The sequence below is a fragment of the Variovorax sucrosi genome (genome assembly GCF_051216635.1).
Lineage (GTDB): Bacteria > Pseudomonadota > Gammaproteobacteria > Burkholderiales > Burkholderiaceae_C > Variovorax.
On record NZ_JBPJZU010000001.1, the window covers coordinates 1 to 57,671 of the forward strand.

At 66.1% G+C, this 57,671-nt stretch carries 48 protein-coding genes and 2 tRNA genes; 35 read left to right on the forward strand and 15 right to left on the reverse strand.

Features of this window, described 5'->3' with window-relative positions:
• The 18 genes from ACSFBE_RS00005 to ACSFBE_RS00090 form a co-directional block, all read left to right on the forward strand.
• A partial coding sequence (locus ACSFBE_RS00005; protein ID WP_475539649.1) for an EF-Tu C-terminal domain-related protein occupies positions 1 to 276 on the forward strand: 276 nt, incomplete at its 5' end.
• A gap of 10 nt (positions 277 to 286) precedes the next feature.
• A tRNA-Trp gene (locus ACSFBE_RS00010) sits at positions 287 to 362 on the forward strand.
• 135 nt (positions 363 to 497) lie between these two features.
• Positions 498 to 881 carry a preprotein translocase subunit SecE gene (secE, locus tag ACSFBE_RS00015; protein ID WP_435488321.1) on the forward strand — a complete coding sequence of 128 codons (384 nt, stop codon included), beginning with the start codon at positions 498 to 500 and terminating at the stop codon, positions 879 to 881.
• The gene (gene nusG / locus ACSFBE_RS00020) at positions 882 to 1,475 is read left to right on the forward strand and encodes a transcription termination/antitermination protein NusG (protein ID WP_435488322.1); all 594 of its coding nucleotides are present in this window, start codon (positions 882 to 884) and stop codon (positions 1,473 to 1,475) included. It abuts the gene before it with no gap.
• A gap of 145 nt (positions 1,476 to 1,620) precedes the next feature.
• Positions 1,621 to 2,052, forward strand: a complete 432-nt coding sequence (gene rplK / locus ACSFBE_RS00025; RefSeq protein ID WP_435488323.1) for a 50S ribosomal protein L11 — start codon at positions 1,621 to 1,623, stop codon at positions 2,050 to 2,052.
• A complete protein-coding gene (gene rplA / locus ACSFBE_RS00030; RefSeq protein WP_435488324.1) occupies positions 2,053 to 2,751 on the forward strand; it encodes a 50S ribosomal protein L1 in 699 nt (232 codons plus the stop codon). It begins immediately after the preceding gene.
• 258 nt (positions 2,752 to 3,009) lie between these two features.
• Positions 3,010 to 3,540, forward strand: coding sequence for a 50S ribosomal protein L10 (gene rplJ / locus ACSFBE_RS00035; protein WP_435488325.1), 531 nt, complete (start codon positions 3,010 to 3,012; stop codon positions 3,538 to 3,540).
• A 43-nt stretch (positions 3,541 to 3,583) separates the two neighbouring features.
• Entirely contained in the window at positions 3,584 to 3,961 is a 378-nt protein-coding gene (gene rplL / locus ACSFBE_RS00040; protein ID WP_286647965.1) for a 50S ribosomal protein L7/L12, read from the forward strand.
• Positions 3,962 to 4,211: 250 nt separating this feature from the next.
• Entirely contained in the window at positions 4,212 to 8,336 is a 4,125-nt protein-coding gene (gene rpoB / locus ACSFBE_RS00045) for a DNA-directed RNA polymerase subunit beta (protein WP_435488326.1), read from the forward strand.
• A gap of 21 nt (positions 8,337 to 8,357) precedes the next feature.
• Positions 8,358 to 12,587 carry a DNA-directed RNA polymerase subunit beta' gene (rpoC, locus tag ACSFBE_RS00050; RefSeq protein WP_435488327.1) on the forward strand — a complete coding sequence of 1,410 codons (4,230 nt, stop codon included), beginning with the start codon at positions 8,358 to 8,360 and terminating at the stop codon, positions 12,585 to 12,587.
• A 134-nt stretch (positions 12,588 to 12,721) separates the two neighbouring features.
• Positions 12,722 to 13,321 (forward strand): LemA family protein, encoded by a 600-nt coding sequence (locus ACSFBE_RS00055; protein WP_435488328.1) that lies wholly within the window; start codon positions 12,722 to 12,724, stop codon positions 13,319 to 13,321.
• A 55-nt stretch (positions 13,322 to 13,376) separates the two neighbouring features.
• Positions 13,377 to 14,729, forward strand: coding sequence for a 16S rRNA (cytosine(967)-C(5))-methyltransferase RsmB (gene rsmB / locus ACSFBE_RS00060; protein ID WP_435488329.1), 1,353 nt, complete (start codon positions 13,377 to 13,379; stop codon positions 14,727 to 14,729).
• Positions 14,730 to 14,778: 49 nt separating this feature from the next.
• Complete coding sequence (locus ACSFBE_RS00065; protein ID WP_435488875.1) at positions 14,779 to 15,366, forward strand: DUF4390 domain-containing protein; 588 nt, start codon at positions 14,779 to 14,781, stop codon at positions 15,364 to 15,366.
• Positions 15,363 to 17,681, forward strand: coding sequence for a sensor histidine kinase (locus tag ACSFBE_RS00070; protein ID WP_435488330.1), 2,319 nt, complete (start codon positions 15,363 to 15,365; stop codon positions 17,679 to 17,681). Before ACSFBE_RS00065 ends, ACSFBE_RS00070 begins: the two co-directional genes overlap by 4 nt.
• Before the next feature lie 74 nt (positions 17,682 to 17,755).
• Positions 17,756 to 18,454: a response regulator gene (locus ACSFBE_RS00075; protein ID WP_435488331.1), complete on the forward strand. Its 699-nt coding sequence runs from the start codon at positions 17,756 to 17,758 to the stop codon at positions 18,452 to 18,454.
• 18 nt (positions 18,455 to 18,472) lie between these two features.
• Positions 18,473 to 18,548 (forward strand) — tRNA-Phe (locus ACSFBE_RS00080).
• A 172-nt stretch (positions 18,549 to 18,720) separates the two neighbouring features.
• Positions 18,721 to 18,900, forward strand: coding sequence for an Arm DNA-binding domain-containing protein (locus tag ACSFBE_RS00085; protein WP_435488332.1), 180 nt, complete (start codon positions 18,721 to 18,723; stop codon positions 18,898 to 18,900).
• Complete coding sequence (locus ACSFBE_RS00090) at positions 18,897 to 19,916, forward strand: tyrosine-type recombinase/integrase (RefSeq protein ID WP_435488333.1); 1,020 nt, start codon at positions 18,897 to 18,899, stop codon at positions 19,914 to 19,916. Before ACSFBE_RS00085 ends, ACSFBE_RS00090 begins: the two co-directional genes overlap by 4 nt.
• A gap of 144 nt (positions 19,917 to 20,060) precedes the next feature.
• Here ACSFBE_RS00090 and ACSFBE_RS00095 read toward each other — a convergent pair whose 3' ends face one another.
• Positions 20,061 to 20,303: a helix-turn-helix transcriptional regulator gene (locus ACSFBE_RS00095; protein ID WP_435488334.1), complete on the reverse strand. Its 243-nt coding sequence runs from the start codon at positions 20,301 to 20,303 to the stop codon at positions 20,061 to 20,063.
• Positions 20,304 to 20,613: 310 nt separating this feature from the next.
• Here ACSFBE_RS00095 and ACSFBE_RS00100 point away from each other — a divergent pair, with 310 nt between their 5' ends.
• Positions 20,614 to 21,831, forward strand: a complete 1,218-nt coding sequence (locus ACSFBE_RS00100) for a ParB N-terminal domain-containing protein (protein WP_435488335.1) — start codon at positions 20,614 to 20,616, stop codon at positions 21,829 to 21,831.
• Positions 21,831 to 22,745: a hypothetical protein gene (locus ACSFBE_RS00105; protein WP_435488336.1), complete on the forward strand. Its 915-nt coding sequence runs from the start codon at positions 21,831 to 21,833 to the stop codon at positions 22,743 to 22,745. Before ACSFBE_RS00100 ends, ACSFBE_RS00105 begins: the two co-directional genes overlap by 1 nt.
• Here ACSFBE_RS00105 and ACSFBE_RS00110 read toward each other — a convergent pair.
• The 4 genes from ACSFBE_RS00110 to ACSFBE_RS00125 form a co-directional block, all read right to left on the reverse strand.
• Positions 22,742 to 25,885 carry an N-6 DNA methylase gene (locus ACSFBE_RS00110; RefSeq protein ID WP_435488337.1) on the reverse strand — a complete coding sequence of 1,048 codons (3,144 nt, stop codon included), beginning with the start codon at positions 25,883 to 25,885 and terminating at the stop codon, positions 22,742 to 22,744. The genes ACSFBE_RS00105 and ACSFBE_RS00110 overlap by 4 nt on opposite strands.
• A 56-nt stretch (positions 25,886 to 25,941) precedes the next feature.
• A complete protein-coding gene (locus ACSFBE_RS00115; RefSeq protein WP_435488338.1) occupies positions 25,942 to 27,027 on the reverse strand; it encodes a DNA cytosine methyltransferase in 1,086 nt (361 codons plus the stop codon).
• 314 nt (positions 27,028 to 27,341) lie between these two features.
• Positions 27,342 to 27,761 (reverse strand): very short patch repair endonuclease, encoded by a 420-nt coding sequence (locus ACSFBE_RS00120; RefSeq protein WP_435488339.1) that lies wholly within the window; start codon positions 27,759 to 27,761, stop codon positions 27,342 to 27,344.
• Between the two features lie 51 nt (positions 27,762 to 27,812).
• Entirely contained in the window at positions 27,813 to 28,511 is a 699-nt protein-coding gene (locus ACSFBE_RS00125) for a hypothetical protein (protein WP_435488340.1), read from the reverse strand.
• Positions 28,512 to 28,923: 412 nt separating this feature from the next.
• Here ACSFBE_RS00125 and radC point away from each other — a divergent pair, with 412 nt between their 5' ends.
• The 3 genes from radC to ACSFBE_RS00140 all read left to right on the forward strand — a co-directional run bounded on the left by radC (position 28,924) and on the right by ACSFBE_RS00140 (position 30,044).
• Positions 28,924 to 29,571 carry a RadC family protein gene (radC, locus tag ACSFBE_RS00130; protein ID WP_435488341.1) on the forward strand — a complete coding sequence of 216 codons (648 nt, stop codon included), beginning with the start codon at positions 28,924 to 28,926 and terminating at the stop codon, positions 29,569 to 29,571.
• On the forward strand, positions 29,531 to 29,620 hold the full coding sequence (locus ACSFBE_RS00135; RefSeq protein ID WP_475539652.1) for a hypothetical protein: 90 nt from the start codon (positions 29,531 to 29,533) through the stop codon (positions 29,618 to 29,620). The genes radC and ACSFBE_RS00135 overlap by 41 nt, the downstream gene beginning before the upstream one ends.
• A 91-nt stretch (positions 29,621 to 29,711) precedes the next feature.
• Positions 29,712 to 30,044, forward strand: coding sequence for an alcohol dehydrogenase catalytic domain-containing protein (locus ACSFBE_RS00140; RefSeq protein WP_435488877.1), 333 nt, complete (start codon positions 29,712 to 29,714; stop codon positions 30,042 to 30,044).
• 279 nt (positions 30,045 to 30,323) lie between these two features.
• On the opposite strand, the gene ACSFBE_RS00145 is transcribed toward ACSFBE_RS00140, so the two are convergent.
• Genes ACSFBE_RS00145 through ACSFBE_RS00155 form a run of 3 tightly spaced genes read right to left on the reverse strand, consistent with a single transcriptional unit; the run spans position 30,324 to position 33,999 of the window.
• Entirely contained in the window at positions 30,324 to 31,481 is a 1,158-nt protein-coding gene (locus ACSFBE_RS00145; protein ID WP_435488342.1) for a phospholipase A, read from the reverse strand.
• A complete protein-coding gene (locus tag ACSFBE_RS00150; RefSeq protein ID WP_435488343.1) occupies positions 31,478 to 31,909 on the reverse strand; it encodes a hypothetical protein in 432 nt (143 codons plus the stop codon). Before ACSFBE_RS00150 ends, ACSFBE_RS00145 begins: the two co-directional genes overlap by 4 nt.
• Positions 31,906 to 33,999, reverse strand: coding sequence for an ATP-dependent helicase (locus tag ACSFBE_RS00155; RefSeq protein WP_435488344.1), 2,094 nt, complete (start codon positions 33,997 to 33,999; stop codon positions 31,906 to 31,908). Before ACSFBE_RS00155 ends, ACSFBE_RS00150 begins: the two co-directional genes overlap by 4 nt.
• A gap of 138 nt (positions 34,000 to 34,137) precedes the next feature.
• Between ACSFBE_RS00155 and ACSFBE_RS00160 the strand changes: the two genes are divergently transcribed.
• The 4 genes from ACSFBE_RS00160 to ACSFBE_RS00175 all read left to right on the forward strand — a co-directional run bounded on the left by ACSFBE_RS00160 (position 34,138) and on the right by ACSFBE_RS00175 (position 39,988).
• Positions 34,138 to 35,484 carry a phospholipase D-like domain-containing protein gene (locus tag ACSFBE_RS00160; RefSeq protein WP_435488345.1) on the forward strand — a complete coding sequence of 449 codons (1,347 nt, stop codon included), beginning with the start codon at positions 34,138 to 34,140 and terminating at the stop codon, positions 35,482 to 35,484.
• 36 nt (positions 35,485 to 35,520) lie between these two features.
• A complete protein-coding gene (locus ACSFBE_RS00165; RefSeq protein WP_435488878.1) occupies positions 35,521 to 36,483 on the forward strand; it encodes an AEC family transporter in 963 nt (320 codons plus the stop codon).
• 299 nt (positions 36,484 to 36,782) lie between these two features.
• Positions 36,783 to 38,786 (forward strand): serine/threonine protein kinase, encoded by a 2,004-nt coding sequence (locus ACSFBE_RS00170; RefSeq protein ID WP_435488346.1) that lies wholly within the window; start codon positions 36,783 to 36,785, stop codon positions 38,784 to 38,786.
• A complete protein-coding gene (locus ACSFBE_RS00175) occupies positions 38,783 to 39,988 on the forward strand; it encodes an OmpA family protein (RefSeq protein WP_435488347.1) in 1,206 nt (401 codons plus the stop codon). The genes ACSFBE_RS00170 and ACSFBE_RS00175 overlap by 4 nt, the downstream gene beginning before the upstream one ends.
• Before the next feature lie 37 nt (positions 39,989 to 40,025).
• Here ACSFBE_RS00175 and priA read toward each other — a convergent pair whose 3' ends face one another.
• Both priA and hemE read right to left on the reverse strand, forming a co-directional pair.
• On the reverse strand, positions 40,026 to 42,098 hold the full coding sequence (gene priA, locus ACSFBE_RS00180; RefSeq protein ID WP_435488348.1) for a replication restart helicase PriA: 2,073 nt from the start codon (positions 42,096 to 42,098) through the stop codon (positions 40,026 to 40,028).
• A gap of 408 nt (positions 42,099 to 42,506) precedes the next feature.
• Positions 42,507 to 43,610 (reverse strand): uroporphyrinogen decarboxylase, encoded by a 1,104-nt coding sequence (gene hemE / locus ACSFBE_RS00185; RefSeq protein ID WP_435488349.1) that lies wholly within the window; start codon positions 43,608 to 43,610, stop codon positions 42,507 to 42,509.
• Positions 43,611 to 43,834: 224 nt separating this feature from the next.
• Here hemE and ACSFBE_RS00190 point away from each other — a divergent pair, with 224 nt between their 5' ends.
• A complete protein-coding gene (locus ACSFBE_RS00190) occupies positions 43,835 to 45,484 on the forward strand; it encodes an ankyrin repeat domain-containing protein (protein ID WP_435488350.1) in 1,650 nt (549 codons plus the stop codon).
• Between the two features lie 6 nt (positions 45,485 to 45,490).
• Here ACSFBE_RS00190 and ACSFBE_RS00195 read toward each other — a convergent pair whose 3' ends face one another.
• The 3 genes from ACSFBE_RS00195 to ACSFBE_RS00205 all read right to left on the reverse strand — a co-directional run bounded on the left by ACSFBE_RS00195 (position 45,491) and on the right by ACSFBE_RS00205 (position 49,274).
• On the reverse strand, positions 45,491 to 46,183 hold the full coding sequence (locus ACSFBE_RS00195; protein WP_435488351.1) for a redoxin domain-containing protein: 693 nt from the start codon (positions 46,181 to 46,183) through the stop codon (positions 45,491 to 45,493).
• Positions 46,184 to 46,299: 116 nt separating this feature from the next.
• Complete coding sequence (locus ACSFBE_RS00200; RefSeq protein ID WP_435488352.1) at positions 46,300 to 48,477, reverse strand: protein-disulfide reductase DsbD family protein; 2,178 nt, start codon at positions 48,475 to 48,477, stop codon at positions 46,300 to 46,302.
• A gap of 47 nt (positions 48,478 to 48,524) precedes the next feature.
• Entirely contained in the window at positions 48,525 to 49,274 is a 750-nt protein-coding gene (locus ACSFBE_RS00205; RefSeq protein WP_435488353.1) for an alanyl-tRNA editing protein, read from the reverse strand.
• Between the two features lie 127 nt (positions 49,275 to 49,401).
• On the opposite strand from ACSFBE_RS00205, the gene ACSFBE_RS00210 reads away from it, so the two are divergent.
• The 3 genes from ACSFBE_RS00210 to ACSFBE_RS00220 all read left to right on the forward strand — a co-directional run bounded on the left by ACSFBE_RS00210 (position 49,402) and on the right by ACSFBE_RS00220 (position 52,346).
• The gene (locus ACSFBE_RS00210; protein ID WP_435488354.1) at positions 49,402 to 50,736 is read left to right on the forward strand and encodes a PQQ-dependent sugar dehydrogenase; all 1,335 of its coding nucleotides are present in this window, start codon (positions 49,402 to 49,404) and stop codon (positions 50,734 to 50,736) included.
• Positions 50,737 to 50,798: 62 nt separating this feature from the next.
• A complete protein-coding gene (locus tag ACSFBE_RS00215; RefSeq protein ID WP_435488355.1) occupies positions 50,799 to 51,311 on the forward strand; it encodes an SET domain-containing protein in 513 nt (170 codons plus the stop codon).
• A 195-nt stretch (positions 51,312 to 51,506) separates the two neighbouring features.
• Positions 51,507 to 52,346: a creatininase family protein gene (locus ACSFBE_RS00220; protein ID WP_435488356.1), complete on the forward strand. Its 840-nt coding sequence runs from the start codon at positions 51,507 to 51,509 to the stop codon at positions 52,344 to 52,346.
• Between the two features lie 9 nt (positions 52,347 to 52,355).
• Here the strand turns inward: ACSFBE_RS00220 and ACSFBE_RS00225 are convergent, their stop codons facing one another.
• Positions 52,356 to 52,985: a YbhB/YbcL family Raf kinase inhibitor-like protein gene (locus tag ACSFBE_RS00225; RefSeq protein ID WP_435488357.1), complete on the reverse strand. Its 630-nt coding sequence runs from the start codon at positions 52,983 to 52,985 to the stop codon at positions 52,356 to 52,358.
• A gap of 117 nt (positions 52,986 to 53,102) precedes the next feature.
• Here ACSFBE_RS00225 and ACSFBE_RS00230 point away from each other — a divergent pair, with 117 nt between their 5' ends.
• From ACSFBE_RS00230 to ACSFBE_RS00245, 4 genes are all read left to right on the forward strand, one after another.
• Positions 53,103 to 54,623, forward strand: coding sequence for an ATPase domain-containing protein (locus ACSFBE_RS00230; RefSeq protein ID WP_435488358.1), 1,521 nt, complete (start codon positions 53,103 to 53,105; stop codon positions 54,621 to 54,623).
• A gap of 1 nt (position 54,624) precedes the next feature.
• Positions 54,625 to 56,304, forward strand: coding sequence for an ATP-binding protein (locus tag ACSFBE_RS00235; protein ID WP_435488359.1), 1,680 nt, complete (start codon positions 54,625 to 54,627; stop codon positions 56,302 to 56,304).
• Positions 56,305 to 56,373: 69 nt separating this feature from the next.
• Positions 56,374 to 56,619: a GlsB/YeaQ/YmgE family stress response membrane protein gene (locus ACSFBE_RS00240; protein WP_435488360.1), complete on the forward strand. Its 246-nt coding sequence runs from the start codon at positions 56,374 to 56,376 to the stop codon at positions 56,617 to 56,619.
• Between the two features lie 37 nt (positions 56,620 to 56,656).
• Positions 56,657 to 56,983: a hypothetical protein gene (locus ACSFBE_RS00245; RefSeq protein WP_435488361.1), complete on the forward strand. Its 327-nt coding sequence runs from the start codon at positions 56,657 to 56,659 to the stop codon at positions 56,981 to 56,983.
• A 13-nt stretch (positions 56,984 to 56,996) separates the two neighbouring features.
• On the opposite strand, the gene ACSFBE_RS00250 is transcribed toward ACSFBE_RS00245, so the two are convergent.
• Entirely contained in the window at positions 56,997 to 57,671 is a 675-nt protein-coding gene (locus tag ACSFBE_RS00250; protein WP_435488362.1) for a histidine phosphatase family protein, read from the reverse strand.

Consider the following 57,671-nt stretch of genomic DNA (forward strand, 5'->3'; position numbering starts at 1 on the left):
TTCACCGCTGAAGTCTATGTGCTGAGCAAGGACGAAGGCGGCCGTCACACGCCGTTCTTCAACAACTACCGTCCGCAGTTCTACTTCCGCACGACGGACGTGACCGGCGCGATCGAGTTGCCTGCGGACAAGGAAATGGTCATGCCTGGCGACAACGTCAGCATCACCGTCAAGCTGATCAACCCGATCGCGATGGAAGAAGGCCTGCGCTTCGCCATCCGCGAAGGCGGCCGTACCGTGGGTTCGGGCGTCGTGGCCAAGATCCTCGACATCTAAGGAATTGCACAGGGGTATAGCTCAATTGGCAGAGCGTCGGTCTCCAAAACCGAAGGTTGTAGGTTCGATTCCTACTGCCCCTGCCACTTCGGTGGCACTCCTGAAAAAAGCCCATCGTTGACCCGATGGCAGGCTTCAAAAGCCCATCGTGACCCGATGGGCTTCGCCGTCTGAAGAGACATTGAATCGAAGGCCGCGAGGCCGCAGGAAACCAGCCGACCATGGCCACCTCTCAAATCGAAACCGTGAACACCGGCGCCGACAAAGCCAAGCTGGCTGCGGCGGTGGTGCTGGCCGTCGGCGCGGTCGTGGCCTTCTACCTGCTGTCGCGCCAAGGGGCGCTGGTCCAATGGGCAGCGTTGCTGGTCGGCTTGGCAGCAGCCGTAGGTGCCTTCGCGAGTGCCGAAAGCGGTCGTCAGCTGTGGGCCTTCGGCCGGGACGCCTGGCGCGAAGTGAAGAAGGTCGTCTGGCCCACGCGCAAAGAGGCCATCCAGATGACCGCGTACGTGTTCGCCTTCGTGGCAATCATGTCCATTTTCCTGTGGGCGACCGACAAGACCCTCGAGTGGGTGTTCTTCGACCTCATTCTGGGCTGGAGAAAATAAATGACTGACGCTGTCGAAACCACGCCGGAAAGCACGTCGCTGCTGCCGCCCCCGACGAACCCGGATTTTCGCTGGTACGTCGTGCATGCCTATTCGGGCATGGAAAAGGCGGTCGAGCGCAACATCACCGAGCGCATCAACCGCGCGGCCATGCAAGACAAGTTCGGCCGCATCATGGTGCCGACCGAGGAAGTCGTCGAGATCAAGAACGGCCAGAAGCGCACCACCGAGCGCCGCTTCTTCCCGGGCTACGTTCTGGTCGAGATGATCATGGACGACGAGAGCTGGCACCTGGTAAAGCACACCAACAAGGTGACGGGTTTTGTCGGTGGCGCAAAGAACCGTCCGGCGCCGATCTCGCAGAAAGAGGTCGAGGACATCGTCAGCCAGATGCAGCAGGGCACCGAGAAGCCACGCCACAAGGTCGAGTTCACCGTCGGTGAATTCGTGCGCGTCAAGGAAGGCCCGTTCACCGACTTCAACGGCACCGTGGAAGAAGTGAACTACGAAAAGAACAAGGTGCGCGTGTCCGTGATGATCTTCGGACGCGCCACACCGGTCGAACTGGGCTTCGCGGAAGTCGAGAAGACCTGATTGACAAGCGGAGGGCGCCGGCTTCGGCGCCGTCCACCCCCGTTCCCTTGCCACCCGACTCGGCAAGGGACTTCAGAAGAAGAGTCGTCAACCCCGGGGAGCCGCGGCCCAGTGCCATGGCGATATCACCCGCAAGGAGCAAAGCATGGCGAAAAAAATCGTCGGCTTCATCAAGCTGCAAGTGCCAGCTGGTAAGGCCAACCCGTCACCACCGATCGGTCCCGCGCTGGGCCAGCGTGGTTTGAACATCATGGAGTTCTGCAAGGCGTTCAACGCCCAGACCCAGGGCGTCGAGCCCGGTCTGCCGCTGCCGGTGGTCATCACCGCGTTCGCGGACAAGAGCTTCACCTTCATCATCAAGACGCCGCCCGCGGTCACCTTGATCAAGAAGGCCATCAAGCTGGACAAGGGTTCGGCAACGCCGCACACCGTCAAGGTCGGCAAGATCACGCGCGCTCAGCTCGAAGAGATCGCCAAGGCCAAGATGAAGGATTTGACGGCAGCCGACCTGGATGCCGCCGTTCGTACCATCGCCGGCTCTGCCCGTTCGATGGGCGTGACTGTGGAGGGTGTGTAAATGTCCAAGATCACCAAGAAGCAAAAAGCCTCGGTCGGCAAGGTCGACAGCAACAAGCTGTACGCGCTGGTCGATGCGATCGGCCTCGTGAAGGAAGCCGCCACCGCCAAGTTCGATGAATCCATCGACGTGGCCGTGCAACTGGGCATCGACGCGAAGAAGTCGGACCAGGTCGTGCGTGGCGCCGTCGTGTTGCCCAACGGCACCGGCAAGACCAAGCGCGTCGCCGTGTTCGCCCAGGGCGCCAAGGCGGAAGAAGCCAAGGCTGCCGGCGCCGACATCGTCGGCATGGATGACCTGGCCGCGATGGTCAAGGCGGGTGACATGCCCTTCGACGTCGTGATCGCTGCACCGGATGCGATGCGCATCGTCGGTACGCTGGGCCAGATCCTCGGCCCGCGCGGCCTGATGCCCAACCCGAAGGTCGGCACCGTGACGCCGGACGTCGCCACGGCCGTGAAGAACGCCAAGGCCGGCCAGGTGCAGTTCCGTGTCGACAAGGCCGGGATCATCCACGGCACGATCGGCCGTCGTTCGTTCGACACCGACAAGCTGCAGGGCAACCTGGTGGCGCTGATCGACGCTCTGGTCAAGGCCAAGCCGGCGACCAGCAAGGGTGTGTTCCTGCGCAAGGTGGCGGTGTCCTCGACGATGGGTCTGGGCGTTCGCGTCGACACCCAGTCGATCGCACAGAGCTGATGTGAAGAATTTGCCGCGCCTTTCGGGGCGTGGCGATGTGGTGGGCCGGTGCGGCATCGTCTTCGGGCGAGCACAACGGGCCATCCAAGACCGCTGGCGTGCAGTTCGCTGCACTTAATCGAACCTCTCGGGGTTCCCCAGCGCAGATGGCGATCCCGCTGCAAGGAATTTGGTTCCGAAACAGTTGGTCGCTGCATGAAGCGCGTCTCGAGGCTCAGGCGAAAGCCAAGCCAGAAGGCGCATTAAAAGGAGTAGACCTTGAGTCTGAATCGCAGTGAGAAAGAAGCGGTCATCAGTGATGTGACCAGCCTCGCCGCAAAAGCTCAAACGCTCGTGATGGCGGAATACCGGGGCATCTCGGTGGCTGACATGACCAAATTGCGCAATACCGCGCGCAGCCAGGGCGTGACGCTCAGCGTGTTGAAGAACACGCTGGCACGCCGTGCTGTCGCCGGAAGCGCATTTGAGATCGTCGGCGACCAGATGACCGGTCCGCTGATCTATGGCTTCTCCGAAGACGCCGTGGCCGCCGCGAAAGTGGTGGCCGATTTCGCGAAGACCAACGACAAGTTGGTGATTCGCGGCGGTGCATTCGGTGGCAAGGCCCTGGACGTCAATGGCGTGAAGCAACTGGCCAACATCCCTTCGAAGGAAGTGCTGCTGGCGCAATTGCTGGGCTTGATGCAATCCCCCATTTCCCGCACCGCCCGCGTTCTCGCGGCGCTGGCCGAGAAGCGTGGTGGTGGCGAAGCACCGGCCGAGGCTCCGGCCGAAGCGCAAGCTGCATAAGCCTTGCGTTCGAGAAATTCAACCCAATTGTTAGGAAACCAAAATGGCATTCGATAAAGACGCATTTTTGACCGCGCTGGACAGCATGACGGTCCTGGAACTCAACGACCTGGTCAAGGCCATCGAAGAGAAGTTCGGCGTGAGCGCCGCTGCAATGTCGGCACCCGCCGGTGCTGGCGGTGGCGCTGCCGCCGCTGTGGCCGAAGAGCAGACCGAGTTCAACGTCATGCTGATGGATGCTGGCGCGAACAAGGTGTCGGCGATCAAGGCCGTGCGCGAAATCACCGGCCTGGGCCTCAAGGAAGCCAAGGACCTGGTGGAAGCCGCTCCCAAGGCCGTCAAGGAAGGCCTGTCGAAGGCTGACGCTGAAGCCGCCAAGAAGAAGCTGGAAGATGCCGGCGCCAAGGTGGAACTGAAGTAATTCAGTCTCCCTGAAGGGCTGGAGGTGCTCGAAAGAGCCCTCCAGCCTTTGCCGCTTTCAGAGCGCACCCACAAGCCGACGTCGCGACGCGGCTTTTGAGTGTCTTCTGACCCCGACTGCAGAAGACCCCTTGGTTCGGGTGATGTGCAACGCATCACTGTCCGCCAACGGCTGGTAGTGGCCAGCCGCCAAGCAGTGGCGCGAAAGCGCTGTTGACAAGTCGCGCAAGATCTCAAGCCCCGGAGCTCTCATGGCCCAAACGTCCACGTACAGTTACACCGAACGCAAGCGCATCCGAAAGAATTTCGGTAGCCGCGACAGCGTCGTTGAAATCCCTTACCTGCTGCAGATGCAAAAAGACGCGTACACCGCGTTCCTGCAAGCGGGCATCGCGCCGCAGAAGCGCACGGTCGAAGGCCTGCAGGCCGCGTTCGACGCCGCGTTCCCGATCGTCTCGCACAACGGTTTCGTGGAGATGAAGTTCCTCGAGTACAACCTGGCGAAGCCGGCCTTCGATGTGCGCGAGTGCCAGACGCGGGGCCTGACCTTCGCCTCGGCCGTGCGCGCCAAGGTCCAGCTCATCATCTATGACCGCGAGTCGTCGACGTCGCAGTCGAAGGTGGTCAAGGAAGTGAAGGAACAAGAGGTCTACATGGGCGAAGTGCCGCTCATGACCGAAAAGGGCTCCTTCATCATCAACGGCACCGAGCGCGTCATCGTGTCGCAGCTGCACCGTTCGCCGGGCGTGTTCTTCGAACACGACAAGGGCAAGACGCACAGCTCGGGCAAGCTCTTGTTCTCGGCCCGCGTGATCCCCTACCGCGGTTCGTGGCTCGACTTCGAGTTCGACCCGAAGGACATGCTGTACTTCCGTGTCGACCGTCGCCGCAAGATGCCGGTCACGATCCTGCTCAAGGCCATCGGCCTGAACCCGGAATCGATCCTCGCGAACTTCTTCGTGAACGACAACTTCCGCCTGATGGACAGCGGCGCGCAGATGGAGTTCGTCTCCGAGCGTCTGCGCGGCGAAGTCGCGCGCTTCGACATCACCGACAAGGCCGGCAAGGTCGTGGTCGCCAAGGACAAGCGCGTCACCGCGCGTCACACCCGCGAACTCGAACAATCGAACACCACGCACATCAGCGTGCCGGAAGACTTCCTGGTCGGCCGCGTGGTCGCCCGCAACATCGTCGACGCGGATTCCGGCGAAATCCTGGCCAAGGCCAACGACGAACTGACCGAAGCGCTGCTGAAGAAGCTGCGCACCGCCGGCGTGCAGGACATCCAGGTCATCTACACGAACGAACTGGACCAGGGCGCGTACATCTCGCAGACGCTGCGCATCGACGAAACGGTCGATGAGTTCGCCGCGCGCGTGGCCATCTACCGCATGATGCGTCCCGGCGAGCCGCCGACGGAAGACGCCGTGCAGGCCCTGTTCCAGCGCCTGTTCTACAACCCGGACACCTACGACCTGTCGCGCGTCGGCCGCATGAAGTTCAACGCCAAGGTCGGCCGCGACGAGTCGACCGGCCCGATGGTGCTGACCAACGAAGACATCCTGCATGTCGTCAAGATCCTGGTCGACCTGCGCAACGGCAACGGCGAAGTCGACGACATCGACCACCTGGGCAACCGCCGCGTGCGTTGCGTCGGCGAACTGGCCGAGAACCAGTACCGCACCGGCCTCGCCCGCATCGAGAAGGCCGTGAAGGAACGTCTGGGCCAAGCGGAGCAAGAGCCGCTGATGCCGCACGACCTGATCAACAGCAAGCCGATCTCGGCCGCGCTGAAGGAGTTCTTCGGCGCCTCGCAGCTGTCGCAGTTCATGGACCAGACCAACCCGCTGTCCGAAATCACCCACAAGCGCCGCGTGTCGGCCCTTGGCCCGGGCGGTTTGACACGCGAACGTGCCGGCTTCGAGGTGCGCGACGTGCACGTGACCCATTACGGCCGCGTCTGCCCGATCGAAACGCCCGAAGGCCCGAATATCGGCCTGATCAACTCGCTGGCCCTGTACGCCCGTCTGAACGAATACGGCTTCATCGAGACGCCGTACCGTCGCGTGGTGGACGGCAAGGTCACGATGGACATCGACTACCTGTCGGCCATCGAAGAAGGCAAGTACGTCATCGCCCAGGCCAATGCGGCCCTGGACAAGGACGGCAAGCTGACCGGCGATCTGGTTTCCGCCCGTGAAGCCGGCGAGTCGATCCTGGTGGGTGCCGAGCGCGTCCAGTACATGGACGTGTCGCCCGCACAGATCGTGTCGGTGGCGGCCTCGCTCGTGCCCTTCCTGGAGCACGACGATGCGAACCGCGCGCTGATGGGCGCCAACATGCAGCGTCAGGCCGTGCCGGTGCTGCGCCCCGAGAAGCCCTTCGTCGGCACCGGCATCGAGCGCGTTTCCGCGGTCGACTCGGGCACCGTGGTGACCGCGACCCGCGGCGGTATCGTCGACTACGTCGATGCGACCCGTGTCGTGGTGCGCGTCAACGACGCCGAAGCAGCGGCCGGTGAAGTCGGTGTGGACATCTACAACCTGATCAAGTATCAGCGTTCGAACCAGAACACCAACATCCACCAGCGCCCGATCGTCAAGCGCGGCGACAAGATCGCCAAGGGCGACGTGGTGGCCGACGGTGCCTCCACCGACCTCGGCGAACTGGCCCTCGGCCAGAACATGCTGATCGGCTTCATGCCATGGAACGGCTACAACTTCGAAGACTCGATCCTGATCTCCGAACGCGTCGTCGCCGAAGACCGCTACACCTCGATCCACATCGAGGAACTGGTGGTGATGGCCCGCGATACGAAGCTGGGTGCCGAAGAAATCACGCGTGACATCCCGAACCTGGCCGAGCAGCAGCTCAACCGCCTCGACGAGTCCGGCATCATCTATGTCGGCGCCGAAGTGCAGCCAGGCGACACGCTGGTGGGCAAGGTCACGCCGAAGGGCGAGACCACGCTGACGCCTGAAGAGAAGCTGCTTCGCGCCATCTTCGGCGAGAAGGCTTCCGACGTGAAGGACACCTCGCTGCGTGTCGACCAGGGCTCGCAAGGGACCGTGATCGACGTGCAGGTGTTCACCCGCGAAGGCATCACGCGCGACAAGCGTGCCCAGCAGATCATCGACGACGAGCTCAAGCGCTTCCGACTCGACCTGAACGACCAGCTGCGCATCGTCGAAGCGGACGCTTTCGACCGGATCGAGAAGCTCCTGACCGGCAAGGCTGCCAACGGCGGCCCGAACAAGCTGGCCAAGGGCACCAAGCTCGACAAGGCCTACCTGTCGTCGATCGAGAAGTTCCACTGGTTCGACATCCGTCCGGCGGACGACGAAGTCGCTTCGCAGCTCGAGTCGATCAAGAACTCGCTCGAGCAGACGCGCCACAGCTTCGACCTCGCGTTCGAAGAGAAGCGCAAGAAGCTCACGCAGGGCGACGAGCTGCCTGCGGGCGTGCTCAAGATGGTCAAGGTCTACCTGGCCGTCAAGCGCCGCCTGCAACCCGGCGACAAGATGGCCGGCCGCCACGGCAACAAGGGTGTGGTGTCGAAGATCGTTCCGGTCGAAGACATGCCCCACATGGCCGACGGCACGCCGTGCGACATCTGCCTGAACCCGCTGGGCGTGCCTTCGCGGATGAACGTGGGCCAGGTGCTCGAAGTGCATCTGGGCTGGGCCGGCAAGGGCATCGGCCAGCGCATCGGCGACCTGCTGCAGGCCGAAGCGAAGATCGCGGAACTCCGCGCCTTCCTCGACAAGCTCTACAACGGCTCGGGCCGCAAGGAAGACTTGAGCAAGCTGAGCGACGGCGAAGTGGTCGAGATGGCCAGCAACCTGTCGAACGGCGTGACCTTCGCGACCCCGGTGTTCGATGGCGCCACGGAAGAAGAGATCCGCGGCATGCTGCAGCTCGCCTATCCGGAAGAGATCGCCAAGCTCAAGGGCCTGACCGACACGCGCACGCAGGCCTATTTGTACGACGGCCGCACCGGCGATCAGTTCGAGCGCCCGGTCACCGTGGGCTACATGCACTTCTTGAAGCTGCACCACTTGGTGGACGACAAGATGCACGCCCGCTCGACCGGCCCGTACTCGCTGGTCACGCAGCAACCGCTGGGCGGCAAGGCCCAGTTCGGTGGCCAGCGTTTCGGGGAAATGGAAGTGTGGGCGCTCGAAGCCTACGGCGCCGCTTACGTCCTGCAGGAAATGCTGACGGTGAAGTCCGACGACGTGCAAGGCCGTACCAAGGTGTACGAGAGCATCGTCAAGGGCGAACACTCCATCGAAGCCGGCATGCCGGAATCGTTCAATGTGCTGGTCAAGGAAATCCGTTCCCTGGGCCTGGACATCGAACTCGAACGTTCATAAGCAAGACAAGGAAAGAGTCCCATGAAGTCATTACTCGACCTGTTCAAGCAATTCACGCCCGATGAGCATTTCGATGCCATCAGCATCCGCATGGCTTCGCCCGAGAAGATCCGTTCGTGGTCTTTCGGCGAGGTGAAGAAGCCCGAGACGATCAACTACCGCACCTTCAAGCCCGAACGTGACGGCCTGTTCTGCGCCAAGATCTTCGGGCCCATCAAGGACTACGAATGCCTGTGCGGCAAGTACAAGCGCCTCAAGCACCGCGGCGTCATCTGCGAGAAGTGCGGCGTTGAAGTCACGCAGACCAAGGTGCGTCGCGAGCGCATGGGTCACATCGACCTGGCCGCGCCCTGCGCCCACATCTGGTTCCTGAAGTCGCTGCCGTCGCGTCTGGGCCTGGTGCTCGACATGACGCTGCGCGACATCGAACGCGTGCTGTACTTCGAAGCCTACGTGGTGACCGACCCCGGCATGACCCCGCTGAAGAAGTTCAGCATCATGTCCGAGGACGACTACGACACGAAGCGCAAGGAATTCGGCGACGAGTTCGTCGCCAAGATGGGCGCCGAAGGCATCAAGGACCTGCTGGAAGGCATCGAGCTCGACAGCGAGATCGAACGCCTGCGCGGCGACCTGACCGGCTCCGAAGTCAAGGTCAAGAAGAACTCCAAGCGCCTCAAGGTCCTGGAAGCCTTCCGCAAGTCGGGCATCAAGCCCCAGTGGATGGTGCTCGAAGTGCTGCCCGTGCTGCCGCCGGACCTGCGTCCGCTGGTACCGCTGGACGGCGGCCGCTTCGCGACCTCCGACCTGAACGACCTGTATCGCCGCGTCATCAACCGCAATTCGCGTCTGCGCCGTCTGCTGGAGCTGAAGGCTCCCGAGATCATTGCGCGCAACGAAAAGCGGATGTTGCAAGAAGCCGTGGACAGCTTGCTGGACAACGGCCGTCGCGGCAAGGCCATGACGGGCGCCAACAAGCGCGCGCTGAAGTCGCTGGCCGACATGATCAAGGGCAAGGGCGGTCGTTTCCGTCAGAACTTGCTGGGCAAGCGCGTCGACTACTCGGGCCGTTCGGTCATCGTGGTGGGCCCGACGCTCAAGCTGCACCAGTGCGGCCTGCCCAAGCTGATGGCGCTCGAGCTGTTCAAGCCCTTCATCTTCTCGCGCCTCGAAGCCATGGGCATCGCGACGACGATCAAGGCTGCCAAGAAGGAAGTCGAATCCGGCACGCCGGTGGTCTGGGACATCCTGGAAGAGGTCATCAAGGAGCACCCGGTCATGCTGAACCGCGCTCCGACGCTGCACCGTCTGGGCATTCAGGCCTTCGAACCCATCCTGATCGAAGGCAAGGCGATCCAGCTGCACCCGCTCGTTTGCGCGGCCTTCAACGCCGACTTCGACGGCGACCAGATGGCTGTCCACGTGCCGCTGTCGGTGGAAGCGCAGATGGAAGCCCGCACGCTGATGCTGGCCTCCAACAACGTGCTGTTCCCGGCGTCGGGCGAACCGTCGATCGTGCCGTCGCAAGACGTGGTGCTGGGTCTGTACTACACGACCCGCGACCGCATCAACGGCAAGGGCGAGGGCCTGATCTTCTCCGACATCGGTGAAGTCCAGCGCGCACTCGACGCCAACGAAGTCGAGCTGACCGCCAAGGTCGCCGTGCGCATCACGGAGTACACCAAAGACAAGGAAACCGGCGAATTCACGCCGTCGACCGCGCTGGTGGACACGACCGTGGGCCGTGCGCTGCTGTCCGAGATCCTGCCGAAGGGCCTGCCGTTCTCGAACATCAACAAGGCGCTGAAGAAGAAGGAAATCTCCAAGCTCATCAACGTCTCGTTCCGCAAGTGCGGTCTGAAAGAGACCGTGGTGTTCGCCGACAAGCTGCTGCAGAACGGTTTCCGTCTGGCGACGAAGGCCGGTATCTCGATCGCCATCGACGACATGCTGGTGCCGGCCGAGAAGCACGGCATCATCGAGCGCTCCGCCAAGGAAGTGAAGGAGATCGAACAGCAGTACGTCTCCGGTCTCGTGACCTCTGGCGAGCGCTACAACAAGGTGGTCGACATCTGGGGCAAGGCCGGCGACGAAGTGTCGAAGGTCATGATGGCCAAGCTCTCCAAGGAGCGCGTCATCGATCGCCACGGCAAGGACGTCGAGCAGGAGTCCTTCAACTCCATCTACATGATGGCCGACTCGGGTGCACGCGGTTCCGCCGCGCAGATCCGTCAGGTCGCCGGCATGCGGGGCCTGATGGCCAAGCCCGACGGCTCGATCATCGAGACGCCCATCACCGCGAACTTCCGCGAAGGCCTGAACGTGCTGGAGTACTTCATCTCCACCCACGGTGCCCGTAAGGGTCTGGCCGACACCGCGCTGAAGACCGCGAACTCGGGTTACCTGACGCGTCGTCTGGTCGACGTGACGCAGGACTTGGTCGTGATCGAGCAGGACTGCGGCACGCACGGCGGCTACGTGATGCGCGCCATCGTCGAAGGCGGTGAAGTCATCGAATCGCTGCGCGACCGTATCCTCGGCCGTTCCGCGGCGGACGATGTGTTGCACCCAGAAACCCAAGCCGTGCTGCTCAACGCCGGCGAGATGTTCGACGAAGACAACATCGAAGTGCTCGAGGCGCAAGGCGTCGACGAGGTCAAGGTCCGTACCGCGCTGACGTGCGAAACGCGCTTCGGCATCTGCGCCACCTGCTACGGCCGCGACCTGGGTCGCGGCGGCCTGATCAACATCGGCGAAGCCGTGGGTGTGATCGCCGCGCAATCGATCGGTGAGCCCGGCACGCAGCTGACGATGCGGACCTTCCACATCGGTGGTGCGGCGTCGCGTGCGGCGATCGCCTCCAGCGTGGAAGCCAAGTCGAACGGTTCGATCGGCTTCAACGCGACGATGCGCTACGTGACCAACAGCAAGAGCGAGCTGGTGGTGATTTCGCGTTCGGGCGAAATCGTCATCCACGACGAGCATGGTCGCGAGCGCGAACGCCACAAGGTGCCGTACGGCGCCATCCTGGCAGTGAAGGCCGATCAGCAGGTCAAGGCGGGCTTCATCCTCGCCAACTGGGACCCGCTGACGCGCCCCATCATCACGGAATTCGCCGGCAAGACGCAGTTCGAGAACGTCGAGGAAGGCCTCACGGTCGCCAAGCAGGTGGACGAAGTCACCGGCCTGTCGACGCTGGTTGTGATCGACCCGAAGCGCCGCGGCGCTGCCAAGGTCGTGCGTCCGCAAGTGAAGCTGATCGACGCCTCCGGCGCCGAGGTGAAGATCCCCGGCACCGACCACTCGGTGACGATCGGCTTCCCGATCGGCTCGCTGGTGCAGATCCGCGATGGCCAGGACGTGGGCCCCGGCGAAGTGCTGGCCCGCATTCCGGTCGAAGGCCAGAAGACGCGCGACATCACCGGCGGTCTGCCGCGTGTGGCCGAGCTGTTCGAAGCCCGCTCGCCGAAGGACAAGGGCATGCTGGCCGAGATGACGGGTACCGTGTCGTTCGGCAAGGAAACCAAGGGCAAGCTGCGTCTGCAGATCACCGATCCGGAAGGCGGCATCTACGAAGAGCTCGTGCCGAAGGAAAAGAACATCCTGGTGCACGAAGGCCAGGTGGTGAACAAGGGCGAGTCCGTGGTCGACGGTCCGGCCGATCCGCAGGACATCCTGCGCCTGCTGGGTTCGGAAGAACTGGCGCGCTACATCGTGGACGAAGTGCAGGACGTGTACCGCCTGCAGGGTGTGAAGATCAACGACAAGCACATCGAGGTGATCGTTCGCCAGATGCTGCGTCGCGTCGTGGTCGACAACATCGGTGACACGAACTACATCTCCGGCGAACAGGTCGAACGCAGCGAAATGCTCAACACCAACGACGCCCTGCGCGCCGCTGACAAGATCCCCGCGACGTTCACCAACCTGCTGCTCGGTATCACGAAGGCATCGCTCTCGACCGATTCGTTCATCTCGGCCGCATCGTTCCAGGAAACGACGCGCGTGCTGACCGAAGCCGCGATCATGGGCAAGCGCGACGAGCTGCGCGGCCTGAAGGAAAACGTCATCGTGGGCCGTCTGATCCCGGCCGGCACCGGTATGGCGTACCACCAGGCACGTCGCGCGAAGGACCAGATGGACGAGGCCGAGCGCCGCGCCATCGCCGAGTCCGAAGCGGCGGAACTGGCCGGCAACGGCTCGGACGACGCGACCACGGTCGATGCCAGCGAAGGCGCTGCGACCGAGTAAGCGGCCGCTGCTGACTCGCAGGCCATGACCGGCCCTCAGACGCCCCCTGTCCGTCCGCGGATCGGGGGCGTTTTCTTGCCTCTGCCCCCGCCGGCCCGTGCACGGTGCCGCGGGGTGTTGCCGGCGGACACCCCATGATGGATCGTCTGCCGCCCGAGCTGCCGTGGTGGATCGCCGCGGCCCTGCTTCTTTTCTGGTTCGTGGGGGCCTACAACCGGCTGGTGCGCTTGCGCTCGTCGGCCTTGCAGGCCTACGCCACGCTCGATGCCGCCTTGTCGCGTCAACTGGACTTCGTCCAGGCGCGCGCGCAGGCGGCCGATGAGGCCGCGACCGGCCCGGAGGCGACGGCGCAGTTGCGCGCCACCGCGCTCCAACTGACCACGTTGCTCGGCGCGGCGCGTCAGCGCCCGCTCGACCCCGAGCGCATGGCGGCGCTGGGCACCGCCCTGCATGTGATGCTGGCCGCCTGGCAGCGGCTCTACCCGGACGAGGTCGTCAGCTTCGAGCCCGACGGAACCCTCTCGCGGCCGGTGCCGCTGGGCGGTGTCGCCGCCGATCCGCCGCCGGCCTTCGCGGCCACCGCGATCGCCTGGCCCGAGCCTTCGGCCGCGGCCGAGATCGCGCGCGGGCAGTTCAATCAGGCCGTGCGGCAGTACAACGCCGCGGTCCGGCAGTTTCCTGCGCTCCTGGTGGCATGGGTGATGCAACTCAAGCGCGCCGCCGCGCTCGACTGACGCCGACTTTTTCCACCCCGCGCCCCCCCTGGGCGCCGTTGTTACCATCCACCGCTTGTCAGACCTCTCCGACCCTTCCCTCTCGCCGCCGCTCTGGCGGCAGCTGCAGCTCACCGCCCAGGCGCTGGCCGCGATCCGTGCCGGCACCTCGGGCAGCGTGGCGTTCGAGGCCATCGAGCCCGCCATGCGGCCGGGTGTGCAGGCGCTCGGCTTCCAGGTGCTGCGGCGCCTGGGCCGTGCCGAGGCGCTGCGCCGCCACCTGGCCAAGCGCACCCCGCCACCGCCGGCCGACGCGCTGCTGTGCACGGCGCTGGCGCTTTCGTGGGAGGCCGAGTCCTCGCCGTACGAACCCTTCACGCTGGTCGATCAGGCCGTCGAGGCGGCCAAGCGCAGCCCGGTCACGCGGGCGCAGGCCAGCTTCATCAACGCCTGCCTGCGCCGGTTCCTGCGCGAGCGCGATGAACTGGTCGCCATCACCGAGAAAGAGCCGGTCGCGCAGTGGAACCATCCACGCTGGTGGATCGAACGCCTGCGGCGTGACCATCCGCGCGAATGGCAGCGGGTACTCACTGCCGACAACCTGCAGGCGCCGATGACGCTGCGAGTGAACCGACGCAGAACCTCGGTCGAGAACTACCTGGTCGCCCTCCGGGCGGTCGGGCTCGACGGCCATGCGGTCGGCGCCGACGGCGTGCAGCTGCACCAGGCGCGGCCGGTGCAACTGCTCCCGGGCTTCGTCGAAGGCGAGGTGTCGGTGCAGGATGCCGCGGCCCAGCTCGCCGCACCGCTGCTGCTCGCCGGCCTCGCCGCGCCGTCGCCCGACCGGCCGCTCCGGGTGCTGGACGCCTGCGCCGCCCCGGGCGGCAAGACAGCACACCTGCTGGAGCATGCCGGCGACCGGGCGATCGAAGTGACCGCGCTCGAGGTCGATGCCCAGCGCAGCCGCCGCATCGGCGAGACCCTCGCTCGCCTCGGCCTGGAAGCCCGGGTCGTCGTGGCCGATGCCGGTCGCCCAGGCGACTGGTGGGACGGGAAGCCCTTCGACGCCATCCTGCTCGACGCGCCCTGCACCGCATCCGGTATCGTCCGGCGCCACCCGGACGTGCGGTGGCTGCGGCGCGAGAGCGACACCGGGCAGCTGGCGCTTCAACAGGCGATGCTGCTGGCGGCGCTCTGGCCCTTGCTCCAACCCGGCGGGCGGCTGCTCTATTGCACCTGCTCGGTCTTCCGCGAAGAAGGTTTGCACCAGATCGAGGCGTTTCTTGCGCACAACACCGATGCCCGATTCAAGCCGTCGCCCGGCCATTTGCTGCCCCAAAGCGGCGGCAATGCCCGTGGCGTCCCGGACAATGACCTGGGTGACCACGACGGGTTCTTCTACGCACTGCTCGAAAAAACCCGGCGCTGACCAGCGCCGGGGCGGGCGGAGCGTCGGCCTTCTGTCGAATCCGATCGCACTGCTGCTGCTCCTTCTGGCGTTGTGGCTCGGCGCGACCGGGCCCGCCGCGGCCCAGTCGCGCGGCGCGTCCGTCGCCCAGATGCACCTGGAGAACGGCGACGACGGGGTCTACCTGAGCGCCACCGTCCAGTTCGAACTCCCGCCCCTGGTCGAAGACGTGCTCGACAAGGGCATCGCGCTTCATTTCGTGGCCGAGGCCGAGCTCTACCGCGAACGCTGGTACTGGACCGACCGCAAGATGGCCCAGGTGTCGCGCTACATGCGCCTGGCCTACCAGCCGCTCACCCGGCGCTGGCGGCTCAACGTGGCACCGGTCCCCATCACCGGCAACGCCGGCTTCGGCGTCTCGCTGAACCAGAATTTCGACAGCCTCGACGAGGCCCTCGACGCGGTCAAGCGCATCGGCCGGCTGCGCCTGGGCGACCTGGCGGAGATCGGCGACGACGGGCTGCATCCGGTCGTCTTCCGCTTCCGGCTCGACACCACGCAGCTGCCGCGCCCGTTCCAGATCGGCATGGTCGGCCAGTCCGACTGGGACATTGCCGCCGAGCGCAGCGCCCGGCTGCCGGTGGAGAAGAGCCGGTGAGCACCGAGACGCGCAACAGCCCGGCCTCGACCGTGGCACGGCGCGCCCGCGCCGTGCGATGGGCCGTCGGCGTGATCGCCGCGCTGGTCACCGCCGTCGGCCTGGTGCTGATGTTCCTGCTGGCCCTGGCCACCAACAACCGCATGCTGTACGAGGAGAACTACGCGCGACTCTTCGGCATCAACGTGGTGGTGGCGGTGCTGTTGCTGCTGGTGCTCGGCTGGGTGGTCTTTCGCCTGGTGCGGCGCTTGCGACAGGGCAAGTTCGGCAGTCGGCTTCTGATCAAGCTGGCGGCGATCTTCGCCCTGGTGGGCGTGGTGCCGGGCGTGCTGGTCTATTTCGTGTCCTACCAGTTCGTGTCGCGCTCGATCGAGAGCTGGTTCGACGTCAAGGTCGAGGGCGCGCTCGACGCCGGCCTGAACCTCGGCCGTGCCACGCTCGACTCGCTCTCGGCCGACCTGATGACCAAGGCGCGCGGCGCCAGCAACCAGCTGGCCGACGTGCCGGACACCAGCGCCGGCCTGGTGCTGGAACGCGTCCGCGACCAGCTGGGTGCCAGCGACGTCGTGCTCTGGACCGGCACCGGCCAACTCATCGCGGGCGCCGGCGCCTCGCGCTTTCAGCTCAATCCGGAGCGGCCGACGCCGCAGCAGTTCCGGCAGGCGCGCGCCGAGCGCTCGGTCGCGCACATCGAAGGGCTGGACGAGACGCCCGGGGCGCAGGGCACATCGCCGCCGGCCTCGGTGCGGGCGCTGGCCCTGGTGCAGCGGCCCGGCTTCGAGTTCAACACCGAGCCCCGCTTCCTGCAGGTGGTGCAGCCGCTGCCGCCGGCCGTGGTGGCCAACGCGCTGGCGGTGCAGGAGGCCAACCGCGAGTACCAGGAGCGCTCGCTGGCGCGCGACGGCCTGCGCCGCATGTACATCGGCACCCTCACGCTGTGCCTGTTCCTGGCGGTGTTCGGCGCGGTGCTGCTCGCCGTGCTGTTCGGCAACGGGCTGGCACGGCCGCTGCTCGTGCTGGCCGACGGTGTGCGCCAGGTGGCGGCCGGCGATCTGCGCCCGACCGCGGCCCTGCAAGGCAAGGACGAACTGGGCGGCCTGACGCGCTCGTTCGCCGTCATGACGCAGCAACTGGCCGACGCCCGCGCCGCGGTCGAAAAGACCGTGGGCGAGCTCGACGCCGCGCGCGGCAACCTGCAGACCATTCTCGACAACCTGACCTCGGGCGTGATCGTGCTCGACGAGGCGGGACGGGTGCTGTCGACCAACCCCGGTGCGACCCGTGTGCTGCGGGCACCGTTGGCGGCATACGAAGGCCAGCCCTTCGCCGACGTGCCCGGGCTGGCCACCTTCGCGCAGAGCGTGCAGCAGCAGTTCGACGACTTCGAAGTCGAACGTGCGCAGCACGGGCTCGATCATTGGCAGCACGCCTTCGAGCTCCATGCCGGCAACGGCGGCATGTCGCAGGATGCGATCAGCATCGTCGCCCGCGGTGCCGAGCTGCCCGGCGCCGCGCGGCTGCTGGTGTTCGACGACATCTCCGAGATCGTGTCGGCCCAGCGGGCCCAGGCCTGGGGCGAGGTCGCTCGGCGGCTGGCGCACGAGATCAAGAACCCGCTCACGCCGATCCAGCTGTCGGCCGAGCGCCTGGAGATGAAGCTCTCCGGCAAGGTGCCGCCGCCGGAGCAGGCCATCCTCACCAAGTCGGTCAAGACCATCGTCGACCAGGTCGATGCGATGAAACGGCTGGTCAACGAATTCCGCGACTACGCGCGCCTGCCGGCGGCCGACCTGAAGCCAGTCGACCTGAACGCCCTGGTGACCGACGTGCTCCATCTGTACGGCCACGAGAGCGCGCCCAACGCGCTGCACTGCGAGCTCGACCCGCGCTGCCCGCCGATTCGCGGCGACGCCCAGCAGATCCGTCAGGTGATCCACAACCTGCTCCAGAACGCGCAGGACGCGGCGGAGGCCGCCGCCGGCCAGGGCCGCGCCGGCGAGGTCGTGATCCGCACCCGGCTGGGCGATTCGGGCCGGCGCGTGCGCCTCACGGTGCAGGACAGCGGCCCCGGCTTTGCCGAGAACATCCTCAAGCGGGCGTTCGAACCCTACGTCACCACCAAGAGCAAGGGCACCGGCCTCGGCCTCGCGGTGGTCAAGAAAATCGCCGACGAGCACGGTGCGCGCATCGAGCTTTCCAATCGGACCGCCGACGGGGCTGTGGCTGGGGCGCAAGTCTCGTTATCATTCGCGCTGGCCGGCGAACCGCAGGGAGCGGTCGCTCACACCGACGATTCGAAGCCATCCACCGCTTGAGCCCTGCGCCGCGCGAGGATGGTCCGTCCGACGGACACGTCTCACCCCGCACAACGCAGCAGCATTAAAGACTCATGGCAAACATCCTCGTGGTCGACGACGAGCTGGGCATTCGGGACCTGCTCTTCGAGATTCTCAATGACGAAGGCCACCACGTGGAACTCGCCGAGAACGCGGCCGAAGCGCGCGCCGCCCGGCAGCGCGCGCGGCCCGACCTCGTGCTGCTCGACATCTGGATGCCCGACACCGACGGCGTCACGCTGTTGAAGGAATGGGCCACCGCCGGCTTGCTGAGCATGCCCGTCGTCATGATGAGCGGCCATGCAACCATCGACACGGCGGTCGACGCGACCCGCATCGGCGCCTTCGCCTTTCTCGAAAAGCCCATCACCATGCAGAAGCTGCTCAAGGCAGTGGAGCAGGGCCTGGCGCGCGAGAGTGCACGCCGGGCCGCGGCCAGCGTCGTGCCTGCCACCAACGGCTTGGCGCCGGTGGTCACCACCGTCGGCGACGCATCGCTGGCCTCCCCGGCAGCCCTCGTGTCGGCCGTGGTCGAGACCGGCCCGCAGTCGCGCCAGAGCTTCGACCTCGACCGGCCGCTGCGCGATGCGCGCGATGGTTTCGAGAAGGCGTACTTCGAGTTCCACCTTGCCATGGAAAACGGTTCCATGACCCGGGTGGCCGAGAAGACCGGCCTGGAGCGCACCCACCTCTACAGAAAACTGAAGCAGTTGGGCGTCGATCTGTCGAGAGGTCGCCGAAGCGCTGTATAATCGCAGGCTGCACACCATGGCCCGGTAGCTCAGTTGGTAGAGCAGCGGATTGAAAATCCGCGTGTCGGTGGTTCGATTCCGCCCCAGGCCACCATCTTTCTTTCTCAGTAGATCCCAAGTCAGCTCAAAAGCCCTTGTAAATCAAGGACTTAGCCTCAAAAAGGCGGCTCAAGCGGTGTCTCTAAATCCCATAACGTCCCGTTCTTGCGGGTACCCCACGGTGTACCTCAGACTGCTTTTCAACCGCAGTCGATTTTGGGTACACCATGGGGCAACTCAACCAGCTTCAGATCAAGGCGGCAGGGCCGCGTGACAAGGAATATTTGCTGGCGGACGGGGAGGGTCTCTACCTTCGCGTGCGACCGACCGGCAAAGTGTGGGTCTATCGCTACAAGCAGCTCGGCAAGGAAGCCAAGCTGAGCCTCGGGCACTACCCCGCGTGGTGACGCTTGCGGCCGCTCGCAAGAAGGCCCGTGCCGAGGCCGAGAAGCGCGCCGACGGCGTCGACCCAAGGGAGGCACGCCGCGTGGAAGAGGAACGCGGCCGTGTGGCTCGCCTCAACACGTTCGAGTTGACCGCCCGTGCTTGGCACGCTCAGGCGCAGAAGGATCGCGAGTGGTCGGCCAGCTACGCCGAGAAGGTGATGCGCCACCTGGAGCTGCACATCTTCCCTTGGGTCGGTGCCCTGGCCATGGACACCATTGCACCGACGGAGGTCGTGCGCTGCTTGCACCGCATCAAGGAGCGCGGAAATCTGGAGACGGCCCAGCGAGTGCGGGAAGCGGTGCAGCATGTGTTCCAGTACGCCGTCGACGTGGGCACTCTGGAGCCGGGCAAAAACTTCGTGAGCAGCCGCACTGGTGGTTTGCCGCCGCCGCGTGCGCGCCACTATGCGGCCATCACAGATCCGCAGAAGCTCGGGCAATTGCTTCGTGACATGCGTGCCTACAACGACAACGTCATTACCCGCGCGGCGCTCCAGCTCTCACCGCTCCTGTTCCAGCGGCCTGGCCAGCTGCGGCTGGCCCATTGGGAAGACATCGACCTCGAGCAGGCGCTGTGGCGCTGCCCGCCCGAGAAGATGAAGCTGCGGGAGTGGAAGAAGCGCGACATGCGAACGCCGGCGCATCTCGTGCCGTTGCCGACGCAGGCTGTCGCCATCCTGCGGGACATCTTTCCGCTGACCGGTCCCACAGGGCCAATCTTCAGAAGCATGGCAAAGCGTTCTGAGAAGACGCGTTACATGAGCGACAACACGGTCAACAGCGCGCTGCGCACACTCGGCTACGACACCAAGGAGCAGATCACGGGACATGGTTTCAGGGCCACTGCGCGCACGTTGATCCGCGAACTACTGGGATGGGACCGCGAGATCATTGAGCGACATTTGGCCCACGTGTCCGATGAGGAGCTGGGGGCAGTTATGACCGCACCACCCATCTCGACCAGCGCTGCCGGATGATTCAGCTGTGGGCTGATCTGTTGGACGATTTGGCTGCTGGCAAAGTTGTAGCGTCCGCGAACGACATGCGTTCTGGCACCATGCCGATGCAGTCTTGGCCAGCCGGTAGTGCTACCGCCGCAAGCGTCGGCAACGAGAATGGGTTCAGGGTTGCGGCATAGCAGCTCGATAGGCGTTGGGATCATTTATCCATGCCTGAAGCGCCTCGCTTGGCCAGGCGGACGCCCGTCCGCCTAGATGGATCGGTGCAGGGAAACGCCCCTCTGCAATGCGCCGGTAAACCGTCGAGCGGCTGAGCGCGGTGATGCGTATCACGTCACGTAGCCGATAGAAGGCGGGCGGCGCCTTTGACGGATTTGTCTTGGGCAAGGATTGATGGAAGTGCATAGAGGTTCCTCAGGCGGGCAGAGCAGCAGAGGATGCTTCCCAGAACGGCTCAGGCAAACCCAGCAAGGCATGAGCCGGCGTTTCCAGCGTACTCAAGAGCGCTTTTCCTCGAACCGCTGGCAAGCCACCCGAACCGCTTGGGTCATGCCGCGGGGCTATGAGCTGTGCATTCGGGAAGCCATGGAGCCGGGCGGCGCGCTATCCTTGCCCACCCCTCTTCGGGCAAGTGGCGCTGATGCAGCTGCCCCTTGCGCTGTCCGCAGTGCCGTCGGTCGCCTCAGATCTGCGCGGCAGGCAATAATCCACACCAATGGCTCAGATGACAGCTCTTCGCGGCTCCGCAAAAGCAGACCCATCTCATGCAGGCAGGCCAATTCAGGAAAGCTTAAGGAAAGATATGGCAACCGCAAAAAAATCAAGATCGCCGAAGGTGCCGCCGCCGCAACTTCAAACTGTGCGCCAAATCCCAACTGCCGATCTTCAATTCGATCCTGAGAATCCACGGTTCTACCGCTTAAATGATGCCAGCAACGTGGAAAGCGTTGTCGAAGAGATGTTGGATAAGGAGGGGGCTCAGAATTTGATGCTCTCAATAGGGCAGAAAGGTTATTTCGCCGGTGAGCCACTGCTTGTTGTTTCAAAGGATGGGAATGCCCCCTACACCGTCGTTGAGGGAAATCGGCGCCTCGCAGCAGTTAAGCTGCTGAACGGCGAAATACCTCCGCCGCCTCGCCGTAAAACATCGGTCGGCCAAATCCGGGCTGATGCGGCCATCAAAGCTTTTCCAACTGAGCTGCCATGCCTTGTGTACGAAGCCAGAAAGGACGTTCTACGTTACTTGGGTTATAGGCACATAACCGGTATCCAGGAGTGGGACGCCCTTTCCAAGGCACGCTACCTCGCGGAATTGAAAGAGACCTTCTATTCACAAGATTCCCAGGCTAGCCAGCTTAAATCGCTTGCAAATGAGATTGGTAGCAGGAGCGACTATGTTGCGCAGTTGCTCACGGCCCTAAATTTATACATACACGCCGAGAGCACCCAAAACTTTTTTGGTTTACCTCTTAGTGCAAAAGATGTTGAATTTTCCTACTTAACCACGGCGTTGAATTATTCGAGCATCTGTGAATGGCTGGGCCTTGAGGGCAAAAGTGATGTGAAAATGCCAGGATTACAGGCGGAGAATCTAAAACGGGCATTTGGCTGGTTTTTCTCGAAAGATCAACTGGGCCGAACTGTCTTGGGAGAATCTCGCAACCTTTCAGAACTGGCTGCAGTTGTCCAGAATCCTGAGGCCGTCAAGGTACTCCTAGAGACGAATCAGCTCTCTGAGGCCTATTTGTACAGCGACGGCCCGCAGCAGGCGCTGGAAAATGCTATGCAAGCAGCAATCGACCGCGTCAATACGGTATGGCGGATGGTGCCCAGCTCGAACGCCGTAACTAGTACCCATCTGGAAATGGCGAAGAAACTCGCGGAGCAATCGCGCCTGGTCCGATCGGCAATCGAATCGAAACTGGAGCCGTAATGTTCATGTCGCTGGACCAGCCGCCCCAAGGGTCGGAAGGGATGTTTTGGGCCGATTTCGCTGAGATTCGGGCCCTTGTCCATCCGGATAGATGCTTCACGTCCGGAGATCTGTCCGGAGTTGCCCAGAGAGCCAAGGACATGGGCCGAGGATTTGAGCCGGCAGCGCGCTGGCGAGATATTTTGAATTACGTGCAGATCCGCAGCTCTGCATTCGGAGCTGCATATCCATTCGAAGTATCTGACGACCAGGACACCATTGCAGTCGCATTTGACGACTCGTCGCAACAACGGCTCTATCTCGCGCTGCTTCTGGCCTCATCAATGCGGACCCTCGAGAAGAGTCGCCGGAACGGCATCGCGCGTATTTTTGAGGAGATTTCGTTTGCTGTCTTTTCCAAGCTGCTGCCCCCCGGATCCGAGGTGCGGGCAACTTGGGCTGGGCCAGGCAGACCCGCGCCTTACGATGGCACACTGTTCCAAAAACTGACGGCACTGGCGGCTGACTTGCGCTGTACCGCCAATTTCGTAGAAGCTGACTTCAGTCCAGCCGACACCGGTGACGGGGGAATGGACATCGTCGCTTGGCATCCTATGAGCGACCTTCGATCAGGAATGCCCATAGCGATGGCCCAGTGCGGTTGTTCGCGGGATGATTGGGAACACAAGCAACTGGAAGCGCATCCAGCTAAGCACAGCCAGAGGCTGCCCGTCATGCATCCCTGGGCAAACTATTACTTCATGCCACTCGATTTCCGGCGTGCTGACGGGGATTGGGCAAAGAAAAGCGATCTAGCTGAAGTGATCATTGTGGACCGCCTTCGGATTCTAGGCCTTGCCGAGCAACTCGCAGTTCTCAGCGAAATGCCGGATTTCGCCTATGTTGACGAGGCACGTACCGCAGCGGTCGCTTAGGCAAGCAATCGTTGCATAACGACGAGGCTCAAATTCCTAAAAGGTCGCGGACTCGGGAAGTCCAACCGCGCAAGGTCAGAAGGCCCAGCGCTTCCTGCCTGAGCTGTCAGGTCACGCGCGATGGTCCCAATGGCAGCCATCCGTGCATCCGTTTCGTCGAACTTGGGAATATTGAGGTACTCCGCCACACTGGCCCCTAGGCTGAGTTGTGCCGCATACGCAGAGACGGCTTTAGAAATCGTAGGCGCGTTCAAAAACCCCGTCAAATAAGCTGCTTCGAGCTCTGAGTCGACCGGGATAAAGTAGAGCTTATGATCTGGAATCACGGCCTTTTCTCCCGCATAGTCGATCGCAGCGCTCCCGATATACGCTGCAGCGAAGGTGTTGCCCATTTCCCTCCACAACACCTTGAACGGCGCGAATGTGTAGGGCCCCGTGCTCCACAGCGAATAGAACGCCTGTCCCTTCTGGAATCTCTTCAGGCTGGAGCGCTGTTCGAGATGGCCCTTGAATCGGTTGAGGAACTTGAAAGTGTTGGGAAAGGCTGCTGGCAAGTCAGGATCGCCGTGCATGCCCCGCTGGGGCACAAGAATGCGAAGTTCCGGTTCAGGGACCGCATTGAACGGAGCAACGCCTCGTCCGCGGAGTAGCGGGAACAGATGCTCGGACTCGACGTTCCCCGTGACTTGTGGAATGCCTTTGGTCTTTCCAATGTCCGCCGCGTTCTGCACGGTTACCATGCCTGACCCGCACTGGCCTGTTGCGTGGACCCAGAAGATGCCATTGCGGTCGGTGGTTATCCCTTTGCGCGCCTTGTATTCTGGCTTCGCTCCCGCAGCAAAAACCTTCGCGAAAACGGCCTGTTCCTGCACTGATCCGACCGGCCATGGCCGCGTGCCATCGCCGCCGGGCACAGGCACTGCTATCCCCTCGACACACTGGGTGATGAGCCGGAATTGTTCCGCCGAAGCATACGTCCGTTGATTCGCCGCGCCCTCACCTACCGCCCAAGAGCGATATGGAACGGGGAAAGTGCTCATGGCATCCCTCTGGATCATCAGAAAGGTCGGGTGGTTGCTGACGCCATCAAAAGGCCGGATGTCTTGGTAGTCTTCCACCAGCAGCACCTTGCATGCCAATCGTCCGTTATCAATCGAGAACTTCCGGAAACCTGCGCTGGACTCAGTGGTAAATACGGACCCGGGAAGAAAGAAGCCAAGGCGGCCGTCCCGCGCGAGATAGTGCTTTACCGCCTGATAGGTGATCACGGTCGAGATGTCCGATTCGATACCGCCAACCCACTTGTCGGTGCTGAAAACGCCAAGGCCTCGGCAATGCTCCTGGATCGAGTGCGCGTAGTCTTTGGGAAGATTGCTCCATTTGACCCAAGGCGGGTTTCCGCAGACATGCGAAGCGGGAGGAATTGCCCCCGCGGCGAAGCGGTCGGCCAAGATTGAACACCAAATGCCGTTCCAGCCTTGATCGTGCAGTTCCACCAAGTTGGCGACTGTCACACCGACGATCGAGATATCAGACTGGTCGAGGCCCATGCCCTGAAGATCGGGATGGATGGAGCCGCAGATTTTCGCTGCCGGATAGTCGGCATCGATCAACGTCCGGATCTTCGAAAAGATCCGGAAAAATTCCGGGTGCGCGATCATCCGTTCTGGAACGGAGAACTCCCTAGGCCCGACCTCCGTGTGCAGGATGTGGCTGTAGTTGGAAAAGAAGTCGACGGCAGCTGGATTGATGGCGTCCGCCAAATAGACCGGTAGCCGGATGGGTTTTGCCGGATCCAGGTGCGGCGACAAGAAGACAGCAAGCGACCCCTTGGCCGCGAGAACGGCGAGAGGATTCAGATCGATCCCGTGCAGCCCTGCGAGCAGGGACTGGGCGGTCGCGCCGTTGCTGGCTTTGCGGCGGCGCCGAATTGCTTCAAGTAGGAAGGTCCCTGACCCGCATGTCGGATCGGTCAGCGCGTCGGATGGCTCCCATTCCAGCAAGTCCATTCCGTGTTCTGCCAGCCAGTCCGGTGTGTAAAACTCGCCAAGCGCATGCCGGACTTCTCTAGGAATGAACCGTTCGTAGATGCCCTTGAACAGGTCGCGCGTCGTATCCGCGTGCTTCTTCGACACCGTGAAATCTACGCCGGCGAGCTTTCCGAGGAGTGCGTCGAGATGAGGCTGGTAGCGTAGCCAGTCCCCATCATCCAAATACCAGGAGAAAAAATCTCCGCTAAGCATGTTCAGGATACCCGCATGCTCAAAAAGCTCGCCGGTTTCGATAGCGCGCAGCCGCTCTGCGACAGGAACGCCCGACTCCAATACGTTCTGGCTGGCGCGCGGCAGCGCACAAGCCGCCACAACCTTGGCAATGATGGCGATATATGTATTCAGCGCAAAAAGGTAGGCTGCAGGATTTTCTTGGTACGGCTGGTCATGAGAAATCTCTTGCCGGGTGAGCAGCTTTTTCATCTGCGCGGGCTGGAATCCCACCACTTGGCTGAACAGCCTGCGCCACTCGGCGAACAGCATCTTCGTTTTCGAGGTGGACGGTGAAGCATCGGCTTTGCAAATGCTGGCATAAAGTTCCGGAATCAGTGCGGCTCCGTACGCTGAGTCCGGCCCTACCAGAGCCTGTAAAAGTTGCGGATGCACGAGCGGCCGGCCGTCGTTCTTCAGGGCCGAAAGCAATCGGTCCGCCGAGAGCGTGTTGAACGCCACAACCTCTTCCCAGATGGCGGCAGCCCCGTCGAACCTGCCGAAAGTGATGTGCGCTCCGTCCCAGGCGACAAGCACATATTCCAGCAACGACCGGCCTTCTTCCGCAGAGATCAATTCTGCGTACTCTTCAGCTTGCTGCCGCGCATGGTTCGCCTTACTCCCGGCGCGGCCGCTGAACGACTTGGGCGGCTCATACTCAATGATCACAGCGCCGTGGGCCACGTCCGCAAATTTGGTCGGCTTCCCTGCCGTCTTAAGTGCTCGCTCTAGCTGGAATGGTGTCCAGGGAATGGACATAGCAAGGCAGGCTTGCTCGAGTGCGTTCTCAAGCTCGTGCCGCAGTTGCGCCTCGTTCCTAGAAGCCTCTGCCGCAGAAAGTACCGCACTGACCAAGGAAGAGCAGGTGCTGGTGCCCATCACCGGCTTCCTTGAGCAGACCCGCAGGGTAGGGACATGTGCTAGTCCTTCTTTGGCTAGGAAGACCGTGTGCCAGCGCTCAGCAACCCGGCGCCAGAAAACAGGTGAGCAAAGATCGCCTTAGCCAGCTTTGGCGGGACCGCATTGCCTATCTGCGTGAACTTGGATGCAGTGTCGCCCACGGGCACGAACTTGCTTCCGAAGGTTTGGATGCGAGCGCACTCGCGCCAGGAAAGCCTGCGCGCCTTTTCCAGCTTCTGCCGACCCGGGTCCGCTTCAAGATGCTCGTATTGGTCGGAGAAATCCCACCGTTGCTTCCATCCGTCAGCTAGGTTCGACCACGTCAGCGTCATAACCGGGCTAGCCGGATGCAGCGTGATGTGCCGCCAGTTGGCCACGACGGTGAACGCAGGATCGGCCCACTTGGCCTTTCGGTTCCGCGACATGAAGTACCAGGAGAAGTGGCCCTCGGGATCATGCGGCCTCTCGTAGAACTCGCCTTCCGGCCAAAGCGGCAGGTTCTTGATCGCTTCGCCGTGCGAAGCATACGGCTTAAGCGGCCCAGACAACTTAGTGGCTTTACCGTGCGTTGGCGAAGGAAAATCGAATACTTGGTTTAAATCTTTCCGAACGCCGACGATGAACAGTCGCTTGCGGGATTGCGGTACGCCATAGTCTTTGGCATTAAGTACATGGCAACTAACGTTGTAGCCCTCTTCCCCATATGCATCGACCTGCTCCTTTAAGAACGTGCCGCTGTTCAATTGCTTGAGGCCAGACACGTTCTCCGCAACGAAGTACTTTGGTCGAACAATGCTGATGACACGCAAAAACTGCTTGTACAGATTCGTCCGCGCATCCTTCTCAGGATCCCGGTTGCCTGCCATTGAAAAGGACTGGCATGGGTAACCGCCCACGACGACATCAGCATCTGGAAACGTCGCAATGCCGGCGATATCCTCATTGCGGATGTCAGCGCCGGGAAAGTACTTTTCTAGGGTCTTGCACGCGTCGGTAAGCACATCGTTAGAAAAGATAACGTGGCCACCAGCCGATTCGACGCCGAAATCCATCCCGCCGCATCCTGAAAAAAGGGAGAGGACTCGGATTTCATCGCCATTTTTTTCAAATGTGTTGCTCACGTTTTCTTGCTTCTCTGCTAGGCATCTTCGGCGTCGGCGCCTTGCGGGAGAAGTGGCCACTTCGACTTCAAGTACCCATCGATCGCATCTCGGACAACCCAAGCCAGGGAGACCTTGTGCTCGGCTGCGATCTTTTCTAGGACCTGGTACTGCTGCTCAGAGAAACTGATTGATGCGCGCACGGTACGCTCGTGCGTGCCTCTGTCGGGACGTTTTGGCTGAGCGCGCATAGCTTTTTCCCGCGGGTGGATAGCGTTCACCATTTTACACCACAGTGGTGAACGCGCCGTATCGGGGGGCCCCGAGCGGGCGGGTCATGCGGGCGCTACCCGGGCTGCCATGAATGAGCGAATCCGTCGTTCCGTGGCCTGCGTGTCGCGGACCTCGCATTCCCATAGCTCAAGAACCGCCCAGCCTAGATCCGACAGCGCCTGCCTGTTGCGTGCATCCCGGACACGGTTCCCTTCGATTTTTGGGGACCAGTAGCCTAGGTTTGATTTAGACCCCGGCGCCAGCTTGCATCCATGCCCATGCCAGAAGCAGCCATGAACCAAGATGATCTTTCGATGCTTGGGCAGAACCACATCCGGGCGGCCTGGAAGATCCTTGCGGTGTAGCCGGAAGCGGTATCCGAGGCGATGAAGTAGCGACCTGACCGCAAGTTCGGGCTTGGTGTCAGTGCTGCGGATCCTGCTCATAAGGCGGGACCTGCCTTCCGGCGTGAGGGTGTCCATGCAAATTCGTAGGGGATGGCCGGGCAGATGCTGTCCTGCACATTGTGCCCATCACTCCCAGGCGACCCGGCAGGCCAAATACTCGCTCAGGACGATGTGCACAAAGTTTCCCTGCGTCTGTCCGACGAGGTATCGATAGCGACCGTCCTGGACATCCAGCCAGCCGTCGGCGATCGTGTTCCCGTGAGGCAGCATGCGCATGAATGCTCTCGACCCAAGTTCCGGCCAGAGAGCTGCTGGGCCGGGTTCCGGGCACTCGAAGACGTCGCGCTGATCTTGGCCCATCCTTGCCAAAGGCGTGAACACGGCCACATCAGGTTCGCCAAGCTCCTGAATAGTTAACTCGTAGTCGAGGTGACCACGCGCGAGCTTGACCACGACATTCCTTATGCGGTTCATGTCTGCATGCCATGTCTTTCCCCCGGTCAGATCGACGACCATTGATGCTTGGATCTGACTGGCGAGCTGCGGCGTGCTTCGAAGGATCCTTGCAATATTCGCGCGGCGCAGCGATGAAGGATCGGTGGAACCACAGATGACACATTCAAGGAAGCAAGCCAGGTATTGCTCATCCTTGGAGAACGATTGATTACAGCTCTCGCAAGCGTTGACTACCGGCAGATTCGGCGGAAACGGTTCATCAAGCAAGACCTTCGAAGGGCAATGGTCACGCGTGGTTGGCCTACCTCCGCAGAAAATGCACATTCCCGTCAATCGCTCGTCCACGAAGAGCTTGCGAGGGTCATTCATTGCATCGCTTTCGGTTGTTGGCCTGAACCCGACGATGGTTCCGCCGATCCGCGGAGAATCGCCGCTGTGGAGACATGGTCTTGACGCATTGTCGCGTCCCGGCGTCCCGGCGTCCCGGCGTCCCGGCGCCTCGGCGCCGTCGGGCTCGCGGGCGTTGCCCCGCGCCTCTGCCGAGTCGCGTCCATCCGGCTTTGATCCCTGACGCCTGCGCGCTGCGCTTGCCCATGAGGGTGTGGTGCATGGTGAGCGTGGGCTTGCTGTTCCCTTCATCCTTGCACACCGTTCTCGCGGTCAAGGTCTGCGCGTGCTGCGCACGCTGGCGTCCTGCCGGCCGTCTTCGAACCTGTGACAGCTGCGCTGCGGCGTGCCGGTTCCGGTCTCGGGCAATCCCGCCCGATCACTGGAGTTCGCCATGTCGCACGATCTGTTCTCTTCCCTCGATTCCTTCGTTGCCGTTTCCTCTGCTGCCTCTTCGCTGCTCGTTCGTGATGTCGCGGGCGAGTACCGTCCTGCCGATGCCGACGAGGTGCTGCAGGCCGCGCAGCGGGTGCTGGCCGGCCGGGTGCGTGGGACCGACGTGCTGACGTCGCCGGCGGTGGTCAAGGACTTCCTGGGGGCACGCCTGGGGAACCTGCCGCATGAGATCTTCGCGGTAGTGCACCTGGACGCACAGCACCGGGTGCTCGACTACGTGGAGATGTTCCGGGGCACGGTGAGCCAGACGTCGGTGTATCCGCGGGAGGTGGTCAAGGACGCGCTGAGCCGGAATTCCAGCGCTCTGCTGCTGGTGCACAACCATCCTAGTGGATCGGCAGAGCCTTCGCGGGCCGACGAACATCTGACGCAGACACTGAAGTCTGCGGCGGCGCTGGTCGACGTGCGGGTGCTGGATCACCTGATCGTGGCTGGCGATTCGGTCCTGTCGATGGCCATCCCGATTGCGTCTTTCCGGCAGCGACATTACATACCGAACATCAGGAAGGAAAATACGCGCCGAGCAGGTGCGGCGGGTGTGCAGCATTGCCGCAGGGCTGGGACTGGAGATCGCGACGCCGGATGAGGCGCGAGAACTCCTTGCGCTGAAGGGCGCGGATCAAGTGGCGTTCTGATCGAGCCATGACACAAACGATCAATCAGACAATGCGTGCCGCTTGGTACGAACGCTTCGGACCGGCGTCCGAGGTCATAGTGTTCGGCGCTATGGCAAGGCCATCGCCTGGGCCGGGTGAGGTGCGGGTCCGGCTATCGTTCTCCGGCGTGAATCCGTCAGACGTGAAGACCCGGAGCGGCCGGACCGCAGATGCAATCATGGCGTTCCCGCGCATGGTCCCGCACAGCGACGGTTCCGGAGTCATAGACGCCGTCGGCGTTGGAGTGTCGGCATCGGCGAACGTGTTCGGATTTGGAACGGACAAGTGCAGCGGCCTTTCGGCTCCGCTGCGGAATACATTGCGCTTCCCGCGCAGCACGCCGTCGCACTGCCTCTCGGTATCGGCTTCGAGGCAGGCGCCTATCTGGGCATTCCGGCACTGACCGCGGCGCATTGCCTAATGACCGGCGGATCGGTACGCGGCGAATCGGTGCTTGTCAGCGGCGCAATGGGAACGGTAGGTCGTGTTGTCGTTCAGATGGCGCGTCACGCGGGGCGGCGCGCATCATTTGCACGGCGCGCGGTCAAGCGCATGTCGAAGAACTTCGCCGCCTCGGCGCAGATGCTGTTGTCGTTCTGGCGAGAGCACGAAGATGCTCCGGGCGAGTGCCACCGCCGGTTCGAGCGCATGGTCGCTTCCGCGCCGTCGCGCGCTCAGAACCTCAGAAGTCCACCAAGCTTAGGCCGATGCTCAGTACCGTGCGCTTGCGGTTGTAGTCGATCAGCGTGTCGCCGTAGCCGTGGAAGAGCTGCGTGTGGAAACGCAGGTTGCTCGTGACCGGGTCGCCGATGGCCTTGAGCCATTCGAACCGGATCGAGCCCTTGCCGCTGTCGCGCAGGTTGTTGCGCACCGTCACGCCGAAGCTGTTGTCCCGGTTGAAGTTCCAGCGGCCGGTGAGTTCGGCCCGGCCGATGTAGTTGGCAATGTCGGGGTTGTCGTCGTCCTCGGTGGACTCCTTCCAGCGCTGCCAGACACGGCCGGTGATCTGGAAACGGTCGTCCAGTTCGGCGCCGGCCATCAGGTAGGTGCGATTCCAGCTGCGCGACAGCGGCAGCGACTGCCCATTGGACTGGTGAACGACACCCAGACCCACATAGCGCCAGCGCCAGCCGCCGGGCAGCTTGATGTCGGTCGGGTAGACATACATCATTTCCGGCTCGTGGTCGGTGGTGCGGAAGGGGCGGGACAGCGCGCCGTTGAAGAGTTGCCAGGTGGACTGCTGCGAATACGCGAACCAGAGCGAATCCTTGCGCTGCGGATCGTTGCCGGTCAGCAGACCTTGGGCCAGCTTCGTGCGCACCGACATGCCGATGCGCATCTCGTTGGCCTGGTAATCCGTCGGTTCGCCGGTGTGGCCCGCCGCCGGCGACGTCGGCGTGGCGGGGTCATGGGTCGCGGCGGAGGCGGCCACGTACAGCGGCCGGTAGCCGCGGAAGCCGAAAGTGCCGCAATCGCTGCCGTTCTCCAGCTCCCAGAAGCGCGACAGCGCCGAGTACTGCCGGTCGCGGCAGCCTTGTTCGGTCGTGACGGCCACCACGCGGGTGGCCGGCATCGCGGCGTCAACCGGCGGCGGGGTGCTGGCCAGCACCGGTGGCGCACTCGGCATGACGGCCGAGGGGAGCGTCTGCTGCTGGGCCCAGCGGTCGAAGCAGGCCAGGCGGGCCTCGTTGTTGCCGGCGAACTGTTGGCACTGCTGCCAGGTCAGGTCGGCCGTGGCCAGCGGGCTGGCGGGCTTGTCGGCGGGCTGCGCGTGGGCGGCACTGCCGAGCATTGCGAATGTGGCGAGCAGGGCCGCGAGGGCGGTGCGGTGCAAGGTCATGGTCCGATCTTTCGAAGAACGAAGGGGAGGGTGCGGTCGTCGCTCGAATGGCGCCAGGTGCCGCGGAATTCGCGGCCGCACGACGCCGGCTGCAGTTCGCCGGCCCACACCGCACTGATGCGGAGGCCGTCCCGGGATTCATCGAGGAGCAGAAGACCGGCATCGTCGATGTCGCCCGAGAGCTGGGCGCTTCGGCCTTCACCGGCGATGGTGCCACGCACGCCGCCGGCGTACTCCGGATGCTTTGCCAGTTGCACCTCGGCCGTGGCCGGGAGATCGCCAAAACGCGCTTCCCATCGACCGTAGAGCGCTTCGACCGGCAACTCGGTGGCGGCGGCCGCGCAGGCCGTGGCCGGTTCCGCTGCCGGCACCGACAACGGCAACAGGCCACAAAGCAGCAGCGCCCGCCCCCACGGCCGCGCCTTCATGCGTCGCCCGCTCCGGCGGCTGCGGCTGCGGCTGCGGCGGCAGCACCGTCCTGCACCTTGCGTGCGAACTCGGCGCGCAACGCCTTGAGCTTTTCGCGCGGGTCTTCCTTGGTGGTCTTCTTGTCCAGCGCCATCTCGGCGATGAAGCGGCTGGGCTGGGCGGCGATCATCTCGCGGCCCTTCTTGCGGCGCTTGGTCCAGCTCACGGCCAGGCTGCGCTGCGCGCGCGTGATGCCCACGTACATGAGGCGACGCTCTTCCTGCAGGCGCGTGAGCGTGTCGTCGCTGATCTTCTGCTGGCGGCCGTCGTCGTCGTCGAGCTTGAAGGGCAGCAGGCCTTCGTTCACGCCGATGAGCATCACGTGCGGCCACTCGAGGCCCTTCGACGCATGCAGCGTGGAAAGCGTGACCACGTTCTGGTCCTGCTCGCGCTCGCTGATGGTCGACAGCAGCGAGATGGTCTGCGCGACTTCGAGCAGGTTCTTGCGCTCGCTCTCGACGTTGGCGCCCGATGCGTCGTCGATCTCGCCGCCGCAACGCGCGGCCATCCAGTCGCAGAACTCCAGCACGTTGGTCCAGCGGCTGGCCGCGGCCTGCTCGCTGTCCTCGCCGTCGTACAGGTGCTTCTCGTAGTCGATTTCCTTGAGCCACTCGGCCAGGAAGGCGCGTGCGTTCTCCGCGCCGACCGTCTGCTTGGCGCGGTACTGCAGGTCGTTGATGTAGCGGCCGAACTCGTGCAGGCCTTCGATCGTGCGCTTGGGCATCACGCTGGGCAGCGATGAACTGAAGAGCGCCTCGAACAGGCTCAGCTTGTACTGGCTCGCGAAGGTGCCCAGCGCAGCGAGCGTGGTGTGGCCGATGCCGCGCTTGGGCGTGGTCACCGCGCGCAGGAAGGCCGGGTCGTCGTCGTTGTTGGTCCACAGGCGAAACCAGCCGCACAGGTCCTTGATCTCGGCGCGGTCGAAGAAGCTCTGGCCGCCGGACACCTTGTACGGGATCTGCGCCTTGCGCAGCGCCTGCTCGAACACGCGCGCCATGTGGTTGGCGCGGTAGAGGATCGCGAAGTCGCGGAACTCCTTGTGCTGCGAGTCCTGGCGCAAGCTCTGGATGCGCGCCACCGCGCGCTCGGCCTCGTGCGCTTCGTTGTCGGCATCGACGATGCGCACCGGCTCGCCTTCGCCGAGTTCGCTGAACAGCGTCTTCGGGTACAGCTTCGGGTTGGGGCCGATCACGTTGTTGGCCGCGCGCAGGATGGCGCTTGTCGAGCGGTAGTTCTGCTCCAGCTTGATGACCTGCAGCGTCGGGTAGTCGATCGGCAGCTTCTTCAGGTTGTCGAGCGTGGCGCCGCGCCAGCCGTAGATCGACTGGTCGTCGTCGCCCACGGCCGTGAAGTGGCCGCGCGTGCCGACCAGCGCCTTGAGCACCTCGTACTGCGTGGCGTTGGTGTCCTGGTATTCGTCGACCAGCACATGGCCGAGGGCGGCCTGCCACTTGGCGCGCACGTCGTCGTGCTCGCGCAGCAGCTTGAGCGGCATGCCGATGAGGTCGTCGAAGTCCACGCTCTGGTAGGCCGTGAGTCGCTCCTCGTAGCGCCCCATGATCTGCGCCGTGATGCGCTCGTTGTCGTCGACGGCGGCAGCTTCGGCCTGGGCGGCATTCAAGCCCATGTTCTTCCACTTGCTGATGGTCCACTGCCAGATGCGGGCGGTGGCCGCGTCGGTGGTGCCGCCCGCGTCCTTCAGGATCTTCGTCACGTCGTCGCTGTCGAGGATGCTGAAGGCCGGCTTCAGCCCGAGCACCGCGCCGTCTTCGCGCATCATGCGCACGCCCAGCGCGTGGAAGGTGCACACCACCACGTGCTTGGCGTCGCGGCCGATCAGCCCCTTGGCGCGCTCGCGCATCTCGGCGGCGGCCTTGTTGGTGAAGGTGATGGCCGCAATGCGCTTGGGCGCCATGCCGGCCTGGATCAGCCGCGCGATCTTGTGCGTGATCACGCGCGTCTTGCCCGAGCCCGCGCCTGCGAGCACAAGGCACGGGCCGTGCAGGTAATTCACGGCGTCCTGCTGGGCGATGTTCAGACCGGAAGACATTGGGATCGGGCGACCGAGGCGCGACGCGCGACGGTGCGCAGGTGGGACAGCAAGCGCGCAATGATACCGGCCCGGCCTACAACGGCCGGTGCGCAGCGCGTGCTAGCGTCGTTGCCCACGACGATCCTTCCCTCCCCCATGCGCCAGACCAAGAACAAGCGCCCACAGAGCCGTTTCGCCACCATCCTTCTGACCGCCGCGCTCAGCGTCGCGGCCACGCTGCTGATGCTGAACTTCAGCGGCAGTGAGAAGAAGGTCGACGAGCAGGTGGCGCGTGAATACGCATTGAGCGATGCGCAGTTCCAGCGGTCGCTCGGCGTGCTGCTCGGCCCGCCGATCACCGATGGCAACCGTTTCGAGGCCCTGCACAACGGCGACCGGATCTTTCCGCCCATGCTGGCCGCCATCCGTGGCGCGCAGCAGAGCATCACCTTCGAGACCTACATCTACTGGTCGGGCGACATCGGCCGCGCGTTCGCCGATGCGCTGAGCGAGCGCGCGCGCGCCGGCGTCAAGGTGCACGTGCTGCTCGATTGGGTGGGCAGCGCCAAGATCGACGAGGACTTCCTGAAGGAGATGGAAGCCGCCGGCGTGCAGATCCGCAAGTTCCACAAGCCGAGCTGGTACGACATCTCGCGCATGAACAACCGTACCCACCGCAAGCTGCTGGTGGCCGACGGCCGCATCGGCTTCACCGGTGGCGTGGGCATCGCGCCCGAGTGGACCGGCAACGCGCAGGACCCGTCGCACTGGCGCGATTCGCACTACCGCGTCGAAGGCCCGGTGGTCGCGCAGATGCAGTCGGTCTTCATGGACAACTGGATCAAGGCCTCGGGCGAGGTGCTGCACGGCGAGCGCTACTTCCCTTCGCTGCATCCAACCGCCGGGGTCGCACGCGCGGTGGCCGACGGCAGTACACAGGTCGGCGAGGCCGGTGGCCGCGCGCAGGTCTTCAGCAGCTCGCCGTCGGGCGGCAGCGAAAGCATGCACCTGATGTACTTGCTGTCCATCGCGGCGGCCAGCAAGAGCATCGACCTGTCGAGCGCCTACTTCGTGCCGGATCGGCTCACGGTCGACGCCTTGGTGGCGGCCATGAAGCGCGGGGTGCGGGTCCGCATCATCACGCCCGGGCCGGTGATCGATGCGAAGACGGTGCGGCATGCCTCGCGCGCCAGCTGGGGGCCGCTGCTCGAAGCCGGCGCCGAGATCAGCGAATACCAGCCGACCATGTTCCATTGCAAGGTCTTCACCGTCGACGGGCTGCTGGTGTCGGTTGGGTCGACCAACTTCGACAATCGCTCCTTCCGCCTCAACGACGAGGCCAACCTCAACATCTATGACCCGGCCTTCGCCGCGCAGGAGACCCGCGCCTTCGAGGAGGACCTGAAACATTCGAAGCGGCTGAGCTACGACGACTGGCTCGCCCGGCCGTGGCACGAGAAGGCGCTGGAGCGCGCCGCGTCGCTGTTGGCCTTGCAGCTGTAGCCGGCCGGCCGGCCCGCCTTGGCGACAATCGCCGCCGTGCTGCAGATCTTCGCCGTCACCTTTCCCTTCTTCGCGCTCGTGGCGGCCGGCTATGCCGCCGCGCGCTGGCGCCTCCTGCCGGTCGACGCGATCCCCGGCCTCAACGTCTTCGTCCTCTACTTCGCGCTGCCCTGCATGCTCTATCGCTTTGGCGCCCGCACGCCGATCGCGCAGCTACTCGACGGCAGCGTGGCGCTGGTGTGGGGCCTCGGCGCCCTCTTGATGGTGGCCGTGACCATCGCAGGCTCGCGCCGCGGTGGCCTAAGCTGGAACGACGCGGCCTTCGGCGCCTTGGTGGCGGTCTTTCCCAACACCGGCTTCATGGGCGTGCCGCTGCTGGCCACGCTGCTGGGCAGCCAGGCGGCCGGCCCCGCCATGATCAGCATCATCCTGGACATGGTGCTCACCTCGTCGCTCTGCATCGCGCTGTCGCGGCTCGATGCGGCGGGCGAGGCTGGCGCGCGCCATGCACTGGGCCAGGCGTTTCGCGGCATCTTCATCAACCCGTTGCCCTGGTCGATGCTGCTGGGCGCGCTGGCCTCGGCCACGCAGTTCCGGCTGCCCGGCCCGGTCGATGCCACCATCGCCATGCTGTCCGATGCCGCCTCGCCGGCCGCACTCTTCACGATCGGCGCGGTGCTGGCGCGGCCTCTGTTGCTGGCGCAGGGGCCGCTGCGGCGCGCCCCGCTTCGCACCGTGCTGCCGGTGGTGGGGCTGAAGCTGCTGGTGCACCCGCTGCTGATCTACGCACTGGGCCGCGGCGCCATCGCGCTCGGGCTGCCGCTCGATCCCGCGGCGCTGGTCGTCATCGTGCTGGTCGCCGCGCTGCCGAGTGCCAGCAACGTGTCGATGCTGGCCGAGCGCTTCGGGGCCGACAACGGGCGCATCGCCCGCATCATCCTCTGGACCACGGTGGCCGCCTTCGTGAGCTTTCCCCTGGCAGTGCGCTGGCTCGCCTGAGCCTTGCTCGGCGTGGCCGCTGTCGGTCGAGGCGGCCGGACTTCACGCAATGTCTCATCGGATGCGGTCCTTCGGCATCGTGCGCCATGGAATCGCCGGAAGCGTGAACTAGTTTGAGTGCTTTGGTATTCAGTGACTGTTAGAGTCGCCCGCAAAACAGGGGGTCTCATGACAGCGACGCAAGTTCGCATCGACAGGTGTCGGGCGCTCGGCGGGCACGCGTGCCCGCCATCGAAACACGGCCAAGCCGCCATCACCGGGCGCGTGCTGGCGCTGTCTGCAGCCGGACGGGGCGAGCCATGAAGCACATGCCACCCGCACCCAGCCCGCCGGGCACCGCGCCGCAGTGGATCGATCCGCCCACCGTGCTGGGCGACATGATCGATTTCCAGATCGCTTCGCCACCGAGCCCTGACGACGAGCCGGCACGAGGCAGCCTTCATGTCCTGCCCGAAGGCACCCGCCTCCTCGACTACGAGATCGTCGGCCTGATCGGGGAGGGCGGCTTCGGCATCGTCTACCTTGCCTACGACGCTGCCCTCGAGCGCCATGTGGCCATCAAGGAGTATTTGCCCGCTGTGATGGCCTCGCGCGCCAGCACGCGCGCCGTGATGGTGAAGTCGCAGCGGCACGCCGATGCCTTCAGCACCGGTCTGCGCAGCTTCGTCAACGAGGCGCGTCTGCTGGCGCGTTTCGACCATCCGTCGCTGGTCAAGGTGTTGCGCTTCTGGGAAGGCAACGGCACGGCATACATGGTCATGCCTTTCTACGAAGGGCCGACCCTGACCCATGCGCTCCAGAACCTCGGGCGTGCGCCGACCGAACAGGAACTGCTCGGCTGGCTGCGGCCGCTGCTGCATGCGTTGAGCACGCTGCACGCCGCGCGCTGTTATCACCGCGACATCGCACCCGACAACATCCTGCTGACCCCGGCCGGCCCGTTGCTGCTGGACTTCGGCGCCGCCCGCCGGGTGGTGGGTCAGGCGGCCGCTGCGCCCACCGTCGTGATCAAGCCGGGCTATGCGCCGATCGAGCAGTACGGCGAGGCGCCGACCCTCAAGCAGGGGCCGTGGACCGACGTCTATGCGCTCGGCGGGGTCGTCTATGCCGCCATCGCCGGCCAGCCGCCCCTGCCCGCTGTCGAGCGGTGGATCGACGACCGCCTGCCGCCGCTGTCCGAGATCGCGCGAGGCCGGTACAGCAGCCACTTCCTCGCGGCGGTCGGTGCGGCGCTGGCGCTGAGGCCGGCCGATCGCCCCGAAAGCGCCGCCGCGTTCTGGGCGCAGCTCAACGGTCCGGCCGGTGCGGAGATGCCGCTGGCCGCAGCCGCACCGGCTGCCTTCACCGTGCCACTCGACGTCGACGCCGCGGAGACGCCCGAAGAACTCGTTGCCGACAGCAGCAGCGCGGTGGCTGTGGCCGCCACCCCGGTTGCAGCCGTTCCTTTGCCCGAAGCCGAAGTCTGGGACGAGACCGAGTTCGCGCCGTACGACGACGTGGAGGTGACACCAGCGCGTGACGTGGCGCCTGAGGTGGCGTCGCTGCCCGAAGCGACGCCGCTCCGCAAGGAGCCCTCGCTGGATCCGCCACCAAGCGCGGAACCAGCGCTCGCCCTCCGAGCCGACCCCGTGGCCGATCTGCCGGCCGCAATCGAGAACGCTGCAGCGCCCGTGCTGCCACCGCCGCCCATACCCGAATGGGCAGCGCCGCCGTCCTTGGGCACCGTGGCACGGCCCTGGGAGGCGCGCAAGCGAAGGCGCCGGTATGTCGTCCTGCTCGCCCTGCTCCTCGCCGTGCTCGTGCTGTGCGGCTGGGCATTCAATGCGATGCGCAGCCGTTCCGGTCCCCCGGCCACGCCGGCGGTGGTGCCGTCGCCACGCGAGGCACCGCCCACGCCGGCCCCTGCGGCCGTCCCGCTGCCTGCGTCGCGCGCCACACCCGAGGCGCCGAAGGCGGACGCCAGACCGGGCGCCGCGGTGCCGCAGCCGGCCGCGCCGGCTTCGGTGGTGCCGCTGTCACCACCTGCAACGACCAAGCCCGCCGCGCTGCCAGCGCCGCCAGCGCCACCGGCCGAAGCCCGGGTGACTCCCGCCGAACCGAAGGCGCCCCGGGCACCGGCGAGGCCGATCGCAACCGCGCCCGTGCCCGCGCCGCCCCCCGCCCCCGCAGCGCGCGAGCTGCCTCCGCCAGCCCCGACGGGCACGGCCGAGACACGCCGCCGATGCACCGATGTTCTTCAGCGGGCCTCGATCGAACCGCTCCGGCCTGCGGAGCTAGCTTTTCTTAAAAGGGAGTGCCGATGATGATGATGACAACGATCCACCTGACAAAGCGCCGGTTCCAGACGGCGCTGTCCTCTGCAGCCCTGCTGCTCACCTTGGCCGCGGCCGGCTGCGCTTCGCCGCCGGTGCCCAGCGACGTAGCGCTGCCGTTCGACGAAGCAGTGATCCAGGCGACCGACGTCCTGATGGCCCAGACCGGTGGCATGGGCGGCTTCCTTGCAAAGCGCAGCGTCGTGCTTGATCCCATGATCCAGGCCGGTACGGGCCAGCAGAACGTCGCCACGCAGACCTTGCAGCGACGCGTCGCCGAGCGCATGGGCTCGAAGCACGGGGCGGTCGAGATCCTGCCGTTCCAGAAGGACAACCTGGCCAAGGCCACCCACCTGCTGACGGGCACGCTCACCCGCCGACCTGTCGGCGCCGCGTCAGGGCCGCTGAAGATCCAGCTGGCGCTCACCGACCTGCGCAGCGGCATGGTGGCAGCGCAGTCTTCCGGTCTGGCGCGCGACCAGGGCATCGACTACACCCCGCTCGTCTACGACCAGGACAGCCCTGTGATGGCGCAGGATCGGGTCGTCGAAGGCTATGTGCGCACCACCGCCACACCGGCCGGCCAGCGCGCCGACGCCTACTACCTGGAGCGGCTGGCCATCGCGCCCGTCATCACCGAGGCCGCGTCGCTCTACAACGCCTCGCGCTACCAGGAGGCATTGGCACAGTACAACGCCGCGTCCGCCACGCCGTCGGGCGACCAGCTGCGGGTCTTGAGCGGTATCTACCTGAGTTCGGTCAAGCTCGATCGCACGGTCGAAGCCGAGCAGGCTTTCGCCAAGATCGTGGACTACGGCATCCGCAACAAGCAGCTCGGCGTGAAGTTCCTGTTCAACCCGGGCGCGACCGCGTTCTGGTCCGATCCGAAGGTGAGCGGTCCCTACGGCATGTGGCTGCACCAGATCGCCAGCCGCAGCACCGAGGCGGCGGTTTGCCTCGATGTCGTCGGCCACACCAGCCGCACCGGCAGCGAACCGGTGAACGACGCCCTGTCGATGCAGCGCGCCAATGTGATCCGCCAGAAGCTGGTGACCGAGTCGGCGGTGCTGGCCGGCCGCACCCGCGCCAGTGGCAAGGGCTTCCGCGAGAACATCGTCGGCAGTGGTTCCGACGACGCCGTCGACGCGCTGGACCGTCGCGTCGAGTTCAAGATCGTCGGCTGCGGCACCTGAGCTGAATGGCGGGCGCGCTGCCGCGCCCTTCAGAGCCTCAGATCTGCTGCGGGTCGACGTCGACCAGCCAGCGAATCACGCCCTTCCCCTCGGGGGTGCGACGCAGGCCGTGCAGCAGCGGCTGCCATTGCGCGAGCAAGCGCTGCAGGGCGGCGCGCGATCCGCTTTCGACCAGCATCTGGGCCCGCTCGACGTTCGCCACACGCTGGATCGCGAGCGGCACGGCGGGGTAGCGCGTGACGCGCTCGGCGTCGGGCAGTCCGTCCGCCGCCGCGCTCGCCGCCGTCAGAAAGGCCTGCGCCGCCTCCTGCGTTCGCGCATCGGCCCGCACCAGCGCCTGAAAGGCGAAGGGCGGCATGCCTGCCGCGCGCCGCTCGTCCAGCTCGCCCTGCGCGAAGGCCGGGTAGTCGTGGCGCCGCAGCGCTGCAAACAGCGGGTGGTCGCGGTGGTGGGTCTGGATCCACATCTCGGCGGTCGAGCCCTGGGCCGCGAGGTAGGCTGCATCGCGCCCCGCCCGGCCGGCCGATTGCATCAGCAGGCTGAAGAGCCGCTCCGGGGCGCGGAAGTCGCTGGAGAACAGCGCGCCGTCCGGGTTGACCGCGGCGACCAGCGTGATCCGCCGGAAGTCGTGGCCCTTGGCGATCATCTGGGTGCCGACCAGCACATCGACATCGCCGGCGTGCACCGCCGCCAGCTGCGACTCCAGCGCACCCTGCTTGCGCGTGCTGTCGGCGTCGATGCGCGCGACGCGCACCGCGCTGCCGTCGGGCCGCTTCACGTCCGCCAGCAATGCGCCCAACTGTTCTTCGAGCTGCTCGGTGCCGCGCCCGACCGGTGCAATGTCCGGATTGCCGCACGCCGGGCAGGCCCGCGGCACGCGTTCGGTGAAGCCGCAGTGGTGGCAGCGCAGCGTGCGGTCGATCTTGTGGAAGACGCGGTAGGCGCTGCAGTGCGGGCATTCGCTCTTCCACCCGCAGTCGCCGCAGGCCAGCACTGGGGCGTAACCGCGCCGGTTCAGGAAGACCATGCTCTGCTCCCCGCGCGCGATGCGCTGGCCGATGGCCTCGAGCAAGCCGCCGGAGAGCACCGTCTTGGGCGGCTGCAGCGCCATGTCGACCAGGCGCACGGCGGGCAGGGCGCCGGCGCCGACGCGCGAAGGCATCGCCAGCCGCAGGTAGCGGCCGCCGGGGTCGTCGGTGGCGGCCGGGCGGCTCTGGTGCCAGCTTTCCAGCGAGGGTGTGGCGGAGCCGAGGATCACCTTGGCGCCCTCGTTGTGGCCGCGCCAGACGGCCAGGTCGCGGGCCGAATAGCGCGCACCTTCCTGCTGCTTGTAGCTCGGGTCGTGTTCCTCGTCGACCACGATGAGCCGCAGCGTCGGCATCGACGCGAACACCGCCATCCGGGTGCCCAGCACGATGCGCGCGTGGCCGGCGTGGGCGGCCAGCCAGCTGGCCAGGCGCTGCGGGTTCGTCATGCCGCTGTGGAGGGACACCACGGCGTCGCTGCCGAAGCGCGCCCGGAAGCGGGCTTCCAGCTGCGGCGTCAGATTGATCTCCGGCACCATGACCAGGGCCTGCGCCTCCGGTGCCTGCGCCAGCAGCCGGGCCACGGCCTGCAGGTAGACCTCGGTCTTGCCGCTGCCGGTGCTGCCGAAAAGCAGGAAGGGGCCCGGCTCGGCCTCGATGCGGCGCAGCGCCTCGGCCTGTTCGGCCGTGGCTTCCGCAGCCGTGCCCCCGGTTTCCGCCGCTTCGGCCGCCGCGCCGCGCGGCCGCTTCAGCCGCCGCGCCAGCTGCACGCCGCTGAGATCGCGCAGTTGCGGCGGGAGCGCCGACAGGGCCACCTCGCCGAGTGACCGCTGGTAGTAGCGGGCGGCGAAAGCGACCAGCTGGCGCCAGGCGTCGCCCAGCGGCGGCAGGTCGTCCAGCGTTGCGGCGACCGGCTTGAGCGACAGCATCCCGTCCTGTTCGGCACCCCGCGGCTCGGCCTGCCAGACCACCCCCAGCACCTCGCGTCGGCCGAGCGGCACCCGCACCAAGGTGCCGGGCGTCAGCGGGGCGCGTCCCGTGTAGCTCAGCAGATCGTCGAGCGCTGCATGCGCCGGCGTTTGCAATGCGACGTCGATTCGCCAGGCGTCCGGGGCGGCCTGGGAATCTTTCTCAGTTAATGCGACTTTGAGCAAAATGCCTTAAGTGGTTGATTTGCTTACGGTTTGCAATCCGTCCAGAGTTTGTGTGGATAACTTTGTTGATATGTATGCTCCACACGCCGCCAGCCCTTGAAAATCAAGGCTCCGACTAGAGTGCCCGCAAAAAAAGCATCGCGGCGAATCGTTATGAATCAATGACTTAGCGGCGCTATCGCTTTATGAGCGACGGGCTGGCGCCCTCGGATATTTTTGCGCACCGCAGCACGCGTTTTGTGCATAAGTCAACCGCCACAGGTCGATTCGCTTGACAAACGTGGAATCAACCCTTTGGTCTTACATGCGCCGAAAGCGTGAAAAAATGCAAGCGAGCGCTTATTCTCGTAACAGCCTCGACTGGGCGTGGACCGCCTTGATCAAGACCGCCACATGGTCCGGTGGCGTGTACTGGCTGATGCCGTGCCCCAGGTTGAAGATGTGCGTCGGACCCGGCCGCGACGCGTCGGTGTGCGGCCGACCGAAGCTCCGCAGCACCTTCGCCACTTCGGCCTCGATCTGCGCCGGCGGCGCGAACAAGACGTTGGGGTCGATGTTGCCCTGCAGCGCCTTCCCGGCCTCGCCTTCGCCGACCAGGGCGCGTGCCGCGCCGAGGTTGACGGTCCAGTCCAGGCCGAGCACTTCGCAGTCCAGCGTGCGCATGGCCTCGAGCCACAGGCCGCCGCCCTTGGTGAACACGATGCGCGGCACCGGCGTGCCGTCGGCGCCCTCGCGCTTCAATTGGCCCAGGACGCGCGTCGTGTAGGCAAGGCTGAATTCCTGGAAGGCGCCGTCGGCCAGCACGCCGCCCCAGCTGTCGAACAGCATGACCGCCTGGGCGCCGGCGTCGATCTGGGCGTTGAGGTAGGCGGCCACCGCATCCGCGTTCACCGCCAGCAACCGGTGCATCAGGTCGGGGCGGCTGTACATCAGCGACTTCACCAGCCGGTAGTCGCTCGACCCGGCGCCTTCGACCATGTAGCAGGCCAGCGTCCACGGGCTGCCCGAGAAGCCGATCAGCGGCACCCGGCCGTTGAGCGCGCGGCGGATCGAGGTCACGGCGTCGAACACATAGCGCAGCTTCTCGAGATCGGGCACCGCGAGCGCCGCGATGGCGGCCTCGTCGCGCACCGGCCGCGCGAAGCGCGGGCCTTCGCCGGCTTCGAAGGACAGGCCGAGGCCCATCGCGTCGGGCACCGTCAGGATGTCGGAGAACAGGATCGCCGCGTCGAGCGGAAAGCGCTCCAGCGGCTGCAGCGTGACCTGGGTCGCGTAGTCGACGTTGGTGGCCAGCCCCATGAAGCTCCCGGCCTGGGCGCGCGTCGCGACGTACTCCGGCAGGTAACGCCCGGCCTGGCGCATCAGCCAGACGGGAGTGTGATCGGTCGCCTGGCGCCAGCAGGCGCGCAGGAAGGTGTCGTTTTGCAAAGCGGCGAAGGGCATCGCCCGATTGTCGCAGCCGGCCCTGGCGCCGAGCCCCCTTGGCGCATTGACCACGTGGATGCGTTGCACCTACCATCCCGCTGCGGTGCAAGCCGCGCCCGGGCCCGCGGGAAGGGTTGAACCCACTTGCTCTCACACGCTGCCGCGCCGACGCGCGGCGCTTTCACCAGCTCCTTTGTGCAGCCGGATTTGCGGGTCGTCGGCGCTTCATGCACGGAGGTTCAGTGAAACGCATTCCCGCACGGCCCGATCTCGGGCATCTCAAGAAGCAAGCGAAAGAGTTGCTTGCCGGCTATCGACGCGGCGATCCCGCTGCATTTACCCGGTTCCGGCAATCGCTGCCCCTTGCCGCGGGCAAGGACGTGGCGGCCATCGCAGGGCTCGGCCTGCGCCTGCACGATGCGCAATCGTGCCTGGCGCGCGAGTACGGCTTTCCGTCGTGGGTCGATCTGCAAGGCTTCGTCCTGGCCCGCATCGCGCAGGCGAACGACCCGGCCCGCGCGGTGCTGCTGTGGCTGCGCGCCGCCTATGCCGGCGAAGTGTCGGGCGGCAACAACCTGGCCAAGCCTGCGGTGGCCGCGCGCCTGCTCGCTGAAAGCCCCGGACTGCTGGGCGACGACCCCTACCTCGCCTGTGCCATCGGCGATGCCGACCTGCTGCGCCAGGCGATCGCGCGCGACCCGGGCTGGGTCCACCGCGCCGGAGGGCCGCTTCTGCTGCCGCCGCTCCATGCGGTGGTTCATTCCAGCCTGGTGCAACTGCCGGCCTTTCGGGATCGTCTGCGCGCCTGCACCAGCCTGCTGCTCGATGCCGACGCCGACCCGAACCAGGCCATCGGCAGCCGCTGGCCGCCTGCATCGCTCGCTGCGCCGTCCGAGGAAGTTCGCCTGTCCGCGCTCTACGGCGCGGCGGGCTTGAACCGCGATGTGGGGCTCACGCAGCTGCTGCTGGAGGCCGGCGCAGACCCGAACGACGGCGAATCGCTCTACCACTCGCTCGAGGAGCCCGCCTGCACGCGCCTGCTGCTGAAGGCCGGCGCCCGCGTTGACGGCACGAACGCGCTCTACCGCGTGCTCGACCTCGACCGGCTGGCGTCGCTGCAGCTGCTGCTCGCCAGCGGCGGCGATCCGAACGAAGCTGCGCCCGACGGACCCGCGGGCGATTGGGGACGGCCGCTGCTGTGGGCCATCCGGCGGCGGCGCTCGCCCGCTCACATCGAGGCGCTGCTGGACGCGGGCGCCGATGCATCGGCGCGAACGCCCGAGGGCATCGACGCCCACACCTTGGCGCTGCGCTTCGGCCTGACGGACGTCGCCCGGCTGCTCGCGCAACGGGTCGGCAGCGATGCGCCACTGCCACCCGACGAGCAGTTCGTCGCCGCGTGTGCGCGTGGCGACGGGCCTGAAGCCCGGCGCCTGCAGCAAGCACATCCGCAGTTGCTTTCCACGCTGTCGCCCGCGCAACGGCGTCTGCTGCCCGAACTGGCTGCCCAGCCGGGCTGCGGCGCGGCCGTGCAGCTCATGGTCGAACTCGGCTGGCCGATCACCACGACCGGCGGTGACTGGGATGCCTCGGCGCTGAACCAGGCGGTGTTCCGCGGCGATGCTGCGCTCGCGCGCTTCCTGCTCGCACACGGCGCCACATGGACCGAGCGGCACGGCTTCGGCGACGACGTCAGCGGCTCGCTGTCGTGGGCGTCGCTCAACCGACCCACGGAGGACGGCGACTGGGTCGGCTGTGCCGAGGCGCTGGTCGCGCATGGCTTTCCCGGCGCACAGCCCGACCCGGATGGCTCCGATGGCGTGATCGTCGAGGGGCGGCTCAAGTGGTTCTCCGACGAGGTGACGGAGTGCCTGCTCGGGTCCCGGCCGTGACGATCGCTAGCTCTTGTACTTGATCGAGCAGCCGTACGGCCGGGTCGACGCACTGCTGATCGGCCGGCTGCCGAAGGCCTCGCCCAGCGCCTGGGTCACATAGTTCGTGGCGCTCTTGATGTCGTCGGGCCGGGCCGAGGGAATGCTGTCGATGCCCCCCGCGTACACCAGCGTGCCCTTGGGATCGATGATGAAGATATGCGGCGTGGTGCGCGCACCGTAGGCCTGGCCGATGGTGCCGTCTTCGTCCATCAGCACTGCGGTGGGGGCGGCCGACTGCGCCTTCATCCAGCCGTCGAGCGCGGCCGGCTGCAAATAGTCGCTGGCGGCGCGCTCGGTGGAGTTGATGGCCAGCCAGACCACGCCCTTGGCCGTGGCGGCCTTCTGCGTGGCGGGCATGTTGCCGCTGCCGTAGTGCTTCCGCACGAAGGGGCAGCCGGGGTTGGTCCATTCGAGCACGACGTACTTGCCGGCGAAGTCGGACAGCTTATGGGGATGGCCGTGCGTGTCGACGGCGACGAAATCGGGCGCCAGCTGGCCGACGGCGGGCGCGGCATGCGCCGGCGCGCCCATCAGCAGCGTGCTGCCCAGCGCGACTGCGGCGGCCATCATGGCGCGGCGCGAAGCGCGGCTGAGGGCCGCGCCGGCATCGCGGGCGGCCCGGGCGGAGCGCGAGGCAGACGATGAGAGGGATGGCATGGGTTGCAAACTCCGAAAAAACCAATGACGGCCGCAGCTTAGGCCGTTTTTTTCAAGGCCATGTGACAAGCCGTAGCCTGGCCGGGGTCATGCCAGGCGCCTTCTTGCGCAGCAATTCACAAGGCCGCAAGCGCCGCCTTCAGGTCGCTCTTGCTCAGAATCTCGGTCAGCACCACCGGCGCCTTGCCCGGCGCCTGCAGCACGTACACCGGCACGCCACTGCGGCCGAGCGCGTTCAACGCCGCGGTGATGGCCGGGTCCTGCCGCGTCCAGTCGGCGCGCAGCAGCGCGACCTGGCGGGCGTCGAAGTCGGCCAGCAGATCGCTGTCGGCCAGCGTGGCCTTCTTGTTGTACTGGCAGGTCACGCACCAGGCGGCGGTGAAGTCGACGAAGACCGGGCGTCCCGCCGCATGCAGTTCGACGACGCGGGCCGCGGACCACGGTTGCCAGCGCGCACCGCTGGCCGCCACCACCGGCTCCACCGGTCGCACGATGTTGCCGCCGATGGCCAGGGCCAGTGCCGCGGTGCAGGCCAGCAGGGCGCCGGCAATGACGACCCGGGTGCGGCCGCGCAGCGTCAGCGCCCACACCACCGCGGCCAGGCAGACCAGCAGGCCGAGCAGCGCGCCGGCGCCGTCGATGCCGCTTTGCTGGCCCAGCACCCAGACCAGCCAGGCGACCGTGGCGAACATCGGGAACGCGAGCACGCGGCGCAGCGTTTCCATCCACGCGCCTGGCTTGGGCAGCAGGCGCGCGACCGCCGGCACGAAACCGGCGACGAGATACGGCAGCGCCAGCCCGAAGCCCAGCGCGGCGAACAGCATCAGCGCCTGGGCGGCCGGCAGCCCGATCGCGAAGCCGAGCGATGCGCCCATGAACGGTGCAGTGCACGGCGAGGCGATGACCACCGCCAGCACGCCGGAGAGAAAGTCGTTCGCCACCGGGTGCTTCACCTGCGCGGCGCACAGCGAACGCGGCACCAGGAAGCCGAACTCGAACATGCCGGCCAGGTTGAGCCCGATGAGCGTGAACAGCGCCGCCAGCACCGCCACCACCGCCGGCGACTGCAGCTGGAAGCCCCAGCCCAGCTGTTCGCCGGCCGCGCGCAGTGCCAGCATGGCCGCGCCGAGGGCGAGGAAGGTGGCCAGCACGCCGGCCGTGTAGGCCAGGCCGGCGGCGCGGTGCCCGCGCCGGTCGCCGGCGTGGCTGGCGAAGCCCAGCACCTTGATCGCCAGCACCGGGAACACGCAGGGCATCAGATTGAGCAGCAGGCCGCCCAGCAGCGCGCCGAGCAGGGCCATCACGAAGCTGCCCGCCGGTTGCGGCAGCGGCGGCGCCGTGTTGGCGTCCAGCGCGGCCTGCAATGCCGGCGACACCTGCGCCACGGCGGCGGTCGCCGGCCAGGTGCCGGTGACGGGCGACTCGGCGCGCCAGGCGATCGGTGCGCCGTCGCGTCGGTCCCCCTCGGCCAGCGCCACCACCACCGGCATCGCGCGCGGGCTGGCGCTGCGCTGCTCGGCCAGCGGGATCGTCGCCGTCCAGCTGTCGCCTTGCCAGGCCTGGGTCCAGTCCTTGCCCGCGACGGCGGCGGTGTGGATCACCTCGGCGGTCTCGGGGAAGAACTCGAGTGTCTTGCCGCGCGCCGCCGGCGGCAGGCCGTCGATGCGCACGTTGAGCACCTTGTCGGCCACCGCGATGGCGCCGGGCTGCGCGAGCGGCATCGGCTGCGCGGCGAAGGCGGCATCGAAGTCCGTCTTGTGCAGCGCGGTCGAACCCTGCGCCGGCAACGTCAGCGCGAACTGGCCCTCCTCGGGAATGCATTCCTTGCGGCAGACCAGCCAGGACGCCTTCAGCCGGACGTCGATGCCGCCCGCGCCCACCAAGGCAGCGGCGGGCTTGAAGCCGGGCGTCACCGTGACCGGCACCGGCAGCAGCACCGTGTGCTCGTAGCCGTAGTTGGCGAGGTTGCCGATCGGGATTTTCTTGGGCACCGGCCAGGCGATGTCGCCGGCGCTGAGCCCGGCCGGCAGCGTCCAGGTCAGCTCGGTGGGCAGGCCGGAGTCACCGGCGTTCTTCCAGTAGGTGTGCCATTCCGGCTGGTGCGTGATCTGCAGGCCGACCCAGATCGTCGCCCCCGGCGCCACGCCGTCCGGCGCATGCGCGACCAGTTCGGCCCGCACGTGCGAGGTGGTGACGACCGGCGAGGCCTTGGGCTGCAATTGCGCCGCGGCCGGCAGCACGGCCGCCAGGGCGAGCGCGGCCACGGAAAGTCTGGAAAGGAAAGTTCGAAGCATGCCGGCAGTCGGAGCGGGAGTCGGTGGGAAGGTTCCTGATGCGCCGCTCAGGCCGCCCAGCCCAGCACCACGCGCCGGCTGTTGGCGCTCTTCTTCTCGATCTTGGTCACGACCACCGCGCCGATCTCCGCCGTGTTCGCCACGTGCGTGCCGCCGCAGGGCTGGAAGTCGATCTGCTCGCCCTCGGCGCCGCCGATGCGGATGGTGCGCACGGTGCCGTTGCCGCGCGGCGGCTGCACGCTCATGCTCTTGACCAGCGAGGGGTTGGCATCGAGCTCGGCGTCGGTGATGGCGCCGACGGCGAGCGGATGCGCCGATTCCACGAGCCGGGCCAGGCCGGCGGTAAGCGCGTCCTTGTCGAGCGGGTCGGTCATGTGGAAGTCGAGGCGCGCGTAGTCCGGCGTGATCGAGCAGCCGTTGACCGGCTGCGCCACCAGGTGGCAGAGCAGGTGCGTGGCGGTGTGGAAGCGCATCAGCCGGTGGCGGCGCTCCCAGTCGATGCGCGCCGTCACGGCGTCGCCCGCTGCCAGCGTGGCGAGCAGCGTCTCCTGCCCGGGCGCCGGCAGGTGGAGGATTTCGTCGGTCGGTTGGCCTTCGGCATCCTTGGCCTTGCGGGTGTCGATGATCGCCAGCGCGCGGCCATCGGCCAGCTGCAGCGTGCCGGCATCGCCGGCCTGGCCGCCGCCCAGCGGGTAGAACACCGTGCGGTCGAGCACCACGCCCGCCGCGTCGAGGCGCACGATGCGCGATGCGCATTCCTGCAGGTAGGCGTCGGCGCGGAACAGGTCTTCGGTCATGCTGCCGATGGTAGCGGCGCACCCGGCTTGAGGTCGGACCACGCCAGAAAGCGCCTACAGCCGACAGCCCGCAGCCGGCGCTGCCCCGAGCATCGCCGACAGCCCCTGCATTCTCAAGGAGACCCGAATGAACCGCTGGACCCGCCTCTGCCTGATTCCCGTTGCCGCGGCCGTCGTCGCCGCCTGCGGCGAAACCGCGCGCCTGCCTTTCGAGGCCGGCGTCGGCCCCGCACCGCAACTGCCGGCTCCCAACAAGACCTTCATCCCGACGCTGAAGATCTCCGAAGCGGTCGGCTGGACCGACACGGCCGGGCCGACGCCGGCGAGCGGCTTCAAGCTCACGGCCCTGGCGCGCCAGCTCGACCATCCGCGCTGGGTCTACACCCTGCCCAACGGCGACGTGCTGGTGGCCGAGAGCAACAAGCCGCCCAAGGAGCCGGGCGCGCCCGAGGCCAAGAAGGGCCCGATCGGCATGATCAAGGACTTCGTGCAGGGCAAGGTCATGAAGCGCGCCGGCGCCGAGGTGCCCAGCGCCAACCGCATCACCTTGCTGCGCGACACCGATGGCGACGGTGTGGCCGAGACGCGGAGCGTCTTCCTTCAGGGGCTGCAGTCGCCCTTCGGCATGGCGCTGGTGGGCAACGAGCTGTTCATCGCCAATGCCAACGCCCTGGTGAAGGTGCCGTACACCGAAGGCCAGACGACCGCGACCGGCGCGCCGGTGAAGGTGACCGACCTGCCCGCCGGCATCAACCACCACTGGACCAAGAACGTCATCGCCAGCGAAGACGGCAGCAAGCTCTACGTGACGGTCGGCTCCAACAGCAACATCGGCGAGAACGGGCTGGAGGCCGAAGAAGGCCGCGCGGCCATCTGGGAAGTCGACGCCAAGAGCGGCCAGAAGCGCCTGTTCGCGAGCGGCCTGCGCAACCCCAACGGCATGGGCTGGGAGCCCGACACCAAGGCGCTGTGGACGGTGGTGAACGAGCGCGACGAGATCGGCAGCGACCTGGTGCCCGACTACCTCACCTCGGTGAAGGACGGCGCCTTCTACGGCTGGCCCTGGAGCTACTACGGCGGCCATGTCGATGCGCGGGTGCAGCCGCAGCAGCCCGACCGCGTCGCCAAGGCCATCGCGCCGGACTACGCGCTCGGCACCCACGTGGCGCCGCTGGGCATGACCTTCTCGAGCCCGCGCGGCATGCCGCCGGAATATGCGAACGGCGTCTTCATCGGCGAGCACGGCTCCTGGAACCGCCAGCCGCAATCGGGCTACAAGGTCGTCTTCGTGCCCTTCATCGGCGGCCAGCCCACCGGCCAGCCGAAGGACTTTCTCACCGGCTTCCTGAATGCCGAGGGCAAGGCGCAGGGCCGGCCGGTCGGCGTCGCGCTCGACAAGGCCGGCGCGCTGCTGGTGGCCGACGATGTGGGCAATGCCGTCTGGCGGGTCTCGAAGCAGTAGGCCGCGCTCCCGCCCGCAGCGCGGCCCTGAATGCGCGCGAAAATGGCGTCGAGAAGCCCCCGATGAAAAAGCACAAGCCCTCGTCCGCCCCGTCTTCCACCCCCTGCATCCGGGTCGCGCAAAGCGGCATCCACGGACTCGGGGCCTTCGCGACACGCGACCTGCCGGCCGAGGCCTTCCTCGGCCTCTACGAAGGGCGCCGCTACACGCCCGCGCAGATCGCTGCCAAGGACTGGAACGACCAGCTCACCTACCTCTTCAAGCTGTCCAACGACGAGACGATCGATGGCGCCAAGGGCGGCAACGCGACGCGGCACCTCAACCACTCGTGCGATCCGAACTGCGAGGCGGTGGAGGACTACGACGAGCGCGGCGAACTGGTGCTCAAGTTCCAGACCCTGGTGGCGGTCGAGGCCGGCGATGAGCTCTTCATCGACTATGGCCTGACCGCCGACGACGGCTCGCCGGCCAGCGACTATGTCTGCCACTGCGGCGCCCCGAGCTGCCGCGGCACGATGCTGGCACCGCCCGAAGGCGTGCCCGACCCCGTGTCGTTCCCGGCGGGCTCGCCCTAAGAACCCGTCGCCGCCCCGTCTTGCGCTGGCAGGCTCCACCCGGGGGGCCGGCGGTGCTTCAGGACACCGCCCCGTGAAGAAACTGCCAGGCCAGCCCCAGGATGCAGGAATGCGCGCATCGGCCTGGGCCAGCGCAGCCTGGGCTTTGCCACGGCCCGGGCTCGGCGGGCACGGGCAGGTTCTAAGATCCCGCGCATGACCCTTCCGGAAACCTCCACCGCTCCCGTCGCGCCGCGCCGCTTCTGGTCGCAGCTGTCGACCCGCGACTTCGCGGCGCTCGACCCGGCCACCGCCGTGGCGGTGCTGCCGCTCGGCGCCACCGAGCAGCACGGGCCGCACCTGTCGCTCGGTGTGGATTCGGTGCTGGTGGACGGCATCGTGGCCGCCGCGCTGCCGCTGCTGCCGGTCGAGCTGCCCGCGCTCTTCCTGCCCAGCCAGCACATCGGCCTCAGCCCGGAGCATGCGAACTTCCCCGGCACGCTCACGCTGTCATCCGAGACGCTCATCCGCCTGTGGCACGACATCGGCGCCGGCGTGGCGCGCGCCGGCGTGCGCAAGCTGGTGCTCTTCAATGCGCACGGCGGGCACGTCGGTGCCATGGACATCGTGGCGCGCGAGCTGCGCGCCGCGCACGGGCTCATCGTCTACGGCGTGAGCTGGTTCAACCTGCCGCTGGGCGAAGCGGGTGCGCAGTTCAGCGCCGACGAGCATCGCTTCGGCGTGCACGCCGGCGAGATCGAGACCTCGATGATGCTGGCGCTGGCCCCGGCCCAGGTGGCGATGCAGGCGGCACGCGATTTCGGCTCCGCGTCGCGCGATCGGGCGGCCGACTATCCGATCCTTGGCAACGGCCGCAGCGCCAAGCTCGGTTGGGCCATGGAGGACTACAACGCCGAAGGCGCCGCCGGCAATGCCGCTGCGGCGACCGCCGGCAAGGGGCAGGCGGTGGTGGACGCTGCCGCGCACGCCCTGGCCCAACTGCTGGCCGAGGTGTCGCGGCTGCCGCTGTCGATCGTCGGCGAACCGGCGCCCTAGGCGCGCCGTTCAACCGGCGATCACCGGGCCGGCCGGCGCGCTTTCCTCGATGCGGATCGAGCCGTCGGGCCGCTCGCAGGTGCCGATCAGCAGGCCGCTGGCCATCGCGTGTTCACGCAAGGCATCGATCAACTCGTCACGGCCCGGGGTGTCCGAAAACACCGGCACCCGGCGCAAGGCGTAGAGCTGGAAGGCATAGCGGTGCACGCCGTGCCCGGGCGGCGGGTCGGGCGGCAGCCACGCCGCTTGCAGGTAGGAGTTGCGCCCGACATGCAGTCCGGCGCCTTCGTTGTCTGCACTCGGCAGCGCGCCTTCGGCCAGGGCACCGTCCTCGGCGGGTAGCCCGACCACGATCGCATGCACCAGGGGGTGCGGCGTGGGCGAATCCGCGTCCTCGACCAGCAGCACGAGCGCGGCGGCGCCGGTGGGCAGGCCGGTCCATTGCAGCGGTGGCGACAGGCCTTCGCCGTCGGCGGTGTAGCGCGCCGGCAGCGGGGCATGGTCGGCGAAGGCGAGGCTCGTCAGCGCAATCGACGCCATGCCCTCGCGCAGCCCCAGCGTGTTGTAGACCAGCGCGTTCAGACCGGCACGGACCCCTTGCAGGGCGTGGCCGATGACCTCGGGAAGTTTTTCGAGCATGGGAGGGGTATAGCGCGCCAGGCCGGGCCCGCGTGTAGGACGCCGCAGGACAGCCAGGACCGTGAGGCCTCGGCAGAATGGACACATCGCTTTACGTCTGCTTCGCCGCTGTCTTCCATGCCTCACGAGTCCTCCCTCACGCCGCCGGTGTTCCCGCAATCGCGCGCAGCCACCGGCATTGCCGGTCTCGACAATGTGCTGGGTGGCGGCCTGCCCCGCGGCCATCTCTATCTGGTGGAGGGAACGCCCGGCGCCGGGAAGACGACCTTGGGCCTGCAGTTCCTGATGGAGGGGCATGCCCGCGGCGAGAAGGGCATCTACGTCACGCTGTCCGAAACCGCGTCGGAGCTCCGGACCGTCGCGCAGTCGCACGGCTGGTCGCTCGACGGCATCGAGCTGTTCGAGCTGGTCAACGAAGAAGGGCTCAGTCCGTCGGCCGAGCAATCCATCCTCTATCCCTCCGAGGTGGAGCTCGGCGAGACCACCCGCGGCGTGATGAGCGCGGTGGAACGCCTCTCACCCACGCGGCTGGTGTTCGACAGCCTCTCGGAGATGCGGCTGCTCGCGCAGGACCCGTTGCGCTACCGGCGCCAGATCCTCGCGCTGAAGCACTTCTTCGCTTCACGCGAGTGCACGGTGCTGATGCTGGACGACATGAGCGCCCAGGGGGGAGACCTGCAGTTGCACAGCATCGCGCACGGCGTGCTCCGGCTCGACCAGGCCACCGGCGACTACGGGCCGGCGCGGCGGCACCTGCGCATCGTCAAGATGCGCGGCGTGCGCTATCGCGGGGGCGAGCACGACGTGCAGCTCGACACCGGCGGCATGGAGGTGTTTCCCCGGCTGATTGCGTCCGAGCATCGAGGCAATTTCGAGAAATCGAATGCCTCGACCGGCACGCCGGCGCTCGACGAGCTGCTGGGCGGCGGGTTGGCACGCGGCAGCAACACGCTCTTCATCGGCCCGTCCGGCGTGGGCAAGACCACTACCGCCATGTCCGCCGTGGTGGCGGCGCTGCGTCGGGGCGAGAAGGCGTCGTACTACCTGTTCGACGAAGGCAAGGGCACGCTGTTGCGCCGCTGTGCCTCGCTCGGCCTGCCGCTCGAGGAATTCATCGACAGCGGGCAACTCGAAATCCTCCACCTCGACCCGGCCGAGATGTCGCCGGGCCAGTTTTCGAACATGGTGCGCCTGGCGGTGCAGGAGCGCGGCGCGAACACCATCGTCATCGACAGCCTGAACGCCTACCTGCAGGCCATGCCCGGCGCCAAGTTCCTGCTGCTGCAGATGCACGAGCTGCTGAGCTTCCTCAACCAGCAGGGCGTGATCACGCTGCTGGTGCTGGGGCAGCACGGCATCATCGGCGACGTGCGCAGCGACCTCGACCTGTCGTACCTGTCCGATGCCATCGTGCTGTTCCGCTTCTTCGAGGCGCACGGCAACCTGCTCAAGGCGGTGTCGGTGGTCAAGAGCCGTACCAACCGGCACGAGCTGAGCATCCGGGAGTTCCGCCTGGGCGACGACGGCGTGGAGGTCGGCCCGGCACTGACCGACTTCGAAGGCGTGCTGGCCGGCGTGCCGGCCTATCGCGGGCAGGTTCCGCTGCTCGGCGATCCCTCGCTCATCGCCAAGGCCTGAGGTGGAGCGCAGGGTTCTCATCCATGCGCCGCGGGGGCGCGATGCGGCCGTGGTCCAACGGGTGCTGCAGGGCATCGACCTCGTCGCGGTCGTCTGTGCCTCGGCCGATGCGGTGTTCGTGGCGCTCGACGAAGGCGCTGCCGCGGCCATCCTGACCGAGGAATCGCTGCTGGAGCTGCCCGAAGCGCCGCTGCGCGCCTGGCTGATGGCGCAGCCGAGCTGGTCCGACTTTCCCTTCATCGTGCTGGCCTCGCGCGACGCCAGCGGGCGCTCGCGCAAGGCGCTGGCCTTGCTGCAGACCCTGGGCAACGCCTTCGTGCTGGAGCGGCCGGTGCACACCGAGACACTGGCACGCGCGGCCGACGCAGCCGTGCGTGCGCGCCGGCGCCAGTACGCCACGCGCCTGCACCTGCGGCAGCTCGAGGACACGCGTGCCGAGGTCGAGCGGCTCAACACCGAACTCGAAGCCCGCATCGCCGCCCGCACGCGTGAACTGGCCGGCGCCAACGACCGGCTGATGGCCGAGATCGCCGAGCGCGAGCGCGCGCAGGCCGCCCTGATCCAGGTCCAGAAGATGGAGGCCATCGGCCGGTTGACCGGCGGCATCGCGCACGACTTCAACAACCTGCTGCATGTCGTGAACATGAACCTGGACCTGGTGGCGCGCGTGGCCAAGGACGAAAAGGTGCTGGGCATCGCCTCGCGCGCCAAGGGGGCCGTGGGCCGCGGCGCGAAGCTGACCGGGCAGTTGTTGTCCTTCGCGCGCAACCAGTCGCTGCTGCCGCGGCTGACCGACGTGAACGCGCTGCTCGACGGCATGCGCGAACTGGTCGCGATGTCGGTCGGCCCGTCGGTCCAGGTCCAGCTCTCGCTGTGCGCGGAACCCGCCTGGGCCGTGCTGGACGCCAACCAGCTCGAGATGGCGGTGCTCAATCTGGCGGTCAATGCACGCGATGCCTTGCCCAACGGCGGCACGCTTTCGATCGGGACGCGGCTGTGCGGCGCCGTGGGGGAACTGCCGGCCGGCGAGTATGTGGCGGTGTCGATCCGCGACAACGGCGTGGGCATTCCGCCGCACCTGCTCACCAAGGTGTTCGACCCGTTTTTCACCACCAAGCCGGTCGGCAGCGGCACGGGGCTCGGGCTCAGCCAGGTCTACGGCTTCGCACGCCAGTCGGGCGGCCTGGCGACGCTGCGCAGCGAAGAGGACCGCGGCACGCAGGTCGAGATGGTGTTTCCGGCCTCGCGCGAGCGTGAGGTGGTCACCGGCACCGCGGTGGCCAGCAGCCCGCCGCAGGCTCCCGCGGCCCAGCGCCAGAAGGTGCTGGTGATCGAGGACGATGCGGAGGTCCGCCGGGCCATCGTCGAAAGCCTCTCGATGCTCGGCTATGTGGTGAGCGAAGCGGCCGACGGCGCCGCTGGACTGCACGTGCTCGGCGCATCGCCGCACGACCTGCTGGTGGTCGACTACGCCATGCCCGGACTCAATGGTGCCGAGGTGATCGCCAAGGCCCGCGAGATGGTCGGGAACATCCCGGTGATCCTGGCCACGGGCTATGCGGACATGGCCGAGGTCGGCCGTGTGCTGGGCACGCAATCCATCCTCATCAAGCCCTTCGACATCTCGACGCTGGCCGGCGCCGTCTCGAAGGCGCTGCCGCAGCCGGCGCCGCTATCATGACGCGGCCTCTTCGGCGGCACGGCAACAACATTCTTCTATCAGCCCACCGTTTCACTTCAAGGGAATCACATGAGCATCGTCTGGACCATTCTGATCGGCTTCATCGCAGGACTTGTGGCGCGTGCGCTCAAGCCCGGCAACGACTCGGCCGGCTTCATCATCACCACGCTGATCGGCATCGCCGGCTCGCTCATCGCGACCTACCTGGGCCAGGCGATGGGCTGGTACACGGCGGGGCAGGGTGCCGGATTCATCGCCTCGGTGGTCGGCGCGATCGTGCTGCTGTTCATCTGGGGCATGCTGAAGAAGCGCTGAGCCAGCGCGTCGGCGCTGCGGCGCCGAGACGTCCCGCATGGCGAAGCGCCCGCATTACCACGTGTATGTGGTCGCACTCGACGACCGGGTGTGGAACATCGCCCGCTTTCGACGGGCCAACCCTGACCACGTGCTGGGCAAGCCCTTCGTGTATGTCGGCATGACCGGGCTCGATCCGGATGTGCGCTTCGACAAGCACAAGGCCGGCATCCAGGCCAATCGCTATGTCACCGACCACGGCCTGCACCTGATGCCGTCGGTCTACGAACGCTACAACCCGATGCGCCACGACGAGGCGCTTGCGATGGAGGTCGAGCTCGGCATCCGTCTGCGCGCGCTCGGCTGGGGCGTCTGGCAGGCCTGAAGGCGCACCGGCCTCAGGCGTAAGTGACCATGTCCTCGCAGGCCGGGCCGTCGAGGTGCGGCAGCGTGTTGTACGTCAACAGCACGTGGCGCTTGGGCGTGAAGACGAACTCGGTCACCGCCGTGTTGCGGATGCGCATGTTGAGTTCGATCGTGGCCTGCGGGCTGGTACCCAGCACCTGGCCCACGGCGGTGCTGATCGGGCCGCCGCTCGACACCACCAGCACCCGCGCCCCGTGGTGGTTCGTGCGCACATGGTCCAGCGCGCTCGTCACGCCGGCCAGGAAATCCACGTAGCTGAGCATGCCGACCGGGGCGGTCCGGCCCTGCATCCAGGCGCCGAGTCCGTCGCGCAGCAGCCTGAAGTGCTGGCGGTAGAGCGCCGGTGTGTCAGGTTTTTCCAGCTTCCCGGGATGAAGGGTGGCGATCAGCGCCGCGCTGTCGTATTCATTGAGCCCAGGCCAGGGCAGCACGTCCTGGGCGTCGAGGCCGAGTCCTTCGGCGATCCCTTCCCAGGTCTGCCGGTGCCGTTTCAGCGTGCCGGTGATCACCGCATCGAAACGCATGCCGCGCTCCCGCCAATAGGCCCCGAGCCGCACGGCCTGGCGATGGCCGAGCGCACTCAGCTGGTCGTAGTCCTCCGCCCCCAGGCTGGCCTGGCCGTGGCGCACGAGATAGAGATGTCCCAT

Coding starts and splice junctions, on each gene's coding strand:
- radC (WP_435488341.1), top strand. CDS start 28,924: ATGTCGCACGATCTGTTCTCTTCCCTCGATTCCTTCGTTGCCGTTTCC.
- ACSFBE_RS00055 (WP_435488328.1), top strand. CDS start 12,722: ATGATGGATCGTCTGCCGCCCGAGCTGCCGTGGTGGATCGCCGCGGCC.
- ACSFBE_RS00110 (WP_435488337.1), bottom strand. CDS start 25,885: ATGGGCACCAGCACCTGCTCTTCCTTGGTCAGTGCGGTACTTTCTGCG.
- ACSFBE_RS00145 (WP_435488342.1), bottom strand. CDS start 31,481: ATGACCTTGCACCGCACCGCCCTCGCGGCCCTGCTCGCCACATTCGCA.
- ACSFBE_RS00175 (WP_435488347.1), top strand. CDS start 38,783: ATGATGATGATGACAACGATCCACCTGACAAAGCGCCGGTTCCAGACG.
- secE (WP_435488321.1), top strand. CDS start 498: ATGGCCACCTCTCAAATCGAAACCGTGAACACCGGCGCCGACAAAGCC.
- ACSFBE_RS00250 (WP_435488362.1), bottom strand. CDS start 57,671: ATGGGACATCTCTATCTCGTGCGCCACGGCCAGGCCAGCCTGGGGGCG.
- ACSFBE_RS00140 (WP_435488877.1), top strand. CDS start 29,712: ATGGCAAGGCCATCGCCTGGGCCGGGTGAGGTGCGGGTCCGGCTATCG.
- ACSFBE_RS00225 (WP_435488357.1), bottom strand. CDS start 52,985: ATGCTCGAAAAACTTCCCGAGGTCATCGGCCACGCCCTGCAAGGGGTC.
- ACSFBE_RS00095 (WP_435488334.1), bottom strand. CDS start 20,303: ATGCACTTCCATCAATCCTTGCCCAAGACAAATCCGTCAAAGGCGCCG.
- ACSFBE_RS00075 (WP_435488331.1), top strand. CDS start 17,756: ATGGCAAACATCCTCGTGGTCGACGACGAGCTGGGCATTCGGGACCTG.
- ACSFBE_RS00195 (WP_435488351.1), bottom strand. CDS start 46,183: ATGCCATCCCTCTCATCGTCTGCCTCGCGCTCCGCCCGGGCCGCCCGC.
- ACSFBE_RS00100 (WP_435488335.1), top strand. CDS start 20,614: ATGGCTCAGATGACAGCTCTTCGCGGCTCCGCAAAAGCAGACCCATCT.
- ACSFBE_RS00150 (WP_435488343.1), bottom strand. CDS start 31,909: ATGAAGGCGCGGCCGTGGGGGCGGGCGCTGCTGCTTTGTGGCCTGTTG.
- ACSFBE_RS00230 (WP_435488358.1), top strand. CDS start 53,103: ATGCCTCACGAGTCCTCCCTCACGCCGCCGGTGTTCCCGCAATCGCGC.
- ACSFBE_RS00105 (WP_435488336.1), top strand. CDS start 21,831: ATGTTCATGTCGCTGGACCAGCCGCCCCAAGGGTCGGAAGGGATGTTT.
- ACSFBE_RS00245 (WP_435488361.1), top strand. CDS start 56,657: ATGGCGAAGCGCCCGCATTACCACGTGTATGTGGTCGCACTCGACGAC.
- ACSFBE_RS00125 (WP_435488340.1), bottom strand. CDS start 28,511: ATGAATGACCCTCGCAAGCTCTTCGTGGACGAGCGATTGACGGGAATG.
- rplL (WP_286647965.1), top strand. CDS start 3,584: ATGGCATTCGATAAAGACGCATTTTTGACCGCGCTGGACAGCATGACG.
- rpoB (WP_435488326.1), top strand. CDS start 4,212: ATGGCCCAAACGTCCACGTACAGTTACACCGAACGCAAGCGCATCCGA.
- ACSFBE_RS00215 (WP_435488355.1), top strand. CDS start 50,799: ATGAAAAAGCACAAGCCCTCGTCCGCCCCGTCTTCCACCCCCTGCATC.
- ACSFBE_RS00220 (WP_435488356.1), top strand. CDS start 51,507: ATGACCCTTCCGGAAACCTCCACCGCTCCCGTCGCGCCGCGCCGCTTC.
- ACSFBE_RS00240 (WP_435488360.1), top strand. CDS start 56,374: ATGAGCATCGTCTGGACCATTCTGATCGGCTTCATCGCAGGACTTGTG.
- ACSFBE_RS00160 (WP_435488345.1), top strand. CDS start 34,138: ATGCGCCAGACCAAGAACAAGCGCCCACAGAGCCGTTTCGCCACCATC.
- rplK (WP_435488323.1), top strand. CDS start 1,621: ATGGCGAAAAAAATCGTCGGCTTCATCAAGCTGCAAGTGCCAGCTGGT.
- ACSFBE_RS00200 (WP_435488352.1), bottom strand. CDS start 48,477: ATGCTTCGAACTTTCCTTTCCAGACTTTCCGTGGCCGCGCTCGCCCTG.
- ACSFBE_RS00210 (WP_435488354.1), top strand. CDS start 49,402: ATGAACCGCTGGACCCGCCTCTGCCTGATTCCCGTTGCCGCGGCCGTC.
- ACSFBE_RS00170 (WP_435488346.1), top strand. CDS start 36,783: ATGAAGCACATGCCACCCGCACCCAGCCCGCCGGGCACCGCGCCGCAG.
- rpoC (WP_435488327.1), top strand. CDS start 8,358: ATGAAGTCATTACTCGACCTGTTCAAGCAATTCACGCCCGATGAGCAT.
- rplA (WP_435488324.1), top strand. CDS start 2,053: ATGTCCAAGATCACCAAGAAGCAAAAAGCCTCGGTCGGCAAGGTCGAC.
- ACSFBE_RS00155 (WP_435488344.1), bottom strand. CDS start 33,999: ATGTCTTCCGGTCTGAACATCGCCCAGCAGGACGCCGTGAATTACCTG.
- ACSFBE_RS00120 (WP_435488339.1), bottom strand. CDS start 27,761: ATGGACACCCTCACGCCGGAAGGCAGGTCCCGCCTTATGAGCAGGATC.
- ACSFBE_RS00085 (WP_435488332.1), top strand. CDS start 18,721: ATGGGGCAACTCAACCAGCTTCAGATCAAGGCGGCAGGGCCGCGTGAC.
- hemE (WP_435488349.1), bottom strand. CDS start 43,610: ATGCCCTTCGCCGCTTTGCAAAACGACACCTTCCTGCGCGCCTGCTGG.
- ACSFBE_RS00205 (WP_435488353.1), bottom strand. CDS start 49,274: ATGACCGAAGACCTGTTCCGCGCCGACGCCTACCTGCAGGAATGCGCA.
- nusG (WP_435488322.1), top strand. CDS start 882: ATGACTGACGCTGTCGAAACCACGCCGGAAAGCACGTCGCTGCTGCCG.